This is a genomic window from Thauera sp. (genome assembly GCF_035444905.1).
GTDB lineage: Bacteria > Pseudomonadota > Gammaproteobacteria > Burkholderiales > Rhodocyclaceae > Thauera.
In genome coordinates, this window is sequence record NZ_DAOMPS010000015.1 from 1 (window position 1) to 55,530 (window position 55,530).

The 55,530-nt window shown below is 70.8% G+C and carries 56 protein-coding genes (1 of these 56 only partly in view); 33 read left to right on the forward strand and 23 right to left on the reverse strand.

The features are described 5' to 3' along the window. Nucleotides 1–384 (forward strand): ferritin-like domain-containing protein (locus PLC66_RS08900; protein WP_324539490.1); only part of this gene is annotated, 384 nt, incomplete at its 5' end. Nucleotides 385–423: 39 nt separating this feature from the next. Further along, nucleotides 424–672 carry a CDGSH iron-sulfur domain-containing protein gene (locus tag PLC66_RS08905; RefSeq protein WP_324539492.1) on the forward strand — a complete coding sequence of 83 codons (249 nt, stop codon included), beginning with the start codon at nt 424–426 and terminating at the stop codon, nt 670–672. Nucleotides 673–718: 46 nt separating this feature from the next. Here PLC66_RS08905 and PLC66_RS08910 read toward each other — a convergent pair whose 3' ends face one another. Beyond that, nucleotides 719–1,318, reverse strand: a complete 600-nt coding sequence (locus PLC66_RS08910; protein ID WP_324539494.1) for a Uma2 family endonuclease — start codon at nt 1,316–1,318, stop codon at nt 719–721. Between the two features lie 184 nt (nt 1,319–1,502). Here PLC66_RS08910 and PLC66_RS08915 point away from each other — a divergent pair, with 184 nt between their 5' ends. From PLC66_RS08915 to nusB, 7 genes are all read left to right on the forward strand, one after another. Continuing rightward, a complete protein-coding gene (locus tag PLC66_RS08915; protein WP_324539496.1) occupies nt 1,503–2,081 on the forward strand; it encodes a histidine phosphatase family protein in 579 nt (192 codons plus the stop codon). 79 nt (nt 2,082–2,160) lie between these two features. After that, nucleotides 2,161–2,517 (forward strand): divalent-cation tolerance protein CutA, encoded by a 357-nt coding sequence (gene cutA, locus PLC66_RS08920; RefSeq protein ID WP_324539498.1) that lies wholly within the window; start codon nt 2,161–2,163, stop codon nt 2,515–2,517. A 115-nt stretch (nt 2,518–2,632) separates the two neighbouring features. Continuing rightward, the gene (gene dsbD / locus PLC66_RS08925) at nt 2,633–4,492 is read left to right on the forward strand and encodes a protein-disulfide reductase DsbD (protein ID WP_324539500.1); all 1,860 of its coding nucleotides are present in this window, start codon (nt 2,633–2,635) and stop codon (nt 4,490–4,492) included. A gap of 58 nt (nt 4,493–4,550) precedes the next feature. After that, nucleotides 4,551–5,162 (forward strand): riboflavin synthase, encoded by a 612-nt coding sequence (locus tag PLC66_RS08930; RefSeq protein WP_324539502.1) that lies wholly within the window; start codon nt 4,551–4,553, stop codon nt 5,160–5,162. Between the two features lie 64 nt (nt 5,163–5,226). After that, nucleotides 5,227–6,315: a bifunctional 3,4-dihydroxy-2-butanone-4-phosphate synthase/GTP cyclohydrolase II gene (gene ribBA, locus PLC66_RS08935; RefSeq protein ID WP_324539504.1), complete on the forward strand. Its 1,089-nt coding sequence runs from the start codon at nt 5,227–5,229 to the stop codon at nt 6,313–6,315. A gap of 19 nt (nt 6,316–6,334) precedes the next feature. Then, nucleotides 6,335–6,838 (forward strand): 6,7-dimethyl-8-ribityllumazine synthase, encoded by a 504-nt coding sequence (gene ribH / locus PLC66_RS08940; protein ID WP_324539506.1) that lies wholly within the window; start codon nt 6,335–6,337, stop codon nt 6,836–6,838. Further along, nucleotides 6,835–7,359, forward strand: coding sequence for a transcription antitermination factor NusB (gene nusB / locus PLC66_RS08945; RefSeq protein ID WP_324539508.1), 525 nt, complete (start codon nt 6,835–6,837; stop codon nt 7,357–7,359). Before ribH ends, nusB begins: the two co-directional genes overlap by 4 nt. 102 nt (nt 7,360–7,461) lie before the next feature. Here nusB and PLC66_RS08950 read toward each other — a convergent pair whose 3' ends face one another. Both PLC66_RS08950 and PLC66_RS08955 read right to left on the reverse strand, forming a co-directional pair. Then, nucleotides 7,462–8,184, reverse strand: coding sequence for an Lcl C-terminal domain-containing protein (locus PLC66_RS08950; protein WP_324539510.1), 723 nt, complete (start codon nt 8,182–8,184; stop codon nt 7,462–7,464). Nucleotides 8,185–8,219: 35 nt separating this feature from the next. Then, nucleotides 8,220–9,191: an META domain-containing protein gene (locus PLC66_RS08955; protein WP_324539512.1), complete on the reverse strand. Its 972-nt coding sequence runs from the start codon at nt 9,189–9,191 to the stop codon at nt 8,220–8,222. Between the two features lie 146 nt (nt 9,192–9,337). On the opposite strand from PLC66_RS08955, the gene hypA reads away from it, so the two are divergent. The 7 genes from hypA (at nt 9,338) to PLC66_RS08990 (ending at nt 15,249) form a co-directional block, all read left to right on the forward strand. After that, nucleotides 9,338–9,679, forward strand: a complete 342-nt coding sequence (gene hypA, locus PLC66_RS08960; protein ID WP_324539514.1) for a hydrogenase maturation nickel metallochaperone HypA — start codon at nt 9,338–9,340, stop codon at nt 9,677–9,679. A 23-nt stretch (nt 9,680–9,702) separates the two neighbouring features. Next, the gene (gene hypB, locus PLC66_RS08965; protein WP_324539516.1) at nt 9,703–10,659 is read left to right on the forward strand and encodes a hydrogenase nickel incorporation protein HypB; all 957 of its coding nucleotides are present in this window, start codon (nt 9,703–9,705) and stop codon (nt 10,657–10,659) included. 46 nt (nt 10,660–10,705) lie between these two features. After that, nucleotides 10,706–11,989 carry a Kae1-like domain-containing protein gene (locus PLC66_RS08970; protein ID WP_324539518.1) on the forward strand — a complete coding sequence of 428 codons (1,284 nt, stop codon included), beginning with the start codon at nt 10,706–10,708 and terminating at the stop codon, nt 11,987–11,989. 2 nt (nt 11,990–11,991) lie between these two features. Beyond that, nucleotides 11,992–12,258 (forward strand): HypC/HybG/HupF family hydrogenase formation chaperone, encoded by a 267-nt coding sequence (locus tag PLC66_RS08975; protein WP_324539520.1) that lies wholly within the window; start codon nt 11,992–11,994, stop codon nt 12,256–12,258. Between the two features lie 11 nt (nt 12,259–12,269). Continuing rightward, complete coding sequence (hypD, locus tag PLC66_RS08980; RefSeq protein WP_324539641.1) at nt 12,270–13,439, forward strand: hydrogenase formation protein HypD; 1,170 nt, start codon at nt 12,270–12,272, stop codon at nt 13,437–13,439. Between the two features lie 46 nt (nt 13,440–13,485). Further along, nucleotides 13,486–14,547 (forward strand): hydrogenase expression/formation protein HypE, encoded by a 1,062-nt coding sequence (gene hypE / locus PLC66_RS08985; protein ID WP_324539522.1) that lies wholly within the window; start codon nt 13,486–13,488, stop codon nt 14,545–14,547. A 99-nt stretch (nt 14,548–14,646) separates the two neighbouring features. Further along, nucleotides 14,647–15,249, forward strand: coding sequence for a cysteine hydrolase family protein (locus PLC66_RS08990; RefSeq protein ID WP_324539523.1), 603 nt, complete (start codon nt 14,647–14,649; stop codon nt 15,247–15,249). 56 nt (nt 15,250–15,305) lie between these two features. On the opposite strand, the gene PLC66_RS08995 is transcribed toward PLC66_RS08990, so the two are convergent. Then, the gene (locus PLC66_RS08995; RefSeq protein ID WP_324539525.1) at nt 15,306–16,820 is read right to left on the reverse strand and encodes a CoA-acylating methylmalonate-semialdehyde dehydrogenase; all 1,515 of its coding nucleotides are present in this window, start codon (nt 16,818–16,820) and stop codon (nt 15,306–15,308) included. Between the two features lie 235 nt (nt 16,821–17,055). Here PLC66_RS08995 and PLC66_RS09000 point away from each other — a divergent pair, with 235 nt between their 5' ends. Next, entirely contained in the window at nt 17,056–17,970 is a 915-nt protein-coding gene (locus tag PLC66_RS09000) for a hypothetical protein (protein ID WP_324539527.1), read from the forward strand. Here the strand turns inward: PLC66_RS09000 and amaB are convergent. The 4 genes from amaB to PLC66_RS09020 form a co-directional block, all read right to left on the reverse strand. Beyond that, nucleotides 17,943–19,445, reverse strand: coding sequence for an L-piperidine-6-carboxylate dehydrogenase (gene amaB / locus PLC66_RS09005; RefSeq protein WP_324539529.1), 1,503 nt, complete (start codon nt 19,443–19,445; stop codon nt 17,943–17,945). The genes PLC66_RS09000 and amaB overlap by 28 nt on opposite strands. A 19-nt stretch (nt 19,446–19,464) precedes the next feature. Next, entirely contained in the window at nt 19,465–20,604 is a 1,140-nt protein-coding gene (locus PLC66_RS09010; RefSeq protein WP_324539531.1) for a saccharopine dehydrogenase family protein, read from the reverse strand. 217 nt (nt 20,605–20,821) lie between these two features. Continuing rightward, nucleotides 20,822–22,141 carry a DEAD/DEAH box helicase gene (locus tag PLC66_RS09015; protein WP_324539533.1) on the reverse strand — a complete coding sequence of 440 codons (1,320 nt, stop codon included), beginning with the start codon at nt 22,139–22,141 and terminating at the stop codon, nt 20,822–20,824. Between the two features lie 491 nt (nt 22,142–22,632). Further along, the gene (locus PLC66_RS09020; protein WP_324539643.1) at nt 22,633–22,953 is read right to left on the reverse strand and encodes an HU family DNA-binding protein; all 321 of its coding nucleotides are present in this window, start codon (nt 22,951–22,953) and stop codon (nt 22,633–22,635) included. Nucleotides 22,954–23,152: 199 nt separating this feature from the next. Here PLC66_RS09020 and PLC66_RS09025 point away from each other — a divergent pair, with 199 nt between their 5' ends. Next, entirely contained in the window at nt 23,153–24,322 is a 1,170-nt protein-coding gene (locus tag PLC66_RS09025; RefSeq protein WP_324539535.1) for a hypothetical protein, read from the forward strand. A 31-nt stretch (nt 24,323–24,353) separates the two neighbouring features. Here PLC66_RS09025 and PLC66_RS09030 read toward each other — a convergent pair whose 3' ends face one another. Further along, nucleotides 24,354–24,851 (reverse strand): flavin reductase family protein, encoded by a 498-nt coding sequence (locus PLC66_RS09030; protein ID WP_324539537.1) that lies wholly within the window; start codon nt 24,849–24,851, stop codon nt 24,354–24,356. 131 nt (nt 24,852–24,982) lie between these two features. On the opposite strand from PLC66_RS09030, the gene mutY reads away from it, so the two are divergent. Continuing rightward, nucleotides 24,983–26,068, forward strand: a complete 1,086-nt coding sequence (gene mutY, locus PLC66_RS09035) for an A/G-specific adenine glycosylase (protein ID WP_324539539.1) — start codon at nt 24,983–24,985, stop codon at nt 26,066–26,068. A gap of 24 nt (nt 26,069–26,092) precedes the next feature. On the opposite strand, the gene PLC66_RS09040 is transcribed toward mutY, so the two are convergent. The 8 genes from PLC66_RS09040 to gdhA all read right to left on the reverse strand — a co-directional run bounded on the left by PLC66_RS09040 (nt 26,093) and on the right by gdhA (nt 35,209). Continuing rightward, nucleotides 26,093–26,692, reverse strand: coding sequence for an LON peptidase substrate-binding domain-containing protein (locus PLC66_RS09040; protein WP_324539541.1), 600 nt, complete (start codon nt 26,690–26,692; stop codon nt 26,093–26,095). 48 nt (nt 26,693–26,740) lie between these two features. Further along, nucleotides 26,741–27,388 (reverse strand): flavin prenyltransferase UbiX, encoded by a 648-nt coding sequence (locus PLC66_RS09045; RefSeq protein WP_324539544.1) that lies wholly within the window; start codon nt 27,386–27,388, stop codon nt 26,741–26,743. Nucleotides 27,389–27,468: 80 nt separating this feature from the next. Continuing rightward, on the reverse strand, nt 27,469–28,632 hold the full coding sequence (locus PLC66_RS09050) for an ABC transporter substrate-binding protein (protein ID WP_324539545.1): 1,164 nt from the start codon (nt 28,630–28,632) through the stop codon (nt 27,469–27,471). A gap of 202 nt (nt 28,633–28,834) precedes the next feature. After that, on the reverse strand, nt 28,835–29,743 hold the full coding sequence (locus tag PLC66_RS09055; RefSeq protein WP_324539645.1) for a branched-chain amino acid ABC transporter permease: 909 nt from the start codon (nt 29,741–29,743) through the stop codon (nt 28,835–28,837). A gap of 38 nt (nt 29,744–29,781) precedes the next feature. Next, the gene (locus PLC66_RS09060; RefSeq protein WP_324539547.1) at nt 29,782–30,672 is read right to left on the reverse strand and encodes a branched-chain amino acid ABC transporter permease; all 891 of its coding nucleotides are present in this window, start codon (nt 30,670–30,672) and stop codon (nt 29,782–29,784) included. 93 nt (nt 30,673–30,765) lie between these two features. Further along, nucleotides 30,766–32,934, reverse strand: coding sequence for a hypothetical protein (locus PLC66_RS09065; protein WP_324539549.1), 2,169 nt, complete (start codon nt 32,932–32,934; stop codon nt 30,766–30,768). Between the two features lie 138 nt (nt 32,935–33,072). Continuing rightward, a complete protein-coding gene (locus PLC66_RS09070) occupies nt 33,073–33,714 on the reverse strand; it encodes an MBL fold metallo-hydrolase (RefSeq protein WP_324539551.1) in 642 nt (213 codons plus the stop codon). Nucleotides 33,715–33,865: 151 nt separating this feature from the next. Continuing rightward, nucleotides 33,866–35,209 (reverse strand): NADP-specific glutamate dehydrogenase, encoded by a 1,344-nt coding sequence (gene gdhA / locus PLC66_RS09075; protein WP_324539553.1) that lies wholly within the window; start codon nt 35,207–35,209, stop codon nt 33,866–33,868. Between the two features lie 282 nt (nt 35,210–35,491). Between gdhA and lysM the strand changes: the two genes are divergently transcribed. From lysM to PLC66_RS09110, 7 genes are all read left to right on the forward strand, one after another. Next, nucleotides 35,492–35,974, forward strand: a complete 483-nt coding sequence (lysM, locus tag PLC66_RS09080) for a peptidoglycan-binding protein LysM (protein ID WP_324539555.1) — start codon at nt 35,492–35,494, stop codon at nt 35,972–35,974. 114 nt (nt 35,975–36,088) lie between these two features. Continuing rightward, a complete protein-coding gene (locus PLC66_RS09085; RefSeq protein ID WP_324539557.1) occupies nt 36,089–36,517 on the forward strand; it encodes an acyl-CoA thioesterase in 429 nt (142 codons plus the stop codon). 54 nt (nt 36,518–36,571) lie between these two features. After that, nucleotides 36,572–37,996, forward strand: coding sequence for a TIGR03862 family flavoprotein (locus PLC66_RS09090; RefSeq protein WP_324539559.1), 1,425 nt, complete (start codon nt 36,572–36,574; stop codon nt 37,994–37,996). A gap of 69 nt (nt 37,997–38,065) precedes the next feature. Continuing rightward, nucleotides 38,066–38,698 carry a trimeric intracellular cation channel family protein gene (locus tag PLC66_RS09095; RefSeq protein WP_324539561.1) on the forward strand — a complete coding sequence of 211 codons (633 nt, stop codon included), beginning with the start codon at nt 38,066–38,068 and terminating at the stop codon, nt 38,696–38,698. Nucleotides 38,699–38,803: 105 nt separating this feature from the next. Further along, nucleotides 38,804–40,213: a prephenate-dependent tRNA uridine(34) hydroxylase TrhP gene (gene trhP / locus PLC66_RS09100; RefSeq protein WP_324539647.1), complete on the forward strand. Its 1,410-nt coding sequence runs from the start codon at nt 38,804–38,806 to the stop codon at nt 40,211–40,213. Between the two features lie 7 nt (nt 40,214–40,220). Next, the gene (locus tag PLC66_RS09105) at nt 40,221–40,889 is read left to right on the forward strand and encodes a DsbA family oxidoreductase (RefSeq protein WP_324539563.1); all 669 of its coding nucleotides are present in this window, start codon (nt 40,221–40,223) and stop codon (nt 40,887–40,889) included. 73 nt (nt 40,890–40,962) lie between these two features. Further along, nucleotides 40,963–41,811, forward strand: a complete 849-nt coding sequence (locus PLC66_RS09110; RefSeq protein ID WP_324539565.1) for an EcsC family protein — start codon at nt 40,963–40,965, stop codon at nt 41,809–41,811. A 22-nt stretch (nt 41,812–41,833) separates the two neighbouring features. On the opposite strand, the gene PLC66_RS09115 is transcribed toward PLC66_RS09110, so the two are convergent. Beyond that, nucleotides 41,834–44,401 (reverse strand): EAL domain-containing protein, encoded by a 2,568-nt coding sequence (locus PLC66_RS09115; protein WP_324539567.1) that lies wholly within the window; start codon nt 44,399–44,401, stop codon nt 41,834–41,836. Between the two features lie 207 nt (nt 44,402–44,608). Here PLC66_RS09115 and PLC66_RS09120 point away from each other — a divergent pair, with 207 nt between their 5' ends. The 5 genes from PLC66_RS09120 (at nt 44,609) to PLC66_RS09140 (ending at nt 49,007) form a co-directional block, all read left to right on the forward strand. Beyond that, nucleotides 44,609–45,763 (forward strand): glycosyltransferase, encoded by a 1,155-nt coding sequence (locus PLC66_RS09120; RefSeq protein ID WP_324539569.1) that lies wholly within the window; start codon nt 44,609–44,611, stop codon nt 45,761–45,763. 67 nt (nt 45,764–45,830) lie between these two features. Then, the gene (locus tag PLC66_RS09125) at nt 45,831–46,034 is read left to right on the forward strand and encodes a heavy-metal-associated domain-containing protein (protein WP_324539571.1); all 204 of its coding nucleotides are present in this window, start codon (nt 45,831–45,833) and stop codon (nt 46,032–46,034) included. A gap of 71 nt (nt 46,035–46,105) precedes the next feature. Then, nucleotides 46,106–47,545, forward strand: coding sequence for a 3'-5' exonuclease family protein (locus tag PLC66_RS09130; protein ID WP_324539573.1), 1,440 nt, complete (start codon nt 46,106–46,108; stop codon nt 47,543–47,545). Between the two features lie 61 nt (nt 47,546–47,606). Next, a complete protein-coding gene (locus PLC66_RS09135) occupies nt 47,607–47,993 on the forward strand; it encodes a group II truncated hemoglobin (protein ID WP_324539575.1) in 387 nt (128 codons plus the stop codon). Between the two features lie 93 nt (nt 47,994–48,086). After that, on the forward strand, nt 48,087–49,007 hold the full coding sequence (locus PLC66_RS09140; protein WP_324539577.1) for a DMT family transporter: 921 nt from the start codon (nt 48,087–48,089) through the stop codon (nt 49,005–49,007). A gap of 102 nt (nt 49,008–49,109) precedes the next feature. Here the strand turns inward: PLC66_RS09140 and PLC66_RS09145 are convergent, their stop codons facing one another. From PLC66_RS09145 to PLC66_RS09165, 5 genes are all read right to left on the reverse strand, one after another. Further along, a complete protein-coding gene (locus PLC66_RS09145) occupies nt 49,110–49,835 on the reverse strand; it encodes an FAD-binding domain-containing protein (protein ID WP_324539579.1) in 726 nt (241 codons plus the stop codon). A gap of 150 nt (nt 49,836–49,985) precedes the next feature. Beyond that, complete coding sequence (locus tag PLC66_RS09150) at nt 49,986–50,549, reverse strand: deoxyribodipyrimidine photo-lyase (RefSeq protein ID WP_324539581.1); 564 nt, start codon at nt 50,547–50,549, stop codon at nt 49,986–49,988. Between the two features lie 238 nt (nt 50,550–50,787). Continuing rightward, nucleotides 50,788–50,940, reverse strand: a complete 153-nt coding sequence (locus PLC66_RS09155) for a DUF2256 domain-containing protein (RefSeq protein WP_324539583.1) — start codon at nt 50,938–50,940, stop codon at nt 50,788–50,790. Nucleotides 50,941–50,957: 17 nt separating this feature from the next. After that, complete coding sequence (locus tag PLC66_RS09160; RefSeq protein WP_324539585.1) at nt 50,958–52,553, reverse strand: cryptochrome/deoxyribodipyrimidine photo-lyase family protein; 1,596 nt, start codon at nt 52,551–52,553, stop codon at nt 50,958–50,960. Beyond that, complete coding sequence (locus tag PLC66_RS09165) at nt 52,522–53,538, reverse strand: NAD(P)/FAD-dependent oxidoreductase (protein ID WP_324539587.1); 1,017 nt, start codon at nt 53,536–53,538, stop codon at nt 52,522–52,524. Before PLC66_RS09165 ends, PLC66_RS09160 begins: the two co-directional genes overlap by 32 nt. A gap of 249 nt (nt 53,539–53,787) precedes the next feature. Here PLC66_RS09165 and PLC66_RS09170 point away from each other — a divergent pair, with 249 nt between their 5' ends. Both PLC66_RS09170 and PLC66_RS09175 read left to right on the forward strand, forming a co-directional pair. Then, nucleotides 53,788–54,249, forward strand: a complete 462-nt coding sequence (locus PLC66_RS09170) for a DUF3429 domain-containing protein (protein ID WP_324539589.1) — start codon at nt 53,788–53,790, stop codon at nt 54,247–54,249. 37 nt (nt 54,250–54,286) lie between these two features. Beyond that, nucleotides 54,287–55,530, forward strand: partial view of an ABC1 kinase family protein gene (locus tag PLC66_RS09175; RefSeq protein ID WP_324539591.1) — the 5' portion only. 94 nt of this gene lie beyond the right edge of the window; 1,244 of the gene's 1,338 nt are visible here — the first part of the coding sequence; it begins with the start codon at nt 54,287–54,289; the stop codon falls past the right edge of the window.

Below are 55,530 nucleotides of genomic sequence, written 5' to 3' on the forward strand. Positions count from 1 at the left end.
ACGCATTACGCCTTCCTCGTCTTCGGCTTCGGCCGCATCCCCATCGTGTCCTGGCTCAACGCCCAGGCCGACGAGTCGCTGCTGCACGCGCGCCAGGCCGGCGAGTGGATCACCACGCTCGGCGCCTATCCCTCGCTCGCCATCGGGCCGCTGCTCGACTCGCACCAGCACGACGTCGGCGCGATCCTGCGCGAATCACTGGAGACCGAGCGCCAGGCGCTGGCGCTGTACCGCGAGTTGCTGGCGCTGGTCGAAGGCCGTTCGGTGGCGCTCGAGGAGTTCTCGCGCCAGATGATCCATGCCGAGGAAATGCACCTCGCCGATGTCGACAAGATGCTGCGCAAGCCGGGCGATCTGCAGGCCTTCGCGCCGCACGCGATCTAGCCACGGCGAATCGCCTTGCACCCCGACGGAGACAGGACCATGACCGACAAGCCCGCCCCCCACATCGCCCAGAAAGCGCCTTACGCCGTCGAAGTCGAGGCGGGCAAGAAGTACTTCTGGTGTGCCTGCGGCAACAGCAAGAACCAGCCCTTCTGCGACGGTTCGCACAAGGGCACCGGCTTCAGCCCGACGGCCTTCACCGCCGAGCAGGCCGGCACCGTCTTCCTGTGCGGCTGCAAGCACACGGCCAACGCCCCGTACTGCGACGGCACGCACAAGTCGGTGTGAAGGCGCACGCTGTGAAGGCGCGGCGCTACACGGGCCCCTGTTCGCCTTAGACGCCCTCTACGGCTTCGGCGCCTTCGACGCCCTCCACACCTTCGAACAGCTCGGCCACCGGGCAGCGCAGGCCCACGCTGGTGAGTTCCAGCGTCTCGTCGCCGGCAAAGGGATAGAGCACCCAGTGGCCGCTATCGTCGCGGCGAAAGACCTCGATGCGACGCGCTTCGATCGAGACCAGCACGTATTCCTTCAGAGAGACCAGCGTGCGGTAGGCGGCGAACTTGTTGCCGCGGTCGTAGGCCTCGGTGCTCGGCGACAGCACCTCGACGACGAGCGCCGGATGCTGCTTGACGTGGCTGGCCTCGGGGCTGCGGTCGCGCGCATCGCAGGTGACGAGGACGTCGGGGTAGAAGAAGCTGTTGGCCACCTCGACGCGGACCTTCATGTCGGCGATGAAGGGCTTGCAGGGGCTGCCGCGCAATGCTGCCAGCAAGGTGGCGGCGATGTTCAAGGCGACGGTCGCATGCGCATCCGATGCGCCGCTCATGGCGAAGACCTCGCCGTCCACATATTCGTTGCGGCCGGGCTGGTCCTGTTCCCAGGCCAGGTAATCATCGGGCCCGAAGGGGATCTGGGGCTGGGGCAGGTTCATGGCATTCCTCGCTGGGCATCGGGGCGGCAGTCGCTTCGAGCATAGCGGCGAGGCGCGGGCGCGACAATGATCCCGGCCGGCTTCGCCGGGACGCGCACGGGCGCGGCCCGTCCACCGCGCTGGCACTTCCGCCCTGCGGGATGGTCCATTTGCGGTCCCAGCCCTTTCCTGACGGTGCCTGCTCATGAGACCGCTGCTCCTCGTCCTGGTCCTGCTCCTTCCCCTGTCGCCCACAGCCGCCCTTGCCGATGCGTCGGCGCAGGAGGCCGCGCTGTGGGCGGCGCTGCGCGAGGGCGGGCATGTGGCGCTGATGCGCCACGCGCTGGCGCCCGGCACGGGCGACCCGCCGGGCTTTCGCGTGGATGACTGCCGCACCCAGCGCAATCTGTCGGCCGCAGGCCGCGCCCAGGCGCGGGCCATCGGCGAGCGCTTCCGCGCCAACGGCATCGCGGCGGCGGCGGTGTTCTCCAGCCAGTGGTGCCGCTGCCTGGACACTGCGCGCGAGCTGGCGCTGGGCGAGGTCAGGCCCCACCCGGCGCTCAATTCCTCCTTCGGCAGGCGCGGCGAAGAGGCGGATCAGACCCGCGCCGCCCGCGCCCTGATCGCCGAGCAGTCCGAGGCCGGCACGCCGCTGGTGCTGGTGACCCATCAGGTCAACATCACCGCGCTGACGGGCGTGTTCCCGGCCTCGGGCGAGCTCATCGTGATGCGCGTGGAGGGTGATGCGCTGAGCCTGGCGGGACGGATCGCGACCGCGCCATGAGCGCCCCGCTTGATCCTGCGCAGATCAAAGACGGGCGGTTTCTGCAAGAATGCCGGCGTTTCCCCCATTGCCGACGACGATGACTGCAAGCCCGACGGTGGACGACGACACCCGCGTGCTGCTCGTCCTCACCAACCTGCCCGACCACGACACCGCCACCGCGCTCGCCACGGCGCTGGTGGAAGCCCGGCTGGTCGCCTGCGCCAACGTGCTGGCGCCGTGCACCTCGGTCTATCGCTGGCGGGGTGCGATCGAGACCGCGCCGGAAGTGCCCGTGCTGCTGAAGACGACGGCCGCGCGCTATGCGGCGCTCGAGGCCGCGATCCGCGCCCGCCACCCCTACGAACTTCCCGAGATCGTGGCGGTCCCTGTGGAGCGCGGCCTCGATGCCTACCTCGCCTGGGTCGGCACGGAAACCCGGCTGGTCTCATCTTGAAGCGGGGATTCGGGCCCCTACACCGCGATTTCGCCGCCACGACTGCCACACACACACCACGAATGCCGCGCCTGGCCGCGCCACGCGCTCCCGCACACTTTCCCGCCCCGTCTCGATGTCCGTCACCGCCCTCTCGCCCCACGCCCTGCACCGCCTGATCGGCCTCCTCGCCCTGTTGGCGAGCCTCGTCGCAAGCGTGCTCACGCTCGCTCCTGCCGCCCACGCCAACCCGATCGCGCCCGAGAAGGCCTTTGCGATGCGCGCCCAGGCGCTCGATGCGCAGACGGTGGAGGTGATCTTCAGCGTCACCAAGGACTACTACCTCTACGGTGACAAGTTCCGTTTCGAAGCCGAGCCGGATTCGGTGCAGTTCGGCACGCCCGACAAGCCCGCCGGCAAGCGGCACAAGGACGACTTCTTCGGCGAGGTGGAGACCCACCGCGGCGAGTTGCGCATCCTGTTGCCGGTGCAGGCGCCGGAAGGCCTCACCCGCTTCGAGCTCTTCGTCACCAGCCAGGGCTGCTGGGACGGCGGCATCTGCTATCCGCCCACGACGCAGCAGGTCGCCATCGACCTGAGCGCCCCGCCCACCGGGCGCAGCGGTGGCTTCCTCGACAGCGTGCTGGGGGGCGGTGCGCCGGCCGCAGCCATGTCCGGCACGGCCGGTTCGTCCGCCAGCAGCGTCTCCAGCGACGAGACCGGCGACATCGCCCGCCTGCTGTCGGGCGCCAGCGTGCCGCTGATCCTGCTGAGCTTCTTCGGCTTCGGCCTGCTGCTCGCCTTCACCCCCTGCACCTTCCCGATGATCCCCATCCTGTCGGGCATCATCGTCGGCCAGGGGCACAAGGTCTCGCACATGCGCGCCTTCGTGCTGTCGCTGGCCTACGTGCTGGGCATGGCGGCGACCTATGCGCTGGCAGGCGTCGCCGCCGGCCTGTCGGGCACGATGCTGACCGCCGCCCTGCAGAACGTCTGGGTGCTGAGCGCCTTCGCGCTGCTGTTCGTGCTGCTGTCGCTGTCGATGTTCGGCTTCTACGAGCTGCAGCTGCCCACCGCGCTGCAGAGCCGGCTCGCCACCACCGCCAGCCACGGCAAGGGCGGCAGCCTGGGCGGCGTGACCGTGATGGGCGTGCTGTCGGCGCTGATCGTCGGCCCCTGCGTGGCCGCGCCGCTGGCCGGCGCCCTGCTCTACATCGCCCAGACCGGCGATGCGGTGCTGGGCGGCTGGGCGCTGTTCGTCATGGGCCTGGGCATGGGCGCGCCGCTGCTGGCCGTGGGCGTGGCCTCGCGCAGCCTGCTGCCGAAGGTCGGACCGTGGATGGGAGGCGTCAAGAAGGCCTTCGGCGTGATGCTGCTGGCGGTGGCGCTGTGGATGATCACCCCGGTGATCCCGCCGCTGGCGATGATGCTGGGCTGGGCGGCGCTGCTGCTGTTCTCGGCCATCTTCCTGCACGCCATCGACCCGCTGCCGCACAACGCCAAGGGCTGGCAGCGCTTCTGGAAGGGGGTTGGCGTGGTGCTGCTGCTGGCCGGCGCGGCGATCCTGGTGGGTGCGCTCGCCGGCTCGCGCGACCCGCTGCAGCCCCTGTCGGTACTGCGCGCGCAGGGCGCGGCAGTCAATGTGCCGCAGTTCGAGAAGGTGGACTCCATCGCCGAGCTGGACGCGCGTCTGGCCAGCACCGACCGCCCGGTGATGCTCGACTTCTATGCCGACTGGTGCGTGTCGTGCAAGGAGATGGAGCGCTTCACCTTCAGCGACGCGCGCGTGGCCGAGCGCATGGGCCAGATGCTGCTGCTCAAGGCCGACGTCACCGCCAACAACGACGAACACAAGGCGCTGCTCAAGCGCTTCGGCCTGTTCGGCCCGCCAGGCATCATCTTCTTCGACGCGGCGGGCCAGGAGCGCGCGGGCCTGCGCGTGGTGGGCTTCATGAAGGCGGAGCCATTCGCCACGGTGCTGGATCGGGCGCTCTGAGCGAGGCCGGGGTTTTTCCCCTACAATCCCGCCTTTCCCCTTTCGGTTCAAACCCTTCATGTTCTCCGGCATCGTCGCGGCCGTCGGCCGCATCGAACACATCGAGCCGCTCGCGGACGGCATCCGCCTCACCGTCGACACCAACGGCCTGGACCTCACGGACGTCATCGTCGGCGACAGCATCGCGCACAGCGGCGTGTGCCTGACCGTGGTCGAGATGAACGGCGCGCGGCTCAAGTACGACGTCTCGCGCGAGACGCTGAACTGCACCGTGGGCCTGGACGCGGTGGGCAACGCGGTGAACCTGGAGAAGGCGCTGCGCCTGGCCGACCGTCTGGGCGGCCACCTGGTCACCGGCCACGTCGATGGCGTCGGCGAGGTGGTGAGCTTCGAACCGGTGGGCGAGAGCCACGAGCTGGTGATCCGCGCCCCGGCGGCGATCGCCGGCTACATCGCGAAGAAGGGGTCGATCACGGTCAATGGCGTGAGCCTGACCGTGAACCGTGTCGAGGGCCGCGACTTCTGGATCAACCTGATCCCGCACACGGTGGCGATGACCAACCTGAAGCACCTCGCCGCCGGCAGCACGGTCAACCTGGAAATCGACCTCATCGCCCGCTACGTCGAGCGCATGCTCGAGTGGAAGCGGGACGCGGCGGCACAGGCCTGATCGCCACCGCCCCGCCCCCATGCCACGCCGCACGGCCCGCAAGAACCCATACAGAGGACACAGCATGAGCGCACTCGCGCCGATTACCGAGATCATCGCCGACATCAAGGCCGGCAGGATGGTCATCCTGGTCGACGAGGAAGACCGCGAGAACGAGGGCGACCTCGTGATGGCGGCCGAATTCGTCACGCCGGAAGCGATCAACTTCATGGCCAAGCACGGCCGCGGCCTGATCTGCCTCACGCTCACCGACGAGCGCTGCCGCCAGCTCGGCCTGCAGCAGATGGTGCGTGACAACCGCACCCCGCATGGCACGGCCTTCACCGTCTCGATCGAGGCCGCCACCGGCGTCACCACCGGCATCTCGGCCCACGACCGCGCGCGCACCGTGCAGGTCGCCGTCGGCCGCCACGCCAGGCCGGAGGACATCGTCACCCCCGGCCACATCTTCCCGCTCACCGCGCAGAAGGGCGGCGTGCTGATCCGCGCCGGCCACACCGAAGCCGGCTGCGACCTCGCCCAGCTCGCCGGCCTGGAGCCCGCCTCGGTGATCTGCGAGATCCTGAAGGACGATGGCACCATGGCGCGCCTGCCCGACCTGATCGAGTTCGGCAAGCAACACGATCTCAAGATCGGCGCCATCCGCGACCTCATCGAATACCGCGCCGCCACCGAGCACCTGGTCGAGAAGGTCAGCGAGAAGGACGTCGACACCGCCCACGGCAGCTTCCGCCTGTCGGCCTTCGAGGACAAGACCTCGGGCGACGTGCATTTTGCGCTGTCGCGCGGCGACATCGCCCCCGAACGCGAGACCCTGGTGCGGGTGCATGAGCCGATCTCGGTGGTCGACTTCCTTGACCCGGCGAGCGGCCGCCACAGCTTTCCGGTGAACGACTCGCTGGCGACCCTCGCCGCGGCGGAGGCCGGCGTGATCGTGCTGCTCTACCGGCCGATGTCGGGCCGCGAGCTGCTCGCCAACCTCAACGGCACCCAGGACCGTCCGGTAAAGTGGGACGCGCGCCTGTTCGGCGTCGGCGCCCAGATCCTGCGCGCGCTCAACGTCGGCAAGATGCGTCTGCTCGCCAGCCCGCGCAAGATTCCGAGCATGACCGGCTTCGGGCTCGAGATCACCGGCTTCGTCGACAAGAACTGACCGAATCAAAGAGAACCGCATGCAACGCAACCAACCCGAAAACGCCCGCCAGGGCGCCCGCTACGACGGCGTCGCCGAGATCGACCCCAGCTTCAATGGTGCCGGCGTGCGCGTCGGCATCGTCATGGCGCGCTTCAACCTCGACATCTGCGAAGGCCTGCTGTCGGCCTGCACCGACGAGCTGCTGCAGCTGGGCGTGGCCAAGGGCGACATCCGCATCGTCACCGTGCCGGGTGCGCTCGAGATCCCGCTGGTGCTGCAGACCATGGCCAGGAGCGGCAAGTACGACGCGCTGGTCGCGCTCGGCGCGGTGATCCGCGGCGAGACCTATCACTTCGAGCTCGTCTCCAACGAGATGGGCGCCGGCGTGACCCGCGTCGGCCTCGACACCGGCCTGCCGATCGCCAATGGCGTGCTGACGACCGAGGACGACGACCAGGCGATCTCGCGCATGCGCGAGAAGGGCGCCGACTGCGCCCGCGCCGCGGTCGAGATGGCCAACCTGCTGAAGGTGGTGCGATGAACGAATCCGAGCACAACGCGCCGGCCGAAGGCGCGGGCAGCCCCTCAGGCAGCGCCCCTGCCAGCCCCAACCCGACCAGCAAGATGGCGCGCCGCCGCGCGCGCGAGATGGCGCTGCAGGGCGTGTACCAGTGGCTGCTGTCGGGCAACTCGATGGCCACCGTGCAGCGCCATCTGGAATCGGAGAGCGAGAGCCTGGAGCGCACCGATCGCGAGCTCTTCGTCACCCTGCTGCGTGGTGCGATCGGCAGCGCCGACGAACTGCGCGGCTGCTTCGAGCCGCTGCTGTCGCGCCCGCTTGCCGAGCTGTCGCCGATCGAGCACGCCATCCTGCTGCTCGGCAGCTACGAGCTGCGCCACAACATCGACACCCCCTACCGGGTGGTGATCAACGAGTCGATCGAGCTGGCCAAGGGCTACGGCGGCACCGACGGCCACAAGTTCGTCAACGGCGTGATGGACAAGCTCGCTGCGCGCCTGCGTGCGGAAGAGGTCGAGGCCGCACGCGCCGCCAAGCGCTGAGACAAGACCCGCACACCGCATCCGCACGGACGCGTACAAGATCGAGGCGCCGCCCTGGCAACAGGTGCGGCGCCTTTTCTTGCAAGGGTGCTTCGCGTTTGCCTATTGGCTGGCGCGCAAGGTGCCGCGCACCAGGCGCGCGTGGGTGTAGTCGGTGTGGGTGCCGATACCGGTCGCGCCGCTGCCGAAGGCCACGCCCCAGGATGCGTAGCCATAGCGCTCGTGCGGCGTCGAGGTCCAGAAGTTGCCTGCTGGCGTGTCCGGGAAGGCCGCGGTGAGCAGCGTGGGCTTGCTGTAGTCGCCGGCGCAGCTGCCGCCGTAGCCTTCCGCATTCACCGTGTTGCGCCGGCCGCTGCTGCAATACACCAGGGTCAGCAGCTCGGGCTGGGTCGGCAGCCGCCAGTCGGCGTGGCCGGCGAACTCGAAGCCCTCGGCCGCACGCAGCGCATGCGTCCAGCTGAACAGCTTGGCCTCGCCCTGGCAGCGGCCTTCGCTCCAGCTCTGGCCGAGGCTGCACTGCATCCAGGTCAGGCCGGTCTCGGTGTCGGTCACCGTGCCGTCGCCCGCGATCTGGTAACGCGCCAGCAAGGCCTGCTCGCGCGCGTCTTGGGCTGCCTGCGCGGCCTGGCGTGCGCGCTCGCGTTCGGCTGCCTGCTCCGGGCTCAGCACTGGCGCAGGCGGGGCTTCGCTGGCCGGCGGCTTGTACTCGCAGCCGGCCAGCAGGCCGACAAGGAGTAGCGAACCGGCGAGGCGGGACAAAGCGTGGTGGGGCAGGGCAAGGCGGAAAAGGGAGACAGGGCTCGCCAAGGTGTTACGCAAGGGCATCGTTGTTCCAGCTTGGGTTTCAGTGGCGAGACGCATCAGCGACGGGCTCGCATCACGACGGCGTCGCCTGCATACAGCAGCAGCGCGCCCGCTTCGTCCACACCGAAGCGGGTGACGCGCTCGAGCGTCGCATGAAAGCGCGCCTCCTCGTCCATCGCGGCGGGGGCGCAGGCCATCTTGGTGCTGGCGAACGGCCCCAGGCGCAGGCCCTCGCCCGACAGCACATAGCTGCCGTTGTAGCGGTTGCACGCAGCCAGCCCGCCCGCGCGGCCATCGGCGCCGAAGGCGAGCGTGACACGCTGCGGGTCGCTCACCGCGCGGCCGTCGATGTCCACCACCTGCCACGGCTCGCCCTGCAGCAGGCTGGCAGGTTCGCCACCGCAGCCGCGCAGCACGCGGTCCTGCCAGCGCACCTCGACCGTGTTGGGGTGGTTCATGGCGCTCATGCTGTCGACACAGAGCCGCTCGAAGACCAGCACGCTCAGCTCGCCGCCCGCCGACATCGCTTGGTAGCTGCGCGCCCCGGCGGCGTCGATGACCAGTGGACTTGGCGCAAACACGCGCGTCTCACCGTAATCCATGCTCAGGTTCAGCCCCGCGGCGGTCACGTCCAGGCGCCAGCCGGGCTCGTTGCCGACCGCGCGGAACAAGGGCTTGTCCGCCACCAGGCGGCATTCCGGCTGGGCGACGCCGGCAAGCTCGAACATCGCCGCATCGCCCTTGCTCCAGAAGGTGGTCGATTCGTCATCGACCGCGACCAGCTTCGCCCCCGAGGCGCTGCGCTCGGGGCGCATCGTGAAGTTGCGCTCGCCGATGCTCAGCGTCGCCAGCTCGCCGAAATGGCGCAGGCTCAGCACTTGCTCGCCACAGCGGTATTGCAGGGCTGGCTGCGGGTCGAGCTCGAGCACCGCGCGCGGGGCGTCGGCCGGGTCGGTCGCCATGCCGAGCATCGCGCAGCCGCCCAGCAGGTGGGCAATCACCGCGAGCTGAAGATAAGGTCGGGCCATGGGGTAAACTCCGTTCTGCTAGGCCTGCGCGACGAGCCCACCGCGGGCTCCGGCACTGCACCACAGCGGGCGCGGCAGGGCTGCAGGCCGCTGATCACGCTTTTTTTGACCCGCGGACTTTAGCATGCCCATGCGACCCCACCACCATGCATGAACTGTCGCTCGCCGAAGGCATCCTCGAGATCGTCGAACAGACGGCGGCAGCCGAGAAGGCTCGCAAGGTGGGCCGGATCGTGCTGGAGATCGGCCAACTGGCCGCCGTCGAAACCGATGCGCTGCGCTTCTGCCTCGATGCGGTGCTGGCGGGCTCCGTCGCCGATGGGGCGGCGCTCGACATCATCGACGTCGCCGGCCGAGGTCGATGCAGCCATTGCGGGGCGGAGGTGGCGATGCCCGAGCGCCATGCGCCTTGCCCGCAGTGCGCGCACTACGGACTCGAAGTCATCGCCGGCGACCGGATGCGGGTGCAGGCCATCGAGGTCGAATAGGACCAGGCAGACAGGAGCAGAGCATGTGCGGCATTTGTGGCTGTGGCGGCGGGGAGGCGCGGATCGGATCGGTGTTCGGCGGCGGTCGCGGCCGCGTTGCGCCCCGGCCTGACGCGAGCGCGCCGCACGCCTGGCGCCCGGCGCGTACGACCAACTCCGACGGCGCGGACAGCGCAGGCCGCGCGCCAGCGCCTGCGCGGACAGACGTCGGCACGGCACCGGCGCTCGCAGCCAGCGCCTGTCTCGCCCACCCGCGCGTCGACACCGCAGCCGAGGCGCCGAGCCCCGCCCAGCTGCTGCGCATCGAACGCGACATCCTGGGCAAGAACGACCGCATCGCCGCCGCCAACCGCGCCTGGCTGGCCGCGCGCGGCATCTTCGCGCTCAACCTGATGTCCAGCCCCGGCTCGGGCAAGACCTCGCTGCTGGTGCGCACCCTCGAGACGCTCGCCGGCCGCATCGCCGCCGCGGTGATCGAGGGCGACCAGCAGACCGAGTTCGACGCCGAGCGCATCCGCGCCACCGGCGTGCCGGCGCTGCAGATAAACACCGGCAAGGGCTGCCACCTCGACGCCGACATGGTGGCGCGCGCCCTGCCGCGCCTGCCCCTGGCCGGCGGCGGCCTGCTGCTGATCGAGAACGTCGGCAACCTGGTGTGCCCGGCCGCCTTCGACCTCGGCGAGACGCACAAGGTGGTGATCCTGTCGGTCACCGAGGGCGAGGACAAGCCGCTCAAGTACCCCGACATGTTCGCCGCCGCCGACCTGATGCTGCTCAACAAGACCGACCTGCTGCCCTACCTGCGCTTCGACGTCGAACGCGCGCTCGACTATGCGCGGCGGGTCAACCCGAAGCTGCAGGTGATCCTGACTTCCGCCACCCAGGGCGAAGGCATGGACGCCTGGCTGGACTGGATCGAGCGCGGCCTCGCCGCCGCGCGTGCCGCGGCGCCGGCGGCCACGGCGAGCCCATGCGCATGAGCGCCGGCGTTCCTTGCAGGACGCATTGCCCGCTGAGCGCTGGCCGATGAGCCCTGCCACGGCCGCCCGCGTCGCACCCGGCGCAACCCACGCCCTGCAGCCGCTGCGCTGGGCGGGCGAAGGGCCGGGCCCCACCCGCCCCATCCTGGCCCTCGGCGCCTGGTTCAAGAACGCCCCCTGCCTGCTCGGCAGCGCGGGCGCCCTGTTCAGTCCCAACCTCGGCGACCTCGATACGCCGCAGGCCTGCCGCGAAGTCGAACCCGCGGTCGCGGCCCTGCTCGCGGCCACGCCGGATCGCCCGCTGGCCGTCGCCCACGACCTGCACCCGGACTTCCACTCCACGCGGGTCGCGCTCTCCACCGCCGCCCGGCTGGGCGTGCCGGCGCTCGGCGTCCAGCACCATCACGCCCATGTCGGCGCCGTGCTGGCCGAGCATGGCCGCTTCGATGTCCGGCCGGTGCTCGGCCTGGCGCTCGACGGCATCGGCCTGGGCAGCGACGGCCAGGCCTGGGGCGGCGAGCTGTTGCAGGTCGCCGGCGCACACTGCGAGCGCCTCGGCCATCTGCGCCCGCTGCGCCTGCCCGGCGGCGACCGCGCCGCGCGCGAGCCCTGGCGCATGGCGGCGGCCCTGCTGCACGCCTGCGGCCGCGGTGGCGACATCGCCCGGCGCTTCGCCCGCCAGCCGGCTGCCGCGATGCTGGCGCAGGTGCTGGCGCGCCCTGCGCTGTGCCAGCCCACTTCCAGCCTCGGCCGCCATTTCGACGCCGCCGCCGGCCTGCTCGGGGTGTGCGAGGTGATGCAGGCCGATGCGGAAGCCGCGATCGCCCTCGAGACGCTGGCCAGCGCCCACGGCGCGGCAAATCCCTTGAACGCGGGCTGGCGGCTCCTGGCGCCGGAGGCTACCCACGCAGTGGGTGCCAACGCCCCGACAGCGCAGGCCGCGCCGACCCCTGCCGGCGGACCTGCCACCCCGAAAGCCGGTGCGGGCAGCGCTGAGACGCCTCCCCTGCTGCAGCTCGACCTCCACCCGCTGCTGCTGCATCTGGCGGACACGACCGACCCCGGCCGCGGCGCCGCCCTGTTCCACGCCACCCTCGCCGCGGCGCTGATCGACTGGGTCGCGCTCGCCGCCGACGGCCAGCCCTGCGCCACCGTGGTGCTTTCCGGTGGCTGCATGCACAACCGCATCCTGTCGGCGGCGCTCGAAGCCGGCCTGGCGGCGCGCGGCTTCGAAGTACTCTGCGCGCGCCGCCTGTCGCCCGGCGACGGCGGCATCGCGCTTGGCCAGGCCTGGGTGGCCTGGCACCAACTCGCTCGCAAGGATTCCTGAACATGTGTCTCGCCATCCCCGCCCTGGTCGTCGAACTGCTCGAGGGCGACGCCTGCCGCGTCGAGCTCGGCGGCATCCGCAAGGAGGTGTCGCTGGCCCTGGTCGACGGCGTGGCCGTCGGCGACTACGTGATCGTGCACGTGGGCTACGCGCTGACCCGGCTCGACCCCGACGAGGCCGCCGAAACCCTGGCCCTGCTCGCCGCTGCCGGCGAGCTGGCGCCGGCGGACGACTGCGCGGCCACGCCGTCCCAGGCCAAGCAGCCATGAGCGCCACCGGCATGAAGTACATCGACGAGTTCCGCGACCCGCAGCTCGCCGCCGGGCTGGCGCGGGCGATCGCGCACGAGGCCCAGCCCCGGCGCGACTACGCCTTCATGGAGTTCTGCGGCGGCCACACGCATGCGATCTCGCGCTACGGCCTCGCCGACCTGCTGCCGGCGAACCTGCGCATGATCCACGGCCCCGGCTGCCCGGTGTGCGTGCTGCCGATCGGCCGCATCGACATGGCGATCGGCCTGGCGCTGGCGCGACCGGAAGTCATCGTGTGCACCTATGGCGACTGCCTGCGCGTGCCGGCCTCCGCCGGCCTGTCGCTGCACAAGGCCAAGGCGCAGGGCGCGGATGTGCGCATGGTGTATTCCGCGTCGGATGCGCTGGCGCTGGCGCAGCGCGAGCCCGGGCGCGAAGTGGTGTTCTTCGCCATCGGCTTCGAGACCACCACCCCGCCCACCGCGGTGCTGATCCGCCAGGCGCAGGCGCTGCAGCTCGACAACTTCAGCGTGATCTGCAACCACGTGCTGACGCCGCCGGCGATCGACGCCCTGCTGTCGTCCGCCGCGCACGGCGCGGGCGACGCCCCGCGCCTGGACGGCATTGTCGGCCCCGCCCACGTGTCGACCGTGATCGGCAGCGCGCCCTACGAATTCGTCGCCGAGCGCCACCGCACGCCGGTCGTCATCGCCGGTTTCGAGCCGCTCGACGTCATGCAGGCCATCCTGATGCTGGTGCGCCAGGTCAATGAAGGGCGGTGCGCGGTCGAGAACGAATTCACCCGCGCGGTGAGCCGCGACGGCAACCGCAAGGCGCAGGCGCTGATGGCCGCGGTCTTCGAGCCGCGCGAGGCCTTCGAATGGCGCGGCCTGGGCCGCCTGCCGCGCTCGGCGCTGCGCATCCGCGCCGCGTACGCGCGCTGGGATGCGGAAGCGAAGTTCGGCCTCGAGGACCGCCCGGTGGCCGACCACAAGGCCTGCGAATGCGCCGCCATCCTGCGCGGCGCCAAACGCCCGACCGACTGCGCCCTGTTCGCCACCGCGTGCACGCCGCAGACCCCGCTCGGCGCCTGCATGGTGTCCTCCGAGGGCGCCTGTGCCGCGCACTTCACCTATGGCCGCTTCCGCGATTCCGTGGCGCAGGCGCCCGACGGCACGAGCACGGCGGCGACGGCATGAGCCACACCTCCCGCAACGCCACCCGATCCAGCACCGTGAGAAGCCGATGAGCGCCGTCAAACCCGCCTACCTCCGCCCGCTCGAGCTCAAGCGCGGCCGCGTCGATCTCGGCTTCGGCGCCGGCGGCCAGGCGATGGCGCAACTGATCACCGAGCTGTTCGCGCGCGCCTTCGCCAACGACTTCCTGGCCCGCGGCGACGACGGCGCCGTGCTGCCCGCGCCGGCCGCGGGCGAGCGCCTGGTGATGGCGACCGACGCCCATGTGGTGAGTCCGCTGTTCTTCCCCGGCGGCGACATCGGCAGCCTGGCCGTGCATGGCACGATCAACGACCTCGCGGTGATGGGCGCACGCCCGCTCTACCTGGCGGCGAGCTTCATCCTCGAGGAGGGCTTTGCCCTCGCCGAGCTGGTACGCATCGTGGACTCGATGGCCGCAGCCTCACGCGCGGCCGGGGTGCCGGTGGTGACCGGCGACACCAAGGTGGTCGAGCGCGGCAAGGGCGATGGCGTGTTCATCACCACCACCGGCATCGGCGCCCTGCCGGCCGGGCGCGATCCGGGCGGCGCGCGGGCGCGCCCGGGCGATGCGATCCTGGTGTCGGGCACGCTCGGCGACCACGGCATGGCGATCATGGCGCAGCGCGAGGCGCTCGCCTTCGAGTCCGAGCTGCGCTCCGACAGCGCCGCGCTGCATGGCCTGGTCGACGCACTGTACGCGGCGGTGGAGCCGGCCGTGATCCATGTGCTGCGCGACCCCACGCGTGGCGGCCTGGCCAGCACGCTCAACGAGATCGCCGGCCAGTCGGGCGTCGGCATGGTGCTCGACGAGGCCGCGATCCCGCTATCGCCTGCGGTGCAGGCCGCCTGCGAGCTGCTCGGCCTGGACCCTCTCAACGTCGCCAACGAAGGCAAGCTGGTGCTGATCTGCGCGGCGGACGCGGCCGAGCCGTTGCTCGCGGCGATGCGCGCCCACCCGCTCGGACGGCAGGCCGCGCGCATCGGCGAGGTCTGCGCCGACCCCCAGCACTTCGTGCAGTTGCGCACCCGCCTGGGTGGGAGGCGGATGGTGGACTGGCTGGCCGGCGAGGCGCTGCCGCGCATCTGCTGACGCGACCGGCCGTCCAGCACGAAAGGGCTCGTTTTGCGCAGCGCGACGGCCACCTGTAGCATGCCGCCCTCGTTGCACAAGACCACAAGGAGACTGTCCATGAGCACTGCATCCACCACCCTGCGCCAGCTGTCCGGCCTGCCCGCCGCACCGGCCCGCCTGTCCGAATCGGCGCTGGTGATCGTCGACGCCCAGAACACCTACCGCAGCGGCGTCATGCAGCTGAGCGGCGTCGAGCCGGCGCTGGACGAGTGCGCACGGCTGCTGGCGCGTGCGCGTGCGCTGAAGGTGCCGGTGGTGCATATCCAGCACGACGCCGGCCCCGGTTCGCCCTATGACCCGAGCGCCGAATGCGGCGCGATCGCCGACAAGGTGGCGCCGGCCGCCGATGAGGCGGTGGTGGTGAAGAACTACCCGAACTCCTTCGTCGGCACCGACCTCGACGCGCGCCTGAAGGCCGCAGGGGTGAAGAACCTGGTGGTGACAGGCTTCATGACCCACATGTGCATCAACTCCACCGCACGCGGCGCCTTCAACCTCGGCTATGCGGTGACCGTGCCGGCCGCGGCCACCGCGACCCGAGCGCTGCCCGCGCCCGACGGCAGTGTGGTCGAGGCGGTCGCCCTGCAATCGGCCGCGCTGGCTGCGCTGGCCGACCTGTTCGCGGTGGTGGTGGCGGACGGCGCGGCGATTCCGGACTGATCCTGGCGCAGCAGCGCGGGCGGCACTCGCCGCTGCGCGCTGCCCGCGCCTGCGCCTCAGCCGTTGACCGGCATCGCGAACTGCGGCCCGCGCAGCTCGCCCTCGGGCCAGCGCTGCATGACGCTCTTGTAGCGCGTGTAGAAGCGCACGCCCTCCTCGCCGTAGGCGTGGTGGTCACCGAACAGGCTCTGCTTCCAGCCGCCGAAGGAATGCCAGGCCATCGGCACCGGAATCGGCACGTTGATGCCGACCATGCCGACCTGGATGCGCTGCGCGAACGCGTGCGCAATGCCGCCATCACGGGTGTAGCAGGACACGCCGTTGCCGAAAGCGTGGCCGTTGATCAGCGCCACCGCCTCGTCCAGGCTGTCGACGCGTACCACGCACAGCACCGGCCCGAAGATCTCCTCGCGGTAGATCTTCATCTGCGGGCCGACCTCGTCGAACAGCGTGGCGCCGACGAAGAAGCCCTGCTCGCGCCCCGGTACGACCAGGCCGCGGCCATCGAGCACCAGGCGCGCACCCTCCTCGACGCCGCCGGCGATATAGCCCTCGATGCGCGCCCTGGCCTCGGCGCTGACCACCGGCCCCATGTCGGCGCCCGGCGCCTCACCGTCATCGACCTTGAGCTGCCGCGCCCGCGCCTTGATGCGCTCGACCAGGGGGTCGCCGATGTGGCCCACCGCCACCGCCACCGAGATCGCCATGCAGCGCTCGCCTGCCGAGCCGTAGGCGGCGCCGATGAGCGCGTCGGCGGCCTGATCGAGGTCGGCATCGGGCATCACCACCAGATGGTTCTTCGCGCCACCCAGGGCCTGTGCGCGCTTGCCGATGCGCGCCGCGGTCTCGTAGATGTGGCGGGCGATCGGTGTCGAGCCGACGAAGCTCACCGCAGCGACGTCGGGATGAACGAGCAGGGCATCGACCGCCTCGCGGTCGCCCTGCAGCACGTTGAACACGCCGTCGGGCAGGCCGGCCTCGGCGAACAGTTCGGCGATCAGCAGCGAGGGCGAGGGGTCGCGCTCGGAGGGCTTGAGGATGAAGGCGTTGCCGCAGGCGATCGCCATCGGCGCCATCCACATCGGCACCATGAAGGGGAAGTTGAAGGGCGTGATGCCGGCGCAGACCCCGAGCGGCATGCGCTGGCTCCAGTTGGCGATGCCGCCGCCGACGTTGTCCGAGTACTGGCCCTTGAGCAGTTGCGGCGCAGCGCAGGCGAACTCGATCACCTCCAGGCCGCGATGCACCTCGCCCTTGGCATCGGGAAAGGTCTTGCCATGCTCGCGCGTGATCAACCGGGCGAGTTCGTCGGTATGGCGCTCGACCAGCTCCTTCATGCGGAACAGCACGCGCGCGCGGCGCTGCGGCGCGGTGTCGCCCCAGGCCGGCTGAGCCTGCGCGGCCGAGGCGACCGCGGCGTCCACTTCGGCGACCGAGGCCATCGCGACGCGGCGCGCCATGCTGCCGAGCGCGGGGTCGAAGACATCGGCCTCGCGGCCGCAGCGGCCGGGCTGCAGGCGGCCATCGATCCAGTGACCAAGGACGGCGGACGGGGTGGTGCTGCGGATCATGGGACTCTCCTGTGCAGTCGCGGGGTGGTGAGCGGAAGACCCTGATTGGAAACCGGAACAGGGTCTGCCGTCCATCGCCGACGCAAGAGCGCCGGCCACCCGGAAACCTCGCTTTACAACTGATTACCCCCCGATACAGCCGCCACGCCGCGCTTGGCCTATCTTGACAGGGACCCGCCACAGTGGGTCGGGGCGCCCCGGCCTCGACACCGCCGCCACCATGCAGGACAGCGCCATGCTCACCCCGATGAAATCCCGGCCGCCGATGCAGACGGCGCAGCACAGCGAGCGGCCCGCCGGGCCGGGCAGCGGCCATGCGCACGCGGGCCTAGGCAACGCGCCTGCACGCGCCTGGCCGACGCAGGCCCGAACCTGGCTGCTTGCCGGCCTGGCGGGCGCCATGCTGGCGCTCGGCGGCTGTGCGGTGGTGCCGGCCGAGCGCCATGGCTACGGCGCGCCCTACGGCTATTACGACGACTACGATCGCGGCACGCTCATCGTCACGCCGCCACCTCGGGTCGAATACCGCGGCCTGCCGCCGGTCGCGAGCTACATCTGGATCGACGGCTACTGGAACTGGCTCGGTACGCGCCACGTCTGGGTGCCCGGCTACTGGGCGCCCCCAGGCACCCGTTCGCGCACGATCGTGCACCGGCAGTACATCGAGCGCGAGCGCCGCACCGAGGACTGGCGCGACCCGCGTCACCCGCCCCGCACGCGCGACTGGCGCGAGGACGGCCGCCGCCATGAAAGCGGTCGCTGGGCGGACGATCGCCGCGCGGATGAGCGTCGTGTCGATGAACGTCGTGTCGATCAACGTCGTGTCGACGAACGGCGGGCCGATCAAGGTCGCGGCGATCAGCGCCGCGCCGAGGAACGCCGCGAGTGGCAAGGCCGTGAGTGGGGACGCCGCGACGGTCCGCCGCGCGACACTGCGCTGCCCGAACGCAGACGCGACGGCACACGCGAGCACGCCGCCGAGCGCGAGCGCCGCTCCAGCGCCAGCGAGCGGCGCGACACGCCCGCGATGCAGGTTCGCGAGCGCGCCCGCGAGTTGCGCCGCGATGGCGAGCTCAGGGGCGGCGGCGACGACGGACGGCGCGGCTGGCGCCACGACCGCCCTCAGTCGAGCTCGAACGCCACCCCCTGAGCGAGCGGCAACGCCGCCGAGAAATTGATCGTCGCGGTCTGCCGCCGCATATAGGCGCGCCAGGCGTCCGCACCGGCCTCGCGCCCGCCGCCGGTGTCCTTCTCGCCGCCGAAGGCGCCGCCGATCTCCGCGCCGCTGGTGCCGGCATTGACGTTGGCGATGCCGCAGTCGCTGCCGGCAGCGGCGAGGAAGCGCTCGGCCTCGCGCAGATCATTTGTGAAGATGGCCGAGGCCAGGCCTTGCGGCACCGCGTTGTGGCGTTCGATCGCCTCGTCGAGGGCGGTGTATTCGAAGCAGTTGAGCAGCGGCGCGAACACTTCGTCGACGCTGTTGACGCGCGCCGGCCCATGCTCGACCAGCGCCGGGCGCACATACCAGGCCTGCGGGAAGCGCTCCGCCAGCACGCGCTCGCCGCCGCTGATGCGGGCGCCGGCCGCACGCGCCCCGGCGAGCGCCGCCTGCATGCGCTCGAAGGCGGCGCGATCGATGAGCGGACCGACCAGGGTGTCCGGTGCGCGCGGGTCGCCGACGACGAGGCGCACATAGACCGCGCGCAGCCGCGACAGCAGCGCCTCGCGCACGCTGGCATGCACGAACAGCCGCCGCGTGCTGGTGCAGCGCTGGCCGGCCGTGCCCACCGCGCCGAACACGATGGCGCGCAGCGCCAGCTCGAGGTCGGCGCTGGGCGCGACGATCGCGGCATTGTTGCCGCCCAGTTCGAGCAGGCTGCGCCCCAAGCGTTGCGCCACCCGCGGCCCCAGGGTGCGCCCCATCGCGCAGCTGCCGGTGGCGCTCAACAGCGCCACCCGGCGGTCGTCGGCGAGCTGCAGGGCGCGCTCGGCGCCACCCACCAGCACCGCCGACAGCCCCGGCGGCACCTCGTCCATGCCCGCTGCGGCCTGCCCCAGCAGGTGCTGGCAGGCGAGCGCGCACAACGGCGTGCGCTCCGAGGGCTTCCACACCAGGCTGTCGCCGCACACCAGCGCAAGTGCCGCGTTCCACGCCCACACCGCGACCGGAAAGTTGAAGGCGGTGACGATAGCCACTGGCCCGAGCGGATGCCAGGTCTCGCGCAGCGCATGGCCGGGGCGCTCGGAGGCGATGGTCAGGCCGTGCAGCTGGCGCGACAGGCCGACGGCGAAGTCGCAGATGTCGATCATCTCCTGCACCTCGCCTTCGCCCTCGCTGCGGATCTTGCCGCACTCGAGCGTCACCAGTTCGCCGAGCAGGCTCTTGTGCTCTCGCAGCAGCCCGGCGAAGCGGCGCACCAGCTCGCCACGGCGCGGTGCCGGCACCATGCGCCAGGCGCGAAAGGCGTCGACGCTGCGCGCGACGGCCGCCTCGGTGGCGGCGGCGTCGTGCGGCACCAGGCGCGCGATCAGGCTGCCGTCGATCGGGCTGTGGACCGCCAGGGCACCCTCGCCCAGGCGGGTCGCAGCGAGGCCGAGCGGCAGGAAGCGGGCATCGCTGAACATATCGGTGTCCTCCTCGGAGTCAGGTCCCGGCGGGCGGCGCGGCAAGCACGCCGCTCGCCGCGCAGCGCACCTCCTCGCCATCGGTCAGGAAGTGGCGGCCGAAGCGGTTGCTGACGAATTCACAGAAGGCGATGTCCTCCTGGCGGACGAAGCCGCGTGCCGGCAGGCGGCCGCTGGCAAGCAGGTCGAGCGCCGCGCAGGCCGCGCTCGCGGTGGTGAGCTGGATGGCGCTGCGCAGGCGGCCATTGACCTCGCGCGCATACAGCTTGCGGGCGAAGGTCTCCTGCATCAGCAGACCCTCGCGGCGCCCGCTGACGGTGACGAACACCAGCACCACGTCCTGCATGGTCACCGGAATCGCCGACTCGAGGATGTCCTTGAGCAGCGCACGCCGCTCGCCCAGACGCAGGTCGTGCAGCAGCAGCTTCATGACGTCGCGGTGGCCACGGTAGCGCACGGTGCGGTAATTGAGGTTGTGCACCCGCCCGTCGAGGGTGTCGCACAGCGTGCCCAGCCCGCCCGAGGTGTTGAAGGCCTCGTAGTCGTCGCCGTCGAGCGAGAAGTGCTCGAGCTCCTCGAGCGCCGGCATCTCGCGGCGCACGCCGGCGACGATGGCCTCGCAAGGGTTGAGGTACTCGTTGATGAGGCCGTCGGTACTCCAGGTCAGGTTGTACTTGAGGCCGTTCGACGGGTACTTGGGCAGCGCGCCGACGCGCATGCGCACGTCGAGCAGCTCGTCGAAGCGGGACGCCAGATCGTAGGCGACGATGGAGATGAAGCCGGGTGCCAGCCCGCACTGCGGGATCAGCGCGCTGTGCGCGCCGGCGGCGAGTTCGCGCACGCGGCGGGCGCTGGCGATGTCCTCGGTGAGGTTCAGGTAGTGCACGCCCAGTTCGACCGCCACGGCGGCCAGCGCCACGCCGATGTCGAAGGGGCCGGCATCGATCAGCGCATCGCGCCCCTTGACCGCAGCGGCCAGTGCCGCCGCATCGCCGACGTCCAGCACGAAGCTCTGCGCCGCCGGCAACTCCGCCCGCGCCCGCTCGATCGCGGCCGCGTCGCGGTCGGCCACGGCAATGGCGTAGTCCCCGCATGCGGCGAGCAGATCGGCGATCACCATGCCGATCTTGCCCGCACCGACGATCAGGATGTGCTTCATGCGACCTCCCGTACCGACGCATCTGCCTGCATGCGCTCAGACAGGGCGGCTCGCCGATCGTGCCCGCAGCCAGCGTGCTGGGCCGGATCGTCAACGGGCCGCGGCCCCCTGCAGCACGAAGCTGGAGGGGGCCGCAAGGGCATGCAGTCGGCAATCGGCGGGGCCCTGCTGCGCTAGGCGCGTGACAGGGCGGCGCGCCTAGCGCAGCAGGGCGTGCTCAGCCACGCGGGCGGCGGTCGCCCCAGGCGCGGTCGCCGCGGCCGGACGACTGGCCGTCACGACCCTGGCCGCCGCTGCCGCGGCGGCTGTCACCGCCCGGGCGTCCGTAGCCGCCACCGCCACCGCTGCCGAAGCGGCGGCCGCCGCTGCCAGCCGGGCGCGGACCGGCAGGCTTGCGCGGCGACGGCTCCATGCCGGCGATGGTGTGCACTTCCAGGCGGTCGCCGGTGAAGCGCTCGATGGCGCGGATGAGGCCGGTCTCGCGCGGACCGGACAGCGTGATGGCGATGCCGTCGCGGCCGGCGCGACCGGTGCGGCCGATGCGGTGCACATAGTCCTCGGCCTGACGCGGCGGGTCGAAGTTGATGACGTGGCTGATGCCGGCGACGTCAATGCCGCGGGCGGCGACGTCGGTCGCCACCAGCACGCCGATGCGGCCCTGGCGCAGGCGGTCGAGCGTGCGGTTGCGCTGCGTCTGGTGCATGTCGCCGTGCAGCGCGGCAGCGGCGATGCCCTTTTCCTGCAGCGACAGCGACAGTTCGTCGGCGCTGCGCTTGGTGGCGGTGAACACCACCGCCTGGTTCATCCCATCCTCGCCGAGCAGGGCGTGGAGCAGGCGGCTCTTGTGGCCGAGGTCGTCGGCGAACATCAGGCGCTGCTCGATCTGGCCGCGGTCCTGCTGGGCGACTTCGATCTCGATGCGCTGCGGGTTGCGGGTGAGGCGCGAGGCCAGGTTGCCTACGACGCCATCGAGCGTGGCCGAGAACAGCAGCGTCTGGCGCTTGGCCGGGGTGGCGGCGACGATGGCGTCGATGTCTTCGGCGAAGCCCATGTCGAGCATGCGGTCGGCCTCGTCCAGGATCAGCACTTCGACGTCCGACAGCTTGATCTTGCGCCGATTGAGGTGGTCGAGCAGGCGCCCGGGGGTGGCGACGACGACGTCGCACTGGCGCTGCAACTGCTTGATCTGGGCGAACATCGGCGCACCGCCGACGAGGCAGGCGGTATTGAGCCAGCGCAGCGCCTTGCCGTAGGTCTGCACGGCCTTCTCGACCTGCTGCGCAAGCTCACGCGTGGGGGTGAGCACCAGCACACGCGGGCCGGCGCCTTGCGCCGGACGGCGATCAATGATCTTGTGCAGCGCGGGCAGGGTGAAGGCGGCGGTCTTGCCGCTGCCGGTGTGACTGGACACCAGCAGGTCCTGGCCGGCGATGGCGGCGGGAATGGCCTGCATCTGCACCGGCGTGGGCGTGGTGTAGCCGGTCTGTTCGACGGCATTGAGAAGTTCTGCGGCGAGGCCGAGGCTTTGGAACGTCATGGGTTCTTCCTGTGTCTTGCTGTCCGGGCCTCGGCAGTAGCGAGGACCTGACGGGTCCGGGCCCTGGGAAGGGGCCTCAAAGACATCGCGCCGCAGCCGGCTTGCGGATGGCAAGCATGGTTGCGGGATCGCAGTTGCGACGAACGCGATGGGCGTGGCCGGTCAGTCCAGATTTGCTGGAAGGACCGCGCATCGGCACCAACCGGTTGTCACGAGCCAGACGATCGGAAGAACGAATGAATTCGGAGGGAGGTCGGGGGCGATGGGGCTGTGGTTACAGTCCCTCGGGCCTGAATGCGGTGACGTCTTCGTCCCGCGATCCGCGGCATCAAACCGCGGCGGCCCTGCTGCTGCATTGCACAACGACGCGCAGTATAACCGCTTCGCGCCGTGCTGTGGCGAAAAATCTTTGAAAAACAAAACAAAAGGCGGATCGGCACGCCATCGTGCCGATCCGCCCTGCAGAGGACGCCCCCGCTTGTTTGCGCTGCTTACTTGTTGACCGCGGCCTTCAGCGTGGCGCCGGCGGTGAACTTGGGCACGTTCGAGGCTGCGATCTCGATCGTGGCGCCGGTCTGCGGATTGCGGCCGGTGCGCGCAGCGCGCTCGGAGACCTCGAAGGAACCGAAACCGGTGAACGCGACCTTCTCGCCCTTGCCCAGTTGCTCGGCAATGATGTCGAGCATGGCCGACAGCGCACGGTCGGCCTGCGCACGGGAAACATCCAGACGGTCGGCCAGGGCCTCGACGAATTCACCTTTGTTCATGCTCTTCCTCGATTGGTGTGTGTTGGTGTGAGTGGAATATGGAATGTCCGGTCTACGGCGCGGATTCTAGCACCGTCGCGGATTCTGGGGCATTTCGCGAGGGCCCGGCGTGATGCGTGCCATGGCCGCAGGCGAAAGCCCGGCACCGACAGAATTTTGCGCGGCGGCAGCGCGATCGCACCCACCTCGGGTGCTCACACGCGTTATCCTTGCGCCTGCAAACGGAATCCGAATGAACTCGAGCATGAACACACACGACGCCGCGGGCGAAGACCTCATCCGCATTCGCGCGACACGCAGCGGCGGAGTCATCACCAAGGTCGTGATCGACCTGCCACGGCGGGCCTGGATGGGCAGCAGCGTGATCGGCCTCAGCCCCGACGCCGCAGCCGACCTGCTGCTCGAGCAGGCCAGTCATAGTCCGCGCGCCCATGCCTGCGCCGTCTGCCTTGCCGCCGCGGCCGCCGAGGGACAGCCGGCACCGGCGCTCGACAGCCAGATCGCGACCGAACGCACGCTCGCCGCGGAAGCGGCCGACTCGCACCTGCGCCGCTTGCTCATCGACTGGCCGCCCTACTTCGGCTTTGAGCCCCGCTACAGCCATTTCGCCGAGTTCCATCGCCGCCTCACGCTCAACACCGACACCAGCGCCGAGGCCGCCTTTGCCCTCGGCGGCGAGATTCTCGACCTGGTGGCGCGCGAGATGCTGGCCGGCTTCTTCAACCAGATCCGCATGCCGCACGGCATCGGCGAGTTCATCGAGCGCCTTAACGCCGGTGGCAGCCTCGGCACGGTGCTGGGCGAGCTGATCGCCCTGGGGGCCTCGGCCGCGCCCAAGCCGCGGCCCGTCCCTCTGCTCGGCACGCTGAGCGCCGCCGCCTGGGCCAACGAGATCGGCACCTGGCCGCCGGCCGAGTTCGTCATGCGCCCGACCTATCACGGCGAGGCGGCCGAGACCGGCCCCCTCGCCCGCCACGCGGCCTCGCCGCTGGTGCGCCTGCTGCTAGAGCGCGGCCATCGCGTGTCGGCCCGCCTGTTCGCCAAGGCGATCGAAGTGGGCGACTGCGCGAGCCGGATGCGCTACCCGTTCACCGACGACGTCGCGCCGCTGGTCGACGCTGCGCAGGCCGCGCCCGGCATCGGCGTGGCGCGGGTGGAGACGGCACGCGGCGTGCTGCTGGCCTGGGTGCGCGTGGCCGACGGCGTGATTGCCGACTGCGCGATGATTCCGGCCGGGGCCTGGAACTTCCACTCCGAAGGCGCCTTCTGTCGCGAGGCGCTGTGCGCCACGCTCGCACCCGAAGACCACGATGCGGCCCTGCGTCGGCTGTCGATGCTGGCCGTGGCCTGCGATCCTTCGCTGCCCTACCGCGTCGAGCTGCACGAGGAGCCGCGCGGGCGCAAGCGCGCCTGAGCGGCCTCGCGCCAGACGGCGCAGGACAGGGTCAGCCGGCGAGGCGGCGATAGCCGCCGGCGAAATAGAGCAGGGGCTGGCGATCCTCTCGATCGAAGCTCAGCACCTCGCTGATGAAGACGAGGTGGTCACCGCCTTCGTGGCGCACGGTGTTGCGGCACTCGAAACGGGCGCAGCAGCCCTTCAGCAGCGGGATACCCCCCACCCCGGTCTCGAAGTCGAGTCCGGCGAACTTGTCGTCGAGGCGGCTGGCGAAGCGTTGCGACAGTTCGGCCTGGTCCTCGGCGAGCACGTTGATCGCGTAGTATTCGCAGCCTTCGAACACGCTGCGGCTGGGCAGGTCGTTCGACAGGCTCCACACGATCAGCGGCGGGTCGAGCGACACCGAGTTGAAGGAATTCACCGTGAGGCCGATCGCCTCACCGGCCGGGCTGCGCGTGGTCACCACGGTGATGCCGGTGGCGAACATGCCGAGCGCGTTGCGGAAGCGGCGCGAGAAATCCTCGCCCGAGAAGGTCTGTTGGGTCATGGAGAATGGTCGGCACGGTCGTCCCGCGCTCTGTTGCAATGCGAAAGAAGCGCGGATTATCCTCGTGCCGGCGCGGCACGTCGAGAGCAATAGGCTCAACATCGCTTTAAAAACACTGGAAAAACCGCGACATGAGTGATTTAGCGCGGCGCCTGATCGCCTGGCAACGCGATCACGGACGCCACGATCTGCCCTGGCAGGGCGGCACCGACCCCTACCGCATCTGGTTGTCCGAGATCATGCTGCAACAGACGCAGGTCGAGACCGTGATCCCCTACTACCAGCGTTTCCTGGCGCGCTTTCCCGACGTGGCCGCGCTCGCGGCCGCGCCGGTGGAGGATGTGATGGCGCTGTGGAGCGGGCTGGGCTACTACGCCCGCGCGCGCAACCTGCACCGCGCCGCGCAGTGCATCGTCGACACCCACGGCGGCATCTTCCCGCGCACCGCAGCCGAAATCGCCACCCTGCCCGGCGTCGGCCGCTCGACCGCCGCCGCGATTGCCGCCTTCGCCCATGGCGAGCGCGCGGCCATCCTCGACGGCAACGTCAAGCGCGTGCTGTGCCGCCTGTTCGGGGTGGAGGGCTTTCCCGGCGCCAGGGCGGTGGAGAACCAGTTGTGGGCGCTGGCCGAATCCCTGCTCCCCGAGCGCGAGGTCGGGCGCTACATCCAGGCCCAGATGGACCTCGGGGCCACGCTGTGCACCCGTGCGCGGCCGGCCTGCGGCCGCTGTCCCTTTCACGACGACTGCGTCGCCCGCCGCGACGGCCGCATCGCCGAGTTGCCCGCCGCGCGGCCACGCAAGGCCGTGCCGCGGCGCAGCGCGCGCTACGCCGTCATCGTGCGCGAGCGCGAGGTGCTGCTCGAGCGCCGGCCGCCGAGCGGCATCTGGGGCGGCCTGCTGGCCCTGCCCGAGCTGCCGCCCGAGGTCGAGGACGCCGCGCGCTGGGCCGGCGCCCGCTTCGGCCTCAGTTGCGCACCCGCCGCCCGCCTGACGCCGCTGAGCCATACCTTCACCCATTTCGTGCTCGACATGCAGCCGCTGCTGCTGCAGGTCGATGGCGGGCCGGGCAGCGGCGGGCGGCCAGGCGCACACCGGGTGGCGGAAGCCGATGACGCGCACTGGCAGCCGCTGCATGCGCTCGACGCCGCCGCCCTGCCCACCCCGGTGCGTCGCATCCTCGGCGCCCTCGCCCACCCCGACCTGTTCACCGATTGAGGCGCGGGGCAGCCCGGACCACGCTCAGGCGAGGTTGGGCAGCAGACCGTGCTCGCGCAGGTACTGCTGCAGGATCTCGAGCCGGCCGAGCGGGTCGTCGAGCTCGAGCAGCTTCTGCTTGGCCAGCAGTGGAATGGGCAGCAGCTCGGTGTAGCGCGCCCCCACCCAGCCGGCGTCGTCGAAATGATGCGGCGGCGGCAGGCGCTCGCCGAGTTCGGCGATGATGGTCCTGAGCAGGGGCAGCATGTCGGCCTGGGCCTCGGGCACGGCCTCGGCGGGCGGCTCCTCGAGCCAGCGCACGCTGGCCACGAGCAGGCCGTCACGCTCGAGCTCGTGGTCCTCGATGCGAAACCGCGCCCCACCACGCGTGACCAGGTTGAGGACCCCGGCCTGCGCCATGTCCCATTGCTCGATGCGAGCCTCGGTGCCCACCGGATGCGGCACCGCGGCCTCGCCCACCTCCTCGCCGGCGGCGATCAGGCAGACGCCGAAGCTCGCCCCCTCGCGCATGCAGCGGGTGACCATGTCCATGTAGCGCGGCTCGAACACGCGCAGCGGCAGCACCCCGCCCGGAAACAGCACGGTCTTGAGCGGAAACAGCGGCAGGCGAATGTGATCGGTCATGACGAGACTCCCTGTGACACACCTGCGGCGGGCGTCGCGCACCGAGCTTCAGGCATGATCCAGCCCATCGGTGGCGGCGCCCAGGCGGTCCTCGCCCCAGCGCGCCATCAGCGCATGCGCGACGCCGAGCTGGTCCAGGATGCGGGCGACGACGAAGTCGACCAGGTCCTGCACGGTCTGCGGGTGGTGGTAGAAGCCCGGGTTGGGCGGCAGGATGCACACGCCCAGGCGGGCCAGCCTGAGCATGTTGTCGAGATGGATCGCCGAATAAGGCGTCTCGCGCGGCACCAGCACCAGCTTGCGGCCTTCCTTGATGACGACGTCGGCGGCGCGCTCGATGAGGTTCTGGCTCAGGCCGCCGGCAATGGCGGCCAGTGTCGCCATCGTGCACGGGCACACCACCATGGCGTCGGGCGGATTGGAGCCCGAGGCAGGCGGCGCGAACCATTCCTCACGACCGAACACGCGCAGGGCGCCGGGGGCGGCATTGAAACGGGCTGACAGCTCGGCCTCGACCTCCGCCGGGCGCGCCGGCAGGTTCCAGCCCATCTCCTGGCGGGCGACGATCTGCGCCACCTGCGAGTACAGCAACCACACGCGGCAGCCCGCCTGCAGCAGGCATTCGACCAGGCGAACGCCGTAGGGCAGGCCTGAGGCGCCGGTGAAGGCGACGGTGATGGTGCGCGGAGCGGTCATCGGAGCGGCGAGGATCTTGGCAACGTCTCAAGCGTAACGCATCCGGCGGCCGTCGTGCGGCGCACCCGGGCGCGCCGCGATCACTCCAGGTAATCGCTGATTAGCTGCCAGCGCCCGTCGCGGATCTGCGCCAGGCGGCCATGACGGTTGCCGAGGTGATCCTCGGGCGTGAAGCGGTAGCTCGGGCTGCCGAAGTAGTCACGCGAGAAGGTCATGCGCTCGAGGGTGCGCGCGAAGGCGTCCGGCGTCAGCTCGCGGCCAGTGGCCTCGGCGGTGCGCACGAAGAGGTCGGCCAGGGTGTAGCCCATCACGCTCCACACATTGGGCTCGGCCTTGAAGCGCGCGCGGTAGCGCTCGATCCAGGCCGCGAGCTGGCTATTGGCCCCTTCGGCATAGGGGTGGGGCAGCACCGACACGCCATACAGGCCCTCCACCGCCGCGCCGCCCAGCTCATGGGTTTGCGCGGAATAACCGGAGGCCGTGACCAGCATGTCCACCTCCCAGCCGATCTTGCGCGCCTCGGCCATCGCCGCCACCGTCTCGCGCACCACGGTGGCGAGCACGACGAAGTCGCAGCGCGCCGCACGCAGGCGGGCGATCTGGCTCGACAGATCGGTGGCGCCGCGCTTGTAGCTGGTGCGCTCGACCAGCTCGCGATCGAGGCGAGTGAGCGCCGCCTCGACCCCCTTCATCACCTCCAGGCCATAGTCGTCGTCCTGGTACAGCAGGCAGGTGCGCGCGTAACCGCGCTGCTCGACCATGTGGCGGGTGGCCGCCTCCATGTAGTCGAAGTAGGGCGCGAAGTTCTGGAACTTGAGCGGGTGCAGCGGCTCGTAGGTGGCGCGATGCGGCGAGAAGGGAAACAGGTGCAGGCGGCCGGCGTCGACGATGATCGGCATCGTCGCCATCACCACCGGCGTGCCCATGTTGGCGATGAAGGCGAAGGCCTGGTCGCGCTGCACCAGCTTGCGCGCGGCGAGCACGGCGCGTTTGGGATCGTAGCCGGCGTCCTCGACCACCAGGCGGATGCGCCGCCCATGGACGCCACCACCGGCATTGACCTCGTCGAAGCGCATCAGCATGCCGTCGCGCACCGGCACGCCGAGCATGGCGATCGGCCCGGACAGGTCGGACACCGTGCCGACCACGATCTCGTTGGCGCTCACCCCGGGCGCGGCCGCCACCGGCGCGCTCAGGGCGAGGCAGGACAGCGCGGCGAGCGCCAGGGAACGCAAGGTGTTCACGATTCGGGTCTCCTGATGGGGCCGGTGCCGTGGCGCGATGCCCCCACACAAGGCAACACGACCCGGCACGACGCGAGTGTCGGGATTGTCTGGGCGTTCATAATTGCAGTCAATTCACGCATCAAGGGCCCGTCGGCTGGCGCTGCGCCCCGCCCGCCACAGCGCTCCTGCACGCGCCCGGAGGTGGCCACGAACGAAGCGCTCAGCGCGACCCCGCGCCGGCGATGCCCGCCGGACGCAGCAGCACCACGGCGACGATCACCGCGCCGAACAGCACCAGCTCCAGCCCCGCCGCGCGCGCCCACTCGCCGGGTAGCTGATCACGCAGCAGCGCGATCACCTGCGGGATGGCGACGATCACCAGGGCACCCCACAAGGCGCCGCCCAGGTGGCGCGCGCCGCCGATGAACGCCAGCATCAACAACTCGAAGGAGAACATCAGGCCGAACTGCTCCGGGCTGATGAAGCCGATCCAGTGCGCGTAGAGCGCGCCGGCCAGGCCCGACAGCGCACCGCCGACCATGAAGGCCTGCATCTTGGCGGCCGCCGGCGCCACGCCGCAGGCGGCCGCCGCCACCTCGTCGTCGCGCACCGCGCGCCACGCGCGGCCGTGGCGCGACGCCAGCAGGCGCGCGCACAACAGCAGCGCGACCGCGAGCGCCGCCAGGCTCACCAGCGCCTGCGCCAGCGTCGACTCGGCGCGCCAGCCCAGCATGCCGAAGCTGCCCACCGCCATGCCCGCGGCACCGTGGGTGACCGACTCCCAGCGCGCCAGGCCCTCTTCCACGATGAGGGCGAAGGCGAGGGTGCTCATGCCGAAATACAGCCCGCCCAGGCGGCGCGCCGGCAGGCTGGCGAGGGCACCGCCCACCAGTCCGGCCAGTACTGCCGCCGGCAGCGCCAGCACGGGCGGGATGCCGCGCTGCACCAGCGCCGCCTGCGCATAGGCGCCAAGCGCCACCAGCGCCGCCTGGCCGAGGGCGATCTGCCCCGCCTGGCCGACCACGATCACCACGCCGAGGCCGGCGATCGCGTAGGTGATCACCATCGTCGCCTTGCCGAACGCATAGTCGGCGCCCAGCGCATACACCGCCAGCGCCATGATCGCCATCCACGGCAGCAGCAGGCGCAGCCCGCCGCGCAGGACCGTCACCGCCCGCCCCCGCGCCGCCGCAGCGCGCCGCCAAGACCTGCGCCGAGACCATTCGGGAACAGCAGCAGGGCCAGCATCAGCAACACATAGGGCACGACGTCCTTCACCCCCTCGGGCAGCACCAGGCCGGCGACCGCCTCCGCCACACCGAGAAAGATGCCCGCCAGCAGCGCGCCGGGCAGGCTGGTGAGCCCGCCCAGCACCGCGGCTGGAAACGCCTTCAGCGCGATGAAGCCCATGTTGAGGTGTACAAAGGTGATCGGCGCCAGCAGCAGGCCAGCGCAGGCCGCCAGCCCCGCCCCCAGCGCCCAGGCGAGCACATGCATGCGCGCCACCGGCACACCCATCAGGGCGGCGATGCGCGCATCCTCGGAACAGGCGCGCAGCGCCAGCCCTGCGCGCGTGAAGCGGAAGAAGGCCGCCAGCGCGGCCGCCAGCAGTACCGTGGCGAGCACCACCCAGACGTGGCTGGTGGCCAGCACCAGCGGCCCGACGGCAAAGGTGTCGGCGGCAAAGGGCAGACGGTGGACCTCCTGCGCCGCCGCCGGCACCGAGGCCACGCTGCCACGCATCATCATGCCCAGCCCGAAGGTGAGCAGCACCGCGACGAGGTGGGGCTGGCCGAGCGCGCGCCGCAACACGACGCGCTCGAGCGCCGCCCCCAGCAGCGCCACCGCCAGCACCGCGGCAATGGCGGCGGCAAGCAGCGGCCAGCCGGCCGCCAGATGCAGGCCGAGCGCCGTGAAGGCGCCCAGCATCAGCAGGTCGCCCTGCATGAAGCTGACGGTCTCGGCCGCCTTGTAGATCAGGACAAAGGACAGCGCGACCAGGCCATAGACACAGCCGATCGCGATTCCGCTGGTGAGGACCTGGATGAAGGCGAGCATGGGGGCGAAGCATAGCCGATCACCGGCCCGCCTCGCCCCCCGCCGTCAGGCGCTGGCGCCCCTACGCGCCCGCCTGACGAGGCGCACCGCCACTTAGCCGAGGAAGCGCTCGTACACGCCCTGGCGCCACAGCACGATCGCAACCACGATGACCAGCAGCAGGAACAGGTAGGTGCCCCACGGGCGCTGCTTTTCGGCGTAGGGGTCGGCGAGCGAACGCGAGGCACCCGGCGGCAGTGCGGCCACGCCGGTGAGCGCGCCGCCGAAGGGGATGTTGATGCGTGCCCGGGTGTTGACCGCCCAGCCGTTGGCATCGAGCAGCGGCCCGAGGTTGCGCTGGCGCAGCTTGAGCCAGGCAAGCAGCATCGACGGCCCCGAGATCAGCAGCACGATGCCGACGATGACGAGCGGCATCTGCCAGCCCGGCAGCGACAGGAAGCCCGACACCACGGCCGCCAGTGCCGTGCCAAGGGCACCCAGGGCGAGGCCGATGGCGGCGAAGATACCGGCGAACTTGGCGATGTCGAAGGCCTGCGCGGGCGCGGCCGGGGCTGCTGCCGGCGCCTCGACCTTGGCCCCGGCCTCGGCGACGCCGGCTGCCGCACGCGCCTCGACCGCCTGGTCGCGCGAGGCGGCAAACTTCTGGATCTGCTCGCCGATCATGCGCGCGACCCGTTTGTAGGGCGACCAGAAGGCCTGGCGCACGCTGATCGGCGCCTCGACCACCTGCACCACGCTGGCGTTCCAGTCGCGCCCCTGGCGGTCGTAGAACACCCCGTTGCGGCCCGGCACCATCATCTCGTCGGCGTCGCCACCGGTCATCGCAGCGACGATGGTCATCGGCGCCTCGCCCTGGCGGACGCAATTGCAATACACCAGGTAGGTGCCCGACAGCGGCGCCAGCGTGGCGTGGCGGCCCATGTCCGCCACCCGCAGGCAGAGCTCGCAGCTGCGCTGGTCGAGATACAGCGTGCCGGCCTGGAAGATGGCCTTCTCGTGCGCGCCGTAGAAGTCGCTCAGGGTGACGAAGTTGCGCAGCAGCGTGACCAGGTCGCGGTTGTAGCGCGTGAGGCGCTCGATCGCATCGACCTGGGCGGCCGCGGTCTCGGCGCCCAGGTCCTGCTCGATCAGCGCGCTCAGCTTCGCCTGGGTGTCGCCGTCAAGGAGCGCGCGCAGCTCCGCCAGCGCAATCGCCGCCACCGGCGACGCCGGCCGTGCCGCCAGCCACTCGCGGTAGGCGGCAAAGCGGGCGGTCAGGTCCTGCCACTCGGCCTGCGTGAGCGCGCTGCGCTCGCCCAGGATGGGCTTGACGACCTGCTCGCGCAGCGCGGCGATGCGCCCCTCCCAGGCCGGATTCAGGCCCTCGACCAGCGGCAGCGCGCGGCCCGCCGCCACCTGGGCCAGCGGCAGCGCGGCAACGCCTTCGGTCCCGGCATCCAGCATCTGCTCGGACAGGCCCTGATAGACGGTATCGGCAGGGTTCAAGGCAACGGCGGCGCGCTCGTCGAAGGCGGCGAGGCGGCAGCGGGTGAAGAAATCCCCGACCTTGGCGCTGACCGCGTCGAACACCGCGGCGGCGGCCTCGGTGCCGTCCTGCAGCGGCAGGATCCGCTCGGGGCTGGCCTCGGCCAGCGCATGCCAGTCGGCAACCGCCTGCGCCGCGGTGAAGAAGGCCTCGAGCTTGTCGGCGTCGACGCCGGGCTTTCCGCTGCGGTCCTCGACCGCGCCGAAGCAGTCGATGATGAGCCCGATCGCCTTCACCAGCGCGGCGTCGGTGGTGAGCTCGGCCGGTACCACGCCGTCGCCGTTGAAGTGGTCGGGCGCGAACAGGCGCGTGGTGTCGGCCAGATCCTCGACCGAGATCGCGTCGGCGTCGGGCTTGTCGATGTAGGCCAGCACCTTCTTTGCCGTCGCCAGCAGCCGCGCGCCTTCGGGGTGATCGCCGTCGATCGCCGCCAGCGGCAAGGCCTCGCGCGCCTTGAAGAGCACGTCCGGGTCCTTCAGTACGGCACACACCCAGCGCACCGCCGCGACCACCTCGGGCGCGCGGATGCGTCCGTCGCCGTCGGCGTCGAGCAGCTGCAGGGTGCGCGTATCGAACTCCAGCCCGGAGGTCGGGCAGGCCAGCACCGACCACAGCTTCTGATCGAGTTCGCCGAGATGGCGCAGATCGTCCGCGGACTCGATGCGCACCTGGTCGAAACCACCAGAGCGGAAGAAGCGCCACTGGTAGCCTTTCTTCCTGCCTTCTTCGTTGCTCATTGCATGCCCCCTGTGATGGTGAATTCCCGGCCCGGCCGGGGATGAATGCTCACACGGGGATATTGCGCCGGAATGGCGCGCCGAACAATCGCGCCGGCGGCGGCCATGCCGGGGCGCTACCCATCGCGGGCAACAGGCTCAGCCGTAGGCGCCGACGAAGGGGTTGCTCTCGCGCTCCTCGCCGAAAGTCGAGGTCGGGCCGTGGCCGGGGATGAAGGTGATGTCGTCGCCGAGCGTGAACAGCTTGTCGCGGATCGAATGGATCAGGGTCTGGTGGTCGCCGCGCGGGAAGTCGGTGCGGCCGATGGAGCCGGCGAACAGCACGTCGCCAACGATCGCCAGGCGCGCGCCCTCGTGCACGAAGACGACATGGCCCGGCGTGTGGCCGGGCGTGTGGATGACCTTGAAGGATTCCGCGCCAACCGTGACCGTGTCGCCGTCGTGCAGCCAGCGGTCGGGCTCGAAGGACTCGACCTCGGGGAAACCGAACATCTTGCTCTGCTGCGGCATGCCCTCGATCCAGAAGCGGTCTTCCTCCTGCGGCCCCTCGACCGGCACGCCGAGCTCGCGCGCGAGCCTCGCCGTGCCGCCGGCATGATCGATGTGGCCATGGGTGATGAGGATCTTCTCGACGCTGACCCCCAGCTTGGCCACCGCGGCGAGGATGCGCTCGATGTCGCCGCCGGGGTCCACCACGGCCGCTTTCTTCGTGCGCTCGCACCACACGATGCTGCAGTTCTGCTGGAAGGGGGTGACGGGGACGATGCTGGCCTGGATCATGGCTTGTGCTTCCTGGATGCGTGAAATCGGCCGCAGTTTAACCGATCGCCCGCAGGCCGCCGGTGAACGCAAAACCGCCTGTCGGCGCGGGGCACGACAGGCGGTTGGCACACCCCGGCCGCAACCGGGGAGGTGGCTGACAATCAGGCGATCAGATCACGCCCTGGGCCAGCATGGCTTCGGCGACCTTGACGAAGCCGGCGACGTTGGCGCCGTCGGCGTAGCTCACGGTGCCGTCCTCGCGCTTGCCATACTTGAGGCAGGCGGCGTGGATGCCGAGCATGATCTCCTTCAGGCGGGCGTCGACCTCGTCGCGCGTCCACGACATGCGCATCGCGTTCTGGCTCATCTCCAGGCCCGAGGTGGCGACACCGCCGGCGTTGGAGGCCTTGCCCGGCGCATACAGCACAGCGTTGTGCTCGAAGATCTTCACCGCCTCGATCGTGCTCGGCATGTTGGCGCCCTCGGCCACGGCGATCACGCCGTTCCTGACCAGGGTGGCGGCATCGTTGCCGTCGAGCTCGTTCTGGGTTGCGCACGGCAGGGCAACATCGACCGGCACGTGCCACGGGCGCACGTTGGGCTCGAAGCGGGCGCCGACGCGCTCGGCATACTCGGCGACGCGGCCGTAGTAGTGGTTCTTGATCTCCATCAGGATGGCGAGCTTCTCGGCGTTGAAGCCTTCCTCGTCGATGACGGTGCCGCTCGAATCCGAGCAGGTGATCGGCTTGGCGCCCAGCTCGAGCAGCTTCTCGATCGCGTACTGGGCGACGTTGCCCGAACCCGACACCGCCACGCGCAGGCCCTTGAAGTCGCGTCCGGCGTGCTCGAGCATGGCGTTGGCGAAGTACACCGTGCCGTAGCCGGTCGATTCCGGACGGATCAGCGAGCCGCCGAAGGACAAGCCCTTGCCGGTGAACACGCAGGCGGCGTTGTTCGACAGCTTCTTCATCATGCCGGCCATGAAGCCCACCTCACGACCGCCGACGCCGATGTCGCCGGCCGGCACGTCGGTGTCGGGGCCGACGTGGCGATACAGCTCGCTGATGAAGGCCTGGCAGAAGCGCATCACCTCGCCCGGGCTGCGCCCCTTGGGATCGAAGTCCGAGCCGCCCTTGCCGCCGCCCATCGGCAGCGTGGTGAGCGCGTTCTTGAAGGTCTGCTCGAAGGCGAGGAACTTCAGGATCGACAGGTTCACCGAGGGGTGGAAGCGCAAGCCGCCCTTGTAGGGGCCGATGGCCGAGTTGTGCTGGATGCGATAGCCGCGGTTGACCTGCACGTCGCCACGGTCATCCACCCACGACACGCGGAACATGATCACCCGCTCGGGCTCGATCAGGCGGTCGAGGAGGGAATGCTCGGCGTAGCGCGTGTTGGCGGAGATGAAGGGCCACAGGCTCTCCATGACTTCGCTGACGGCCTGCAGAAACTCGGGCTGGCCGGGGTTGCGCTGTTCGACGTAAGCCAGGAACTCCTCGAGGGACTGATATTTCATGTTCGTGAACCTGTAGGTTGAGTGGAGTGAGCAGACACGCGCGCGCGATAGCCTCGGTGTAACCCGAGGCTATCGCGCAAAATCCCCGTAATTGTGCATCAAGATCCCCATATTTGTGCACGAAAAAGCCGGCAACGCTTCGTTCAATGACAAGGTCACGATCACGCACCACCTTGATGCATGGCTCTCGCGCCGCGGTTCGCTCCCCGCGATGGACGGCGGCCCCTTCGCTCCCCTATGCTGAATGCGAAGCACGCCATTCAACCTCGACAGGAGATTCACATGGGACTCTTTGCATTCATCAAGGACGCCGGCGAGAAGCTCTTCGGCAGCGGTGAGGCGAAGGCCGCGGCTGCCTCGGCAGACCCGGCCGCCGCCAATGCCAAGGCCGCCGAGGCGATCAGGAACTACATCGTGGCGATGCAGCTCGCGCCCGCCGACCTCGTCGTCAGCTTCGACGGCGCACGCTCGGTCGTGACCGTGGCCGGCACCGCCGCCGACCAGGCCACCAGGGAGAAGATCCTGCTCGCGGCCGGCAACGTCGCCGGCGTCGCCGAGGTCGATGACCAGATCCGCGTCAGCAATCCGGAGCCCGAGGCGCAGTTCCACACCGTGGCGCGCGGCGACACCCTGTCGGCGATCGCCAAGAAGTTCTACGGCAACGCCAACAAGTATCCGCTGATCTTCGAGGCCAACAAGCCGATGCTGAGCCACCCGGACAAGATCTACCCGGGCCAGGTGTTGCGCATTCCGCCGCAGGGTTGAAGCCTCTGGCGCGGCTGCCGGGCTGCGCTTGCACCACCCAGGCCCGGGCCGTTACGCTCGGGCCTCTTCGTCTTGTCCGCCCCCTTTCACGTTCGTCTCCCGAACCGCCCCGCCATGGCCCGCGTCCGCATCGCACTGCCCGACCGTTTTCCCTTCAGCACCACCATCCCGCTGCTGATCTCGCACATCAACTACGGCCACCATCTCGACAACGCACAACTGCTCGGCCTCGTCTCCGAGGCGCGGGTGCGCTTCCTGCAATCGATGGGCTACACCGAGCTCGACGTCGACGGCCTGGGCATCATCGTCGCCGACGCCGCGCTGCAATACCGCTCCGAAGCCTTTCACGGCGAAACGATGCGGGTGGAGATGGCCGCCGACGACTTCCACGACTTCGGCTGCGACCTGGTGTGGCGCATGTCGGACGAGGCCAGCGGGCGGGAAGTCGCGCGCGGCAAGACCGGCGTCGTGTTCTTCAACTATGTCGAGCGCCGCAAGGCCGCGGTGCCGGAAGGCTTCCGCCGTCGCTTTCCCGCGGCCTAGGCGGGTGGCCTGCCTGGGTCGCGCCGGCTCACACGCCATGTACCTGCAAACAGCATGACGACGTCGCCGCCGCGCGCGCGCGTCGCCCCTCGCCACCACGTCGCCGTCATCGGCGGTGGACCTGCCGGCCTGATGGCTGCTGAGACACTGGCCGCTGCCGACCTCGACGTGACCGTGTTCGATGCCATGCCCTCGGTCGGGCGCAAGTTCCTGCTCGCCGGCCGCGGCGGCCTCAACCTCACCCATAGCGAGGCGCTCGAGCCCTTCCTGTCGCGCTACGGCCAACGCCGCGCGGCACTGACCCCCATGCTGCAGGCCTTCGGCGCCCAGGCCTTGCGCGACTGGGCGCATGGCCTGGGAATCGAGACCTTCGTCGGCACATCGGGGCGGGTGTTCCCGACCGAGATGAAGGCGGCGCCGCTGCTGCGCGCCTGGCTGGCGCGGCTGCGCGCGGCCGGCGTGCGTTTTGCCGTGCGCCATCGCTGGCAGGGCTGGGAAGGCGAGAACCCGGCAGCTCAGATGGACGCCCGGACGCCGCCCGCTCAAGGCCAGGTGGCGAGCGCGCCGGCCACGTCCGCGCGCCGCCAGCGGCTGCGCTTCGCCACCCCGGACGGCGAGCGGATCATCGAGGCCGATGCCCTCGTGCTGGCCCTGGGCGGTGGCAGCTGGGCCAAGCTGGGCTCGGACGGAGCCTGGGTGCGGCTGCTGCGTGACACCGGTGTCGATGTCGCTGCCTTGCAGCCCGCCAACTGCGGCTTCGACGTCGGCGCGCCGGACGCCCTGGCCCAAGCCACGGACGCAGGCGAAACGGGCAGGCCAGCCGGCCGCGGCTGGAGCGCGCATTTTCTCGAGCGCTTCCGCGGCCAGCCGTTGAAATCGGTGATCGCCCATTTCACCGACGCCGCCGGCCAGGCGCACGAGCGCGCCGGCGAATGCCTGATTTCCGCCACCGGCATCGAAGGCGGGCTGATCTACGCCTTGTCGGCGCCGCTGCGCGACACCCTCGCTGCACTCGGCAGCGTGACGCTGTATCTGGACCTCGCGCCGGGACGCAGCCTGGAGCGCCTCGCCGCCGAGCTCGCCCGTCCGCGCGGCAGCCGCTCCCTGGCCAGCCACCTGCAGGGCCAGGCCGGCATCAAGGGGGTCAAGGCCGGCCTGCTGCGCGAATGCCTGCCGAAGGCCGATTTCGACGATCCGGTGCGCCTCGCCGCCGGCATCAAGGCCTTGCCGCTGCACCTCGTCGCCACCCGCCCGCTCGACGAGGCAATCAGCAGCGCCGGCGGCGTGCGCTTCGAGGCGGTGGCCGGCGACCTGATGCTGACCGCCCGCCCGGGCGTCTTCGTCGCCGGCGAGATGCTGGACTGGGAGGCCCCCACCGGCGGCTATCTGCTCACCGCCTGCTTCGCCACCGGGGTCGCCGCCGCCCAGGGTGCGGCGCGCTGGCTTGCACAGGCGGACGCCGGCACGCCGGCGGGTTAGCATGGGCGTCAGCGCAAACCTGCGCACCCGACCATCCCGCCTTCGCGCTCAACGCCCCCTGGCCCGCACATGAATCTCCACCCCTTCCTGATCGCCATCGAAGTCGGCGGCACCATCGCCTTCGCCATGTCCGGCCTGATCGAAGCCACCCGCAAGCGCATGGACATCGTCGGCGTGTTCTCGGTCGCCTTCGTCAGCGCCTTCGGCGGCGGCACGGTGCGCGACGTCCTGCTCGACCGCCAGCCCTTCTTCTGGATCCAGAACCAGGAATACCTGTGGCTGGTGCTGGCGATGGTGCTGACCACCCCGCTGTGGCTGAAGACGCTGCGCCACAAGTTCGGCGAGGGCCTGATGGAGTTCGCCGACGCCTGCGGCCTGGGCCTGTTCGCGATCTCGGGCGCCACCATCGCCAACGCCGCCGGCATGCCGGTGCTGGTGTCGATGATGATGGGCGTGATCACCGCGGTGTTCGGCGGCGTGTCACGCGACGTGCTGTGCAACGAGATCCCCAAGGTCTATAGCGACCACCGCCCCTATGCGCTGTGCGCGCTGTTCGGCTGCGGGGTGTTCCTCGGGCTGGACGCCATCGGCCTGCCGCTGCCGCTGTCGACGCTCGCCGGCATCGGCGCGGCCACCGGTTCGCGCCTGCTCGCCCTGTTCCTCGACCTGCGCCTGCCCGCCTGGCCAAAGTACGGCGACTGAAACCGCCGCCAGCGAGCGCCGGCGCAGCGGCGGAATGCGCGGGCTGGACGGGTAGAATGCGGCTTTGACTGCCCCCGCCCGTCGATGTCCGCACCCGCCGCCGCCATGGCCACCCCCCTGCCCCGCCCCGAGCTGCTCGCCCCCGCCGGCACCCTCGACATGATGCGCACCGCCTTCGCCTACGGCGCGGATGCGGTCTACGCCGGCCAGCCGCGCTACTCACTGCGCGTGCGCAACAACAGCTTCGGCCAGCTCGACACGCTCGCCGCCGGCATCGCCGAGGCCCATGCCGCCGGCAAGCTGTTTTACCTCGTCGCCAACATCACCCCGCACAACGCCAAGCTGCGCACTTTCGAGGACGACATGGCGCCGGTCATCGCAATGAAGCCGGATGCGCTGATCATGGCCGACCCCGGGCTGATCATGATGGTGCGCGAGCGCTGGCCGGAGGTGGATGTCCACCTGTCGGTGCAGGCCAACACCACCAACTACGCCTCGGTGCGCTTCTGGCAGTCGGTGGGGGTCAAGCGCATCATCCTGTCGCGCGAGCTGTCGCTCGACGAGGTCGCCGAGATCCGCGACGCCTGCCCGGACATGGAGCTCGAGGTCTTCGTCCATGGCGCGCTGTGCATCGCGTATTCCGGCCGCTGCCTGCTGTCGGGCTACTTCAACCACCGTGACCCCAACCAGGGCACGTGCACCAACTCCTGCCGCTGGGACTACAAGCTGCACGAGGCGGGCGAGAACGCCGCCGGCGACGTGCACGCCTGCGGCAGCGCGCCGATCGGCAACCCGCAGGACGCCGGCGCGGTCGGCACCGCCACTCGCAGCCGCCTCGACACCACGCAGGGCCTGGCCCTCGGTGGCGGGCCACGCCACATCGGCGGCAGCAAGGTGTGGCTGCTGGAAGAAGGCACCCGGCCCGGCGAGCTGATGCCGATCGAGGAAGACGAGCACGGCACCTACATCCTCAACTCGAAGGACCTGCGCGCCATCGAGCACGTGCAGCGGCTGGTGGACATCGGCGTCGATTCGCTGAAGATCGAGGGCCGCACCAAGAGCCCCTACTACGTCGCCCGCGCCGCCCAGGGCTACCGCCGCGCGATCGACGACGCGCTCGCCGGCCGCCCCTTCGACCCCCGCCTGCTCGGCGAGCTCGAGGGCCTGGCCAGCCGCGGCTACACCGACGGCTTCTACCAGCGCCACGCCACCCCCGAGCACCAGAACTACCTGCGCGGCCACTCCGAATCCGGCCGCAGCCTGCTGGTGGGCGAGATGGTGGGCTTCGATGCCGCGCGCGGCCTGGCCGAGGTCGAGGTCAAGAACGGCTTCGGCGTCGGCGACCGGCTCGAATTCGTGCAGCCCGGCGCCAACCACGAGCATCGCCTCGACCGCCTGCTGGCCGCCGACGGCCGCGCCCTCGAGCGCGTCCCCGGCAGTGGCCGGCGCGTCTGGCTGCCGCTGCCGGCCGCGGCCGATCCCGCCCAGCCCTGCTTCATCGCCCGTTTCCTGTGAGCCCCCCATGATCCTCGACATCGACCTCGTCTCCGACTTCGTCTGCCCCTGGTGCTACCTCGGCAAGGTGCGCCTCGACCGCGCCGTGGCGGAGCTCAAGACCTCGCGCCCCGACCTCGAGCTGCGCGTGAACTGGCTGCCCTTCTTCCTCAACCCCGACACCCCGGCCGCGGGCGAGCCCTACCGTGAATTTCTCGAGGCCAAGTTCGGCGGCCCGATCAAGGCCGAGGCGGTGCTCGACACGGTGCGCGCGGCCGCCGCGGAAGACGGCCTGAGCTACGCCTTCGAGCGCATCCGGACGCGCCCCAACACCTTGCAGGCGCACCGCCTGATGTATCGCGCGCAGTCGCTGGGCCAGACCCAGGCGCGCATCGCCGCGCTCGCCAGCGCCTTGTTTGCGGCCCACTTCCAGGAAGGGCGCGACCTCGGCGACAAGGACACGCTGGCCGACATCGCCGCCGCCTGCGGCGAGCGCCGGGATGCGGTGCGTGAATGGCTGGACGGACGCGCGGACATCGACAAGGTCGAGCGCATGGCCGCCGGCGTGCGCCGCCAGGGCATCGAAGGCGTGCCCTTCTTCATCCTCAACCGCAAGCTGGCGGTGTCGGGGGCGCAGTCGGCCGCGGTGCTCGGCGCCGCGATCCTGCAGTCGCTGGAGACCGGCAAGCCGTCGTGACGCGGGGAACGCCCGACGCCCTGACGGCGTCTGAAACGGCATGACGCCCGCCCCCGACCGGATCCCGACCGCCATGACCCACCCCCCTCCGATCGCCGACACCGACCTGCGCGCGCTGGCCGCGGCGCGCGCGCTGCTCGAGCGCCCCAGCCTGGCCGCGCGGCTGTCGAGCTTCATCGGCAGTCCGCTTGAGAAGGGCATGGCCCGCCTGCCCGCGAGCTGGCGCGGCAAGGTCGGCGCGCTCGCGCACGACGCGCTGCTGAAGGCGATGGACACCGCGGCCAGGACCCTCCACGCCGCCCCGCGCGAGGCCTCGCCGCGCCTGCACAAGCTGCTCGGCTCGGTGAGCGGCGCCGGTGGCGGCGCCTTCGGGCTGGCCGGGCTGACCGTGGAGGTACCGGTGTCGACGGTGCTGATCATGCGCGCCATCCTCGACATCGCCCGCGGCGAGGGCGAGGACATTGCCGACCCCGAGGCCCGCCTGGCAGCGCTCGCGGTGTTCGCCCTCGGCGGCAACGCGAGCAGCGACGACGCCGCCGAATCCGGCTACTACGCGGTGCGCGCGGCGCTGGCGAGCACGGTGACCGAGGCCGCGCGCCACTTTGCGCACAGGGGGATGAGCAGCGAGGGGGCGCCGGTGCTGGCGCGCCTGATCACGATGGTGGCGGCGCGCTACAAGGTGCAGCTCACGCAGAAGGCCGCCGGCATGCTGGTGCCGGGCATCGGTGCGGCGGCGGGGGCGACGATCAACCTGATGTTCATGACCCACTTCCAGGACGTCAGCCGCGGCCACTTCACCGTGCGCAGGCTCGAACGCCAGTACGGCCACGACCGCGTGCGCGCCGCCTGGCAAGGGCTCGATGCGCAGGATGCGCGCGTGCGCGAAGCCACCCGCGCCTTTCACGCCGACACGACGCGCTGAACCAGGCCCTGCCCGGCCGCCCTCAGGGCGCCGGCGTGAAGTGCTCGACGAACTGCGCCCACGGTAGCGGCCGGCTGAAGTGAAATCCCTGCGCCAGGTCGCAACCCTGGCCGCGCAGCACCTCGAGATGCGCCCGCGTCTCCACCCCCTCGGCCACCACGCGCAGACCCAGGCTGTGGCCGAGCGACACGATCGCCGCCACCAGCGCCGCATCACGCGGATTGCGGTCGATGCCGCGCACGAACAGGCGATCGATCTTCAGCTCGTCGATCGGGAAGCGCTTCAGGTAGGCGAGCGAGGAATAGCCGGTGCCGAAATCGTCGATCGCCAGGCCGACACCCAGCGCGCGCAACTGCTCGAGGCGGGCGATGGCGCGATCGGTGCCCTCCATCAGCATGCTCTCGGTCAGCTCCAGCGTCAGCGACTCGGGCGGCATGCCGGTGCCGGCCAGCACGCTGCCGACCATGGCCACGAAGCCCTCGTCGCGGAACTGGCGCGCTGAGATGTTCACCATCATGCGCAGAGGCGGCCGCCCCGCCTCGCGCCAGCTGCGGTGGTACTCGCAGGCGCTGCGCAGCACCCATTCGCCGATCGGCACGATGAGGCCGGTCTCCTCGGCGAGCGGGATGAAATCGGCCGGCGACACCAGGCCAAGGTCGGGATGCTGCCAGCGCAGCAGCGCCTCGGCCGCCACCAGGCGGCCATCGGCGGCCTCGACCAGCGGCTGGAAGTAGAGCTGCAGCTCGCTGCGCGGCAGCGCGCGGTGGAGCGCGGTCTCCAGCGCCAGATGCTCGAGCGAGCGCGCATTCATCGCCGGCTCGTAGAGCTGGAAGCTGTTGCGACCCTCGTCCTTGGCGCGGTACATGGCGACGTCGGCATTCTTGATCAGGGTCTGCGCGTCGAGCGAATCGTCGGGGTAGATGCTGATGCCGACGCTGGTCGTCACTACCAGTTCGCGACCGTCGATCACCACCGGCCGGCGCAGCGCGCTCACCAGGCGGCGGGCGGTCACCGCCGCCTCGTCCGGCCCCTGCAGGTTGCTGAGGATGACGAGGAACTCGTCGCCGCCCATGCGTGCCACCGTGTCGTCCTCGCGCAGCGAGGCGCGCAGGCGGCTGGCGATCTCGACCAGCAGGCGGTCGCCGACCTCGTGGCCGAGGCTGTCGTTGATGCGCTTGAAGCGGTCGAGATCGACAAACATCACCGCCAGCCGGCTGCGCATGCGCGCGGCGTGGGCGAGCTCGACCTGCAGGCGGTCTTCGAGCAGGCGGCGGTTGGGCAGGCCGGTGAGCGGATCGTAGTAGGCGAGGTCGCGGATGCGGGCCTCGTTCTCCTTCAGGCGGCTGATGTCGGTGAACAGCGCCGCGTAGTGGGTGAGCTGGCCATCGCGGTCGCGGATCGCGGTGATGTGCAGGAGCTGCGGATACACCTCGCCCGACTTGCGCCGGTTCCACACCTCGCCCTGCCACTGGCCGGTCTCGCTCAGCTCCGCCCACATGCGGGCATAGAACTCCGGGCTCTGGCGGCCCGAGTTGAGCAGCGAGGGGTTGCGCCCCATGACCTCGTCGGCGCCGAAGCCGGTGAGATGCGTGAAGGCGGGATTCACCGACACGATGCGCGCCTCGGTGTCGGTCACCATGACGCCTTCGAGCGAGCTCTCGATGACCTTCTCGGCCAGATAGAGGCTGCGCTGCGAGGAGCTCAGCGCCAGGTCGCGCTCGCGCAGCGCGTGCTGCAGCTCGTGCACATAGGCGAGCTCCATGCCGCTCAGGATGTCCTTGAAGCTGATCAGGTCGCACAGCTCGCCGTCGCCGCCGATCACGCCGACATGGCGGATGTGGCGTTCGGCCAGCAGGGCGCGTACCCGGTACAGGCTGTCGTCTTCCTTGCAGGCGATGAGCGGCCGCTTGGCGAGCTCGCCGACCGCAGCCTCAGCCGCCCGGTGGGCGACCAGGCGGGTGATGTCGCGCTCGGTGAGGATGCCGTAACGGCCGGCCGCGCTCGCCGCCTCGGCGCGGCCGTAGTCCACCACCACCGCATCCAGCCCGCCCTCGCGCATGCGCCGCGCGGCTTCGCCCAGCCCGGCTTCCGGCGGCAGCGGATGCAGCCCGCCCTTGACCAGGGAATCGACCTTGCGCAGCTTCAGGTAATGCTCGATGCCCTGGTTGAGCACCACGTCCGACTGCGACACGATGCCGACCCGCCGGCCCTCGCCATCCACCACCAGGTAGTGGCGCAGGTGCTCGTCGCGAAAGCGCAGCGTGAGCTCGTGCAGCCGGGTCGACATCGGCACCGTGCGCACCGGGCTGCTCATGACCTCGCGCACCGGCAGCGTGAAGGCGGCTGGGTCGGCGAAGTTCACCGCCAGTGCGTCGCGCTCGGTCCAGATGCCGACGACCTCGTCCCCCTCCACCACCAGGATCGAGCTCACGCCGCGCTCGCTCATGCGCCGGGCGGCCTCGTGCAGGGCGAGCCCGGGCGCGCATTCGAGCAGCGCCGGCGAGACGATCTCGCCGACACAGACGTCATCGGCAGGCGCAAACGGCAGCGCGTCGCCATCGAGGGTATTGAGGAATTCAGGGCGGTTCATGATGGCTGGCGCAGCGCCTCCCGCCCGCTCATGGCGGCCCGGGGCACCCTATGACCAAGGTCGTAAAGGGCGGATTGTCTCACCCGCGGCTGCGAATGTGCGCCGAGCACGTCACGCCAGGCTGGCGATTGCTGCGCCCCGCGGCCACTCCGGTCGCGCCCTGCGCAGCGTCACCGGCGGGTAACACGCAGCGAGCAAGCTGCGTGCATGCTCAGAGTGCTGATGATCTCCGACGTCTACTTCCCGCGCGTGAATGGCGTCTCCACCTCGATCGCCACCTTCCGCCGCGCGCTCGCCGCCCACGGCGTGGAGGCGCGCCTGCTGGTGCCGCGCTACGGCCGCGAGCCCGATGCCGATGGCGTGGTGCGCATCCGCGGCCGGCGCCTGCCCTTTGACCCCGAGGACCGCCTCGTCGAGCGGCGCGCGATGCACCAGGCGGCGCGACGGGAGGCGGCGAACTGCGACCTCGTGCATATCCAGACCCCCTTCCTCGCCCACTACGCCGGCCTCGCCGCCGCCCGCGCCGCCGGCCGGCCCACCCTGCTCACCTATCACACCCTGTTCGAGGAATACCTCCAGCACTACGCGCCCTTCGTGCCCGCGCCCCTGCTGCGCGGCCTCGCCCGGCGCCTGTCGCGCACCCAGTGCAATGCGGTCGACACCGTGGTCGTGCCCTCCACCGCGATGCGCGACCGCCTCGCCGCCTACGGCGTCGCCGCGCCGATGGAAGTGCTGCCGACCGGAATCCCGGTGCAGGACTTCGCCCATGGCGACGGCGCCCACTTCCGTCGCCTGTACGACATCCCCGAGCACGCGCCGATGGCCCTCTACATCGGCCGCGTCGCCCACGAGAAGAACATCGGCTTCCTGCTCGAAGTGGCGGCGCGGCTGCGCGCCTGCCGGCCGGACTTCGTGCTCGTGATTGCCGGCGAGGGCCCGGCCACGCGCAGCCTGCAGCGCCACGCAGACAGACTCGGACTGGGCAAGGCGGTGCGCTTCGTCGGCTACCTCGAGCGGCGCAAGCGCCTGCCCGACTGCTATGCCGCCGCCGACGTGTTCACCTTCGCCTCGCGCACCGAGACCCAGGGCCTGGTGCTGCTCGAGGCGATGGCCGCCGGGCTGCCGGTGGTGGCGCTTTCGGCAATGGGCACGACCGACATCCTGCACGCGCAACGCGGCGCGCGCATCGCGCCGGACGAGCCCGACGGCTTCGCCGCCATCGTCGACCAGGTGCTCGGCGACGACGGCCAGCGCACCCGCCTCGCCCACGCCGCCCGCCAGCATGCCGCGGAATGGAGCGATACGCAGATGGCGGCCCGCCTCGCCGCGCTCTACCGGCAGAGTCTCGACGGCCGCCGCTGAAGGCGCCCGCTTGCGCCGCGCTGCCGGCGCAGCCAAGATGCGGCTCTTCGCTTCAGGACCGCCCCCCATGCAGACCACCACCCTGACCATCACCGGCATGCGCGACGAGCACTGCCTGCGCCTGGTGACCAACGCCATCCAGGACCTGCCCGGCATCGGCTACCTCGAGATCTCGCTCGACACCGGCGCCGCGACGATCGAGCACGGCGCCTTCGTGTCGGCGGCCGACATCTACCAGGCGATCGAGGACGCCGGCTTCGGCGCCCGCTGAAGGGCACGCCGGAAACCGCCACTGGCACGCACGGTCGAAGGAAGCCTCACCGCACCCGCAAGCCTGCCGCCTTGAACGCTGCCCTCCGCCTGCCGCCCGGCGGCCTCGCCTTCGTGGACATCGAGACCACCGGCGGCCCCGCCCAGCGCGAATCCATCACCGAGATCGGCATCGTCCAGGTCGACGAAGACGGCGTACGCGAGTGGTCGAGCCTGGTGCGCCCGGAGTCGCGCATCCCCGACTACATCCAGCGCCTCACCGGCATCGACGACGACATGGTGGCCAATGCGCCAGGCTTTGCCGAGATTGCCGACGCGGTCTTCGACCGCCTCGATGGCCGGCTCTTCGTCGCCCACAACGCACGCTTCGACCACGGCCACCTGCGCGCCGCCTTTCGCCGCGCCGGGCTCGACATCCGGCCGCAGGTGCTGTGCACCGTCAAGCTGTCGCGCCGGCTGTTCCCCGACCACCGCCGCCACAGCCTCGACCACCTGATCGAACGCCACGGCCTCGCGGTGGCCGAGCGCCACCGCGCCCTCGGCGACGCCCATCTGCTGTGGCAGTTCTGGCAGAAGATCCACGAGCGCTTCCCGCCCGGCCACATCGCAGCGCTGGTGCGCGAGCTGGTCGGCCACCCCAGCCTGCCGCCGCAGCTCGACCCGCAGCAGATCGCCGACCTGCCCGACAGCCCGGGCGTCTACCTGTTCTACGGCGAGCGTGGCGCGGGCGCAGCCGGCACCGACGATGCCGCGAGGTCTGGACCCGGTGCCGACAGCCTGCCGCTCTACATCGGCAAGAGCACGCGCCTGCGCAGCCGCGTGCTGTCGCACTTCGCCGCCGACCACCAGAGCGACCGCGAGCTGAGCCTGTCCCAGCAGGTGCGCCGCATCGAATGGATCACGACCGCCGGCGAGATCGGCGCCCTGCTCAAGGAGGCCGGGCTGGTCAAGCGCCTGCAGCCCACCCACAACCGCCTGCTGCGCCGCAACCGCGACCTGTGCGCGTGGCGCCTGGCGACCGACATGATCGGCGACTGGCAGCTCGAGCTGGTGCATGCCGCCGACCTCGACTTCGGCCGCCGCGACGACCTCTACGGTTTCTTCCGCAGCCGGCGCGAGGCCACCCACCGCCTGCGCGCACTCGCCCGCGAGCACGCCCTGTGCCCGCCGCTGCTCGGCCTGGACAAGCACCCGCAGGGCACGCGCTGCTTCGACTTCCAGCTGAAGCGCTGCCGCGGCGCCTGCCATGGCGGCGAATCCCCCCAGGCCCACGCCCTGCGCCTGATCGAGGCCCTGCATGCGATGAAGGTGCAGCACTGGCCGTGGCCGGACGCGGTGGGCCTGCGCGAGGGCACGGCGATCCACGTCGTCGACGGCTGGCGCTGGCTCGGCACCGCCACCGACGAGGCCATGCTCGCCGACATTCTGGAGGCCGGCCGCCCGGCCTTCGACCTCGACGTCTACAAGATCCTGGTGAAGGCGGTGCAGCGCCTGCCGGTGGTGAGGCTGTGAAAGCCGCGCGAGTCTGACACAATCCGCAGCCTGCCCCGCGCCCCTCCCGGACTGGAAACGCATGGAACAGACCACCCCCTACGACGCGATCGGCGGCGAAGCCACCGTCGCCGCGCTCAGCGACCGCTTCTACGCGCTGATGGATAGCGAACCGCAGTTCAAGCAACTGCGCGACCTGCACCCGCAGGACCTGCAGGGCTCGCGTGACAAGCTCTTCATGTTCCTGTCCGGCTGGCTCGGCGGGCCGGACCTGTTCGTGGAGCAGTTCGGCCACCCGCGCCTGCGCGCCCGCCACATGCCGTTCGCGATCGGCACGCAGGAGCGCGACCAGTGGGTCGCCTGCATGCTGCTGGCGATGGAAGAGGTCGGCATCGAGGAAGGCATGCGCGAGCGCCTGCTGCAGAGCTTCTTCAAGACCGCGGACTTCATGCGCAACAAGCCGGGCTGAGCGGCACCACGGCGCAGGGCGGCGCGCAGCGCTGTCGCCCGTGCGGGCTAAGGGGTACAGTCGCCCCCTCCCAACGCCCAGCCTGGATCTGCCTTGAACACGCCGCACACTGCCCACCCGGACGCTACCAAGGGCCTGCTCGCCGCCCTCGCCGTGGTGCTGTTCTGGTCGGGCTTCAACATCGTGTCGCGCTTCGGCGCCACCGCCACCTTCACCCCCTTCGACATCGCCGCGCTGCGCTACGGCGTGTCGGGCGCGATCGCGCTGCCGCTGTTCCTGCGCTTCGTGCCGCGCCAGGACTGGCCGCGCCACATGGTGCTCGCGCTCGTCGGCGGGCTGGGTTACGGCCTCCTGGTGTATTGCGGCTTCGCCTTCGCCCCGAGCGCGCACGCCGGCGTGTTCGTCAATGGCGGCATCCCGTTCTGGACCATCGTCATCATGGCGGTGATGACGGGCTTCCAGATTGCGCGCCCGACCGTGATCGCGCTGCTGCTGTCGACCTGCGGCCTGCTGCTGATCGGCTTCGAGAGCCTGTTCGCGACCGCCCGCGAGGGCGAATGGATCGGCGACCTGCTGTTCCTCAGTGCCGCCCTGTGCTGGGCGATCTTCGGCCTGCTGATGCGGCGCTGGCAGATCAAGCCGCAGCTCGGCATCCTCGGCATCGCCACCTTCTCGGCGCTCGCCTACCTGCCGGTGTACCTGCTGTGGCTGCCGGCCAGGCTGGCCGACGCGAGCTGGGGCGCGATCGCGCTGCAGGCCGGCTACCAGGGCATCGTCGCCGCCTTGCTCGCCGCCGGTTTCTACAGCTACGCGGTGCAGAAGGTCGGCGCCAGCGAGGCCTCGATGATGCTCGCGCTGGTGCCGGCCTTCACCGCCATCGGTGGTTTCCTGATCCTGGGCGAAGTGATCGGCCTCACGACCATCGTCGGCATCGTCGTGGTGTCGATCGGCGCCCTGCTCGGCGCGCTGCCGCCCGCAGCCTTGGCCCGCATGCGCGGATTCGGCCCGCGCTGAACGCCGCGACGGGCGGCCGCACAACACGGGCGCGTACCGGCCGTCGCCGTCGAGCCGGCCCCGAGCAAGCTTGAAAGGCTGGCGACGAAGAGGCCTGCTGGTTCAAGCGCCGGGGCGCAGATCCAGCTCGGCCCACCGCGCCCGATAGGCCCCGTCCGCGTCATGCATTGCCGCCTGCTTGTCGGGGTCGAAGCGCCGCCCGCCGCGCGGGTCGGTGCCGCGACCGGCGATGTAGAGCCAGTTGCCCTGGTTGTTGTACACGTCGTAATCCACCAGCTGCGCCTCGAACCACGCCGCGCCCGCGCGCCAGTCGCCCCCGAGGTCGTGGATCAGGTAGCTGGCGACGACTTGGCGCATGCGGTTCGACAACCAGCCGCTGGCGGCCAGCTCGCGCATGCCGGCGTCGATGAAGGCGTGACCGGTGCGGCCGGCGCACCAGCGCTCGAAGGCCTCGGGGTCGTGGGCAGGCGCGGGCGCAGTCTCTGCCAGGCCGCGCGCCTGGTACAGGCGGCGCCCGTGCTGCAGGTGCAGAAAGCGGAAGTAGTCGCGCCACAGCAGCTCGAACCACAGCCAGTAGCTGCTCTCGCTGGCGCCGCGCTCAGCCTCGTGGCGACGCAGCGCCGCGAACGCCACCCGGGGCGACAAGGCCCCTTGCGCCAGCCAGGGCGAGAACTTGCTGGAAAAGCCGATCCCGCTCAGGCCATTGCGGGTCGCCTTGTAGCGCTGCGCCGCATCGCCGGCGAAGTAATGCAGCACATGGGCGAGCGCCGCCCGCTCGCCGCCGGCAAACTCAGCACGCCACCAGGGGAAGGAAGCCTTGGATCGCACCCGCTCGTCGATCCGTTCGGCCGCGACCGGTCTTCGCTGCGGGCGGCAGTCGAGCAGCGGCTCGCGAGCTTGCTCTGGCAGATGCCCGCCAGCGGTTTGAGCATGCGCGGCCGGTTCGCGGCATTCATCGCGCAATGCGCCCGGCAAAGGCTACGCCAATGGCAAGACGGCGATTTCGGGCAGCGGCGGCAAGTCTCCCGGTGCGGCGCGCGGCGCCGGGGGCTGCAGCCCGACGGCCTCCACCGCGCGCCGGAAGTCGGTGAACACCTTGGGCAATCGCGCCACCGCGAAGGGCAGCGCCGCCGGCGCGAGCAGGCTGGACTGCCACACCGTGCGCACCTCCAGCCCGGCCGCACGCAATGCCGCGACCTGATCCTCTTCCTCGGGCGCGGCGATGGCCTCGCACACCACGGCCTCGGCGCCGATCGTCCGCGCCAGCGCCGGCAGCACCTCGGCCGGCGCGCCTTGAAGCTGCAGCAGGCGACTGCCGCGCTCGCGCAGCTGCGCATCCAGATCGGCCAATGCGGCGCTCAGGAAGGCCAGGCGGTGCGCGCTGCGGCGCACGAAGCCCCAGTGCGTGACCGCTTCCTCCGCCGGGTCGTGGCAATACACGGGCAGCAAGCGTCCGGCGACCGCAGCCGCCTCCCTCAGCGCCAGGTTGTCGCCCAGGCGCAGGTCAGCGCGGAACCAATGGATCACCGTCCCGGAAGTCATCCCGACGCCCACATCCTCATGGTCTCTGCCTTTGCATCGAGCCTCCCCCACGCATCCCGGATGCGTCCGGGGTGCTCCCGGAAAGCCGAAGACTGTCGGATCCTGAATGGCGCTCATTTGCGTACTCTCCGCAAAGCACCGCGCAGCGGTGTAGCCCCAGAAGGAACACCCCGTGCGCGTCCCCCGGCACGACCGCCCAACAGAGAGGGTGTTCATTACCGATCAAAGACACGCCCCCTCACCCCGAAGGCCCCGACTTGCCGCGGCCCCGCCGGCAGCGCTCCGAGCAATAGCGCACCTCGTCCCACACCTTCTTCCAGCGCTTCCTCCACGCAAACGGCCGCCCGCAGCCAGCGCACAGCTTGGTCGGCAGATCGGCCTTGCGTCGCATGCCCATCGCCGACGCCCTCAGAACCCGAGATCGAGCTGCACCGCGGCCGGCCCGGCATCGGCCCGCGCGCGACCGCGGCGGCTCTCCGGGCGCTTGCGCGAGCCGTGGCGCTCGACGATCGCCGCCTTCGCCGCGCGCACCTCGGGCCGCGCCCGCAGCGCATGCACGCGCGCCTTGGCCAGCCGGGTCGCCGTCTCCAGATCGACCAGCGGCTGCGCAATGTCCTCGCCAACGCGCACCCCGTAGCGAGCCTGCAAGGATTCCGGCATGCGCCAGGGCTCGAACAGCCACTCATCCGGCAGCCGGCGCAGCGCCGGCAGCCAGCGGCGCACGAATACGCCCTGCGGATCATGGTCGCGCGCCTGCTTGATCGGGTTGTACACCCGGGTGGTGTTGATGCCGGTGGTGCCCGAATGCATCTGCATCTGGCTCCAGTGGATGCCCGGCTCATAGTCGAGGAAGGCGCGCGCCAGCCACAGCCCGACCTCGCGCCAGTGCAGCCACAGCGGATAGGCCGCCACCGACACCAGCATCGCGCGCATGCGAAAGTTGATCCAGCCCGTCTCGCGCAGCATCGCCACGCAGGCGTCGACCAGCGGCCAGCCGCTGCGGCCGGCGACCAGCGCGGCGAAGTGCGCCGGATTCCATTCCGCCTCGCGCAGGCCGTCGTAGCCGCGGTGCAGGTTGCGGAACTCGAGCGCCGGCTCGCTCTCCAGCTTCTGGATGAAGTGGCAATGCCAGTACAAGCGGCTGACGAAGGCCGACAGGCCGGCGCGGCGGCGGTCGCCTTGCGGCAAGGCGGCGATGCGTTCCCGCGTGGCCTGCACCAGCTCGCGCAGGCTCAGGCAGCCGCAGGCGAGATAGGGCGACAGCCGCGAGCAGGCAGTCGGCGCCTTCAGCGGCGAGGAGATGCCGCCGCGGTACTGCCCGCTGCGCGCATCGAGAAAGCTCGCCAGCGCATCGAGCGCCGCGCGCCGGCCGCCCTGCTGGCGCCGCGGCGGCTCGAAGGGATCGAGCCCGAGCGCAACCGCCTCGGGCGCACGTCCGGCGACGATCGCCCCTTCCGCCACGCTGTCCATCGGCCCCGCGGCGGCATCGTTTGGCTGCAGCGCCGCGGGCAGCGCGGCGAAGCTCAACCCCGCCGGCAGCACGGCCTGGGGCGCGCCCACCTGCGCCTCCCACGCCGCCTGCCAGCGGTCGCGGTCCGCGAGCCGGCGCACCACGCCGAACTGCGGCACTTCATGCCAGCGCACACCGCGCGCGCGACACCACGCCGCCACCGCGCGGTCGCGGGCGTAGCTCGCGCCGTTGCCGGTCTCCTCGTGCGAATACAGCGCCGCGAAGGGCGCGGCGGCGCGCAGGCGGTCGAGCACCGCGACCGCCTCGCCCACCATCAGGTGCAGCCGGCCACCGAGGCGGCGCAGCGCCGCATGCAGCTCGCGCGCGCTCTCGAGCATGAACGCGTAGTGCTGGCGTGCGGCGTCAGGCTGCCCCCACAGGCTCGGCTCGACGATCGCCACGCACAGCACCGGCCTCTGGCGCGCCGCCGCGGCCAACGCGCCATGGTCGGCGAGGCGGAAGTCACGCTTGAACCAGACCAGGCCGTAGCTCATCGCGCACGCTCGCCAGGACCTTCTGCGCCAGCGCATGACCGCTCAGCCAGGCGCCTTCGACCCGACCGCCGTTGAGCCAGTCGCCACACAGCCCGAGGCCGGCGCCGCCATGCCAGACGCAGCCGCCTTCCACGGCCGATCCAGTGATCGCATAGCGCCAGCGGTGGGCCGCCCAGGCCAGTGGTGCGGCGCCGCCCAGCTCACAGAAGGCCGCGATCAGCGCCGCGGCAATGTGGTCGGGGCCGTCCTCGAGGTGAGCCTCGCTCCACGCCGCGCTGGCGTGCAGGGTCCAGGTCTCCATCCCTTCGCGCCCGGGCTTGCTGGTGTCGCGCGCGATCCAGCGCAAGGGCCCGTGATTGACGAAGGCGGCGTCGAAGTCGAGCGCGAGCGGCGCCTCGAAACGCAGCATCAGCGCCCAGCAGCCCTGCATGCCGGCGCCCGCCGCCACCGCGGCCAGCGCCGGCAACACCGGTTGCAGCAAGGGCACGGCCTGCGGCGCCGGGGTGGCCAGCAGCACGCCGTCGAAGGCCTCGGCCAGCACGCCACGCTCGGCGGTGGCCAGCTCCCAACCATGCTCGTACGCATGCAGCGCGCCCACCGTGGTCTGCACACGCAGGCTCAGCCCGTCGGCGAGCAAGCGCGCCGGCGCCGTCATGCGCGGCACACCGACATGGCGCGCCTCCTCGCCGCCGCCCGCGCGCCGCCCATCGGCGTCGAACACCGCCAGCCGCGGCTGCCAGCGCGCCGCCACCCCGGCCGCCTGCCAGCGCGCGAGCTCGGCCTGGAACAGCGGGTCGCGTGCGGTGAAGTACTGCGCACCATGGTCGCAGGCCCAGCCCTCGCCGCGGCGCGTGCTCATGCGCCCGGCCGGGCCGCGGCTCTTGTCGAAGACGGTGACCTGCACACCCGCGTCGGCGAGCGCACGCGCGCAGCTCAGACCGGCAATCCCGGCGCCGACGACGGCGTAATGGAGGGGAGGCTTCATGGTGGCACCCATGGGGGACGGACGAAGAGGCGAGATGGCGACGGCGTGGAGATGACAGCACCCGTTTCGATGCTGTCGAATATACTCTTTTTGTCCTGGACAAAACAGATTCCGCTTACTAGCATCAGGTCAGCCTTGGCGGAAATGAAGCGACGCAGCACCCTGCGTCCCTTTACCACGTCCAGGACACCGTCCCAACATGCGGGAGATTCGCCCCGCGCCCCCTTTTGTTGCTGCATCACGTCCCCGATGACCCCTGCGCACTCCGACGCCCTCCGCCGCACCGCCCAGTGGCTCGGCTATGGCGGCCTGATCCCCTTCCTCGTGCTCGCCCCCGCCAGCCTGCTCGACGTCCACCATGGCTTCACCTGGAGCGATGCGCTGTACGCCTACGGCGCGGTGATCCTGAGCTTCGTGTGCGCCCTGCACTGGGGTTTCGCGATGGTGCTGCCCGGCCTCGACGACGCCCGCCGCGTGCGCACGATGGGGTGGAGCGTGGTGCCCTCGCTGATCGCCTGGCCGGCCCTGCTGCTGGCGCCAACCGAGGCCGCGGTGCTGCTGGTGACCGGCTTCGTGCTGCATTACCTGCAGGACCGCCGCCTCGCCCGCCACGCCGCGCTGCCGGCCTGGTATCTGCCGCTGCGCCTGCAACTCACCACGGTCGCCTGCCTCAGCCTGATCGCCGGCGCCTTCGTCCCGCTGCCGTACTGAAATTCCACGCTGCATCCACCCCAAGGAGACCGGGCCCATGCACAGCGACGCTCACACCAGCCACACCGACGCGCGCGCCAGCGCCGTCCCCGGCGGCCGCCTGTCGCGCCTCGCCCGCCTGGGTTCGCTCGCCACCGGGGTGGCCGGCGGCATGCTCGCCGAGGGCGCGCGCCAGCTCGCCGCCGGCAAGCGGCCGACGGTGAGCGAACTGATGCTGACCCCGGCCAACGCCCGCCGCGTCGCCGACCAGCTCGCCCAACTGCGCGGCGCGGCGATGAAGGTGGGTCAGCTGATGTCGATGGATGCCGGCAACCTGCTGCCGCCCGAGCTCGCCGACATCCTTTCGCGCCTGCGCGAGGACGCACGCACGATGCCGATGAGCCAGGTGTTGGAGGTGCTGGAGACGCACTGGGGCAAGGGCTGGGAGCAAGGCTTCGAGCGCTTTTCCTTCACCCCGGCGGCCGCGGCCTCGATCGGCCAGGTGCATCGCGCGCGCAGCGTCGACGGCCAGGAGCTGGCGATCAAGCTGCAATACCCCGGCGTGCGCCGCAGCATCGACAGCGACGTGGACAACGTCGCCACCCTGCTGCGCGTGTCCGGCCTGCTGCCGAAGGCGCTCGACCTGGCGCCGCTGCTCGCCGAAGCCAAGCGCCAGCTGCACGAGGAGGCCGACTACCGGCGTGAGGCCGACAACCTGCAACGCTTCGCCGCGCTGCTCGCAGGCGAGGTCGACTTCGTGCTGCCGCAGCCGGTCGCGGCGCTCACCCGCAGCGACATCCTCGCCATGCACTGGGTGGAGGGCGTGGCGGTGGAGTCGCTCGACACCGCTGCCCAGCCGCTGCGCGACCGCATCGCCACGCTGCTGGTCGGGCTGCTGTTTCGCGAGCTGTTCGAGTTCCGTCTCATCCAGACCGACCCCAACTTCGCCAACTACCGCTACGACACCGCCCGCGAGCGCCTCGTGCTGCTCGACTTCGGCGCCACGCGGGCCTACCCCGCGACCGTGGTCGAGGCCTACCGCCGCCTGATGGCGGGCGCGATCCGCAACGACCGCGCCGCCATGAGCGAGGCGGCGCAGACGATCGGCTACTTCCAGGACCACATCCACGCCCACCAGCGCGAGGCGGTGATCGCGCTGTTTGCCGAGGCCTGCGAGCCGCTGCGCCACCGCGGCGTCTACGACTTCGGCGCCAGCGACCTCGCCCGCCGCATCCGCGACGCCGGCCTCAAGCTGAGCATGGAGCGCGACTTCTGGCACACGCCGCCGGCCGATGCGCTGTT

Coding starts and splice junctions, on each gene's coding strand:
- PLC66_RS08905 (WP_324539492.1), top strand. CDS start 424: ATGACCGACAAGCCCGCCCCCCACATCGCCCAGAAAGCGCCTTACGCC.
- PLC66_RS08910 (WP_324539494.1), bottom strand. CDS start 1,318: ATGAACCTGCCCCAGCCCCAGATCCCCTTCGGGCCCGATGATTACCTG.
- PLC66_RS08915 (WP_324539496.1), top strand. CDS start 1,503: ATGAGACCGCTGCTCCTCGTCCTGGTCCTGCTCCTTCCCCTGTCGCCC.
- cutA (WP_324539498.1), top strand. CDS start 2,161: ATGACTGCAAGCCCGACGGTGGACGACGACACCCGCGTGCTGCTCGTC.
- dsbD (WP_324539500.1), top strand. CDS start 2,633: ATGTCCGTCACCGCCCTCTCGCCCCACGCCCTGCACCGCCTGATCGGC.
- PLC66_RS08930 (WP_324539502.1), top strand. CDS start 4,551: ATGTTCTCCGGCATCGTCGCGGCCGTCGGCCGCATCGAACACATCGAG.
- ribBA (WP_324539504.1), top strand. CDS start 5,227: ATGAGCGCACTCGCGCCGATTACCGAGATCATCGCCGACATCAAGGCC.
- ribH (WP_324539506.1), top strand. CDS start 6,335: ATGCAACGCAACCAACCCGAAAACGCCCGCCAGGGCGCCCGCTACGAC.
- nusB (WP_324539508.1), top strand. CDS start 6,835: ATGAACGAATCCGAGCACAACGCGCCGGCCGAAGGCGCGGGCAGCCCC.
- PLC66_RS08950 (WP_324539510.1), bottom strand. CDS start 8,184: ATGCCCTTGCGTAACACCTTGGCGAGCCCTGTCTCCCTTTTCCGCCTT.
- PLC66_RS08955 (WP_324539512.1), bottom strand. CDS start 9,191: ATGGCCCGACCTTATCTTCAGCTCGCGGTGATTGCCCACCTGCTGGGC.
- hypA (WP_324539514.1), top strand. CDS start 9,338: ATGCATGAACTGTCGCTCGCCGAAGGCATCCTCGAGATCGTCGAACAG.
- hypB (WP_324539516.1), top strand. CDS start 9,703: ATGTGCGGCATTTGTGGCTGTGGCGGCGGGGAGGCGCGGATCGGATCG.
- PLC66_RS08970 (WP_324539518.1), top strand. CDS start 10,706: ATGAGCCCTGCCACGGCCGCCCGCGTCGCACCCGGCGCAACCCACGCC.
- PLC66_RS08975 (WP_324539520.1), top strand. CDS start 11,992: ATGTGTCTCGCCATCCCCGCCCTGGTCGTCGAACTGCTCGAGGGCGAC.
- hypD (WP_324539641.1), top strand. CDS start 12,270: ATGAAGTACATCGACGAGTTCCGCGACCCGCAGCTCGCCGCCGGGCTG.
- hypE (WP_324539522.1), top strand. CDS start 13,486: ATGAGCGCCGTCAAACCCGCCTACCTCCGCCCGCTCGAGCTCAAGCGC.
- PLC66_RS08990 (WP_324539523.1), top strand. CDS start 14,647: ATGAGCACTGCATCCACCACCCTGCGCCAGCTGTCCGGCCTGCCCGCC.
- PLC66_RS08995 (WP_324539525.1), bottom strand. CDS start 16,820: ATGATCCGCAGCACCACCCCGTCCGCCGTCCTTGGTCACTGGATCGAT.
- PLC66_RS09000 (WP_324539527.1), top strand. CDS start 17,056: ATGCTCACCCCGATGAAATCCCGGCCGCCGATGCAGACGGCGCAGCAC.
- amaB (WP_324539529.1), bottom strand. CDS start 19,445: ATGTTCAGCGATGCCCGCTTCCTGCCGCTCGGCCTCGCTGCGACCCGC.
- PLC66_RS09010 (WP_324539531.1), bottom strand. CDS start 20,604: ATGAAGCACATCCTGATCGTCGGTGCGGGCAAGATCGGCATGGTGATC.
- PLC66_RS09015 (WP_324539533.1), bottom strand. CDS start 22,141: ATGACGTTCCAAAGCCTCGGCCTCGCCGCAGAACTTCTCAATGCCGTC.
- PLC66_RS09025 (WP_324539535.1), top strand. CDS start 23,153: ATGAACACACACGACGCCGCGGGCGAAGACCTCATCCGCATTCGCGCG.
- PLC66_RS09030 (WP_324539537.1), bottom strand. CDS start 24,851: ATGACCCAACAGACCTTCTCGGGCGAGGATTTCTCGCGCCGCTTCCGC.
- mutY (WP_324539539.1), top strand. CDS start 24,983: ATGAGTGATTTAGCGCGGCGCCTGATCGCCTGGCAACGCGATCACGGA.
- PLC66_RS09040 (WP_324539541.1), bottom strand. CDS start 26,692: ATGACCGATCACATTCGCCTGCCGCTGTTTCCGCTCAAGACCGTGCTG.
- PLC66_RS09045 (WP_324539544.1), bottom strand. CDS start 27,388: ATGACCGCTCCGCGCACCATCACCGTCGCCTTCACCGGCGCCTCAGGC.
- PLC66_RS09055 (WP_324539645.1), bottom strand. CDS start 29,743: ATGGCGATCATGGCGCTGGCGGTGTATGCGCTGGGCGCCGACTATGCG.
- PLC66_RS09060 (WP_324539547.1), bottom strand. CDS start 30,672: ATGCTCGCCTTCATCCAGGTCCTCACCAGCGGAATCGCGATCGGCTGT.
- PLC66_RS09065 (WP_324539549.1), bottom strand. CDS start 32,934: ATGAGCAACGAAGAAGGCAGGAAGAAAGGCTACCAGTGGCGCTTCTTC.
- PLC66_RS09070 (WP_324539551.1), bottom strand. CDS start 33,714: ATGATCCAGGCCAGCATCGTCCCCGTCACCCCCTTCCAGCAGAACTGC.
- gdhA (WP_324539553.1), bottom strand. CDS start 35,209: ATGAAATATCAGTCCCTCGAGGAGTTCCTGGCTTACGTCGAACAGCGC.
- lysM (WP_324539555.1), top strand. CDS start 35,492: ATGGGACTCTTTGCATTCATCAAGGACGCCGGCGAGAAGCTCTTCGGC.
- PLC66_RS09085 (WP_324539557.1), top strand. CDS start 36,089: ATGGCCCGCGTCCGCATCGCACTGCCCGACCGTTTTCCCTTCAGCACC.
- PLC66_RS09090 (WP_324539559.1), top strand. CDS start 36,572: ATGACGACGTCGCCGCCGCGCGCGCGCGTCGCCCCTCGCCACCACGTC.
- PLC66_RS09095 (WP_324539561.1), top strand. CDS start 38,066: ATGAATCTCCACCCCTTCCTGATCGCCATCGAAGTCGGCGGCACCATC.
- trhP (WP_324539647.1), top strand. CDS start 38,804: ATGGCCACCCCCCTGCCCCGCCCCGAGCTGCTCGCCCCCGCCGGCACC.
- PLC66_RS09105 (WP_324539563.1), top strand. CDS start 40,221: ATGATCCTCGACATCGACCTCGTCTCCGACTTCGTCTGCCCCTGGTGC.
- PLC66_RS09110 (WP_324539565.1), top strand. CDS start 40,963: ATGACCCACCCCCCTCCGATCGCCGACACCGACCTGCGCGCGCTGGCC.
- PLC66_RS09115 (WP_324539567.1), bottom strand. CDS start 44,401: ATGAACCGCCCTGAATTCCTCAATACCCTCGATGGCGACGCGCTGCCG.
- PLC66_RS09120 (WP_324539569.1), top strand. CDS start 44,609: ATGCTCAGAGTGCTGATGATCTCCGACGTCTACTTCCCGCGCGTGAAT.
- PLC66_RS09125 (WP_324539571.1), top strand. CDS start 45,831: ATGCAGACCACCACCCTGACCATCACCGGCATGCGCGACGAGCACTGC.
- PLC66_RS09135 (WP_324539575.1), top strand. CDS start 47,607: ATGGAACAGACCACCCCCTACGACGCGATCGGCGGCGAAGCCACCGTC.
- PLC66_RS09150 (WP_324539581.1), bottom strand. CDS start 50,549: ATGACTTCCGGGACGGTGATCCATTGGTTCCGCGCTGACCTGCGCCTG.
- PLC66_RS09155 (WP_324539583.1), bottom strand. CDS start 50,940: ATGCGACGCAAGGCCGATCTGCCGACCAAGCTGTGCGCTGGCTGCGGG.
- PLC66_RS09160 (WP_324539585.1), bottom strand. CDS start 52,553: ATGAGCTACGGCCTGGTCTGGTTCAAGCGTGACTTCCGCCTCGCCGAC.
- PLC66_RS09165 (WP_324539587.1), bottom strand. CDS start 53,538: ATGAAGCCTCCCCTCCATTACGCCGTCGTCGGCGCCGGGATTGCCGGT.
- PLC66_RS09170 (WP_324539589.1), top strand. CDS start 53,788: ATGACCCCTGCGCACTCCGACGCCCTCCGCCGCACCGCCCAGTGGCTC.